The following is a 40,655-nucleotide window of genomic DNA, read 5'->3' as shown; positions in this document are numbered from 1 at the left end:
CTTAACGGACTTGAACCGTCGACCTCCTGCATGCCATGCAGGCGCTCTCCCAACTGAGCTAAAGACCCGCCATGAAAGCTGATATAAAATGGATCCAAACGGACTTGAACCGTCGACCTCCTACATGCGAAGCAGGCGCTCTCCCAACTGAGCTATGGACCCAAAACACAAGATTCATTGTACTGAACTTCCGGTCTGCTGTAAAGAGGCATGCTTGTGAATATCAGAGAAGAAAAGCTGCCGTGACGGACTTGCACAATGAATCGAAACGCTTATTTTGAATAATCTCGACGCGAGATTAAGGCGGTGAAGATGTTTTCAAAGAAACCGCCAATGATAAAGATAAGCCAAGAATAAGCCCAACCGCCCAGAACGAAGCTAGCAAGGAGATAGATGACAAAGATAGCCGGCCAATAGACTTGGTGGAAAAGTGCTATATCTTGGCGTGCTCGTGAATTCTGATGATGTTTGTGCGGTTGGCTCCAATGGGTAGCGTCATCAGCAGTGACATTGTACCAAGCAGTTGAGTTTGCCGCAGTTGTCGCGTAAGCATAACGTTTTAGCTGAGAATAATTGATGGAGACATAAATGATCAGGTAGCTGCCTAGGCCAGCAATTGCTAGAAATAGCGCTCCGCCAGCATTTTCACTGATAAAACCAGGAATGTAGGCAGAAATGATGGGTGGGATGAGAGAGCCGATGCAGATCATAATACCAGCAATCAACCCGGCGGCAAATTGACGGGTGTATTCCCCGATGGTCTTGTTGGCTAGCTGTTTGGCACTGGCTGTGATCGGCCGGTCATTAAGCTGCTTTTTTTGCTGGCTGAAGACGGTGCCGCCCCAGATGAACAGACCAACTGCAAGTGCAGCAAGCAGAAACATGCCAATCACACCGAATCCTTCCCAGCGGCCCCCGCCTGTGTAGGCAGGCAAGGCGATACTGACGGCGCAAAGCAAAACACCAAGGGCAATTTGGGTGGCAAACTGATCGGCCATGTGCCAAAAGCTGCGAAGTTCGGTTTCAGTAATCGCATCTTCATCGGCTTCTTCCTCAGCATCGGTGGGGTCCGACTGTGTTGTTGTCGCCGATGCTTGTGCTGGCATTCCCAGATCAGCCCGTAGCTCGTCAATTGAGCCAAACGCGCTGATGACAGCACCAATAGCGGCTTCTTCGCTTTTACCTTCGCGCAACAAATCACGGTAATAATCACGCATGTTAGCGAGCATATCGGCTTTGGCTTGTCGGGTTTTGTCATTATCAGGTAAGGAAGCAAAAAGACTATCTAGGTAGGTGGTGATGGTATCCATGGGCGATTCCTCCAAGGTTAAAGATTCGTTAGCGGCTGTTTTAAGAATGGATCGACAACGGTTTTGACACGTTCCCATTCGGCTGCTTTAACAGCAAGAAAATTACGGCCGCTTGGGGTAATGCGATAATAAGTGCGGGGCTTGCCATTGGTGACATCCCCTGGGTAATCATTGATGTAGCCATTTTTGCTAAGTCGGTTGAAGACGGCGTAAAGGGTTGTTTCTCGAATGAGGTATTGACCATCTGTGCGCTCACGAATTTCTTTGCCAATTTTATAGCCGTAGGAATCGCCTTGCTGTAAAATCGCAAGAATGAGCGCATCATTATACCCACGCATGGCGTCACTGCTAATCACAGCATGACCTCCCTCTATCGTTATGGACTGATGCAAAGCACGTTTCAGAGTGCTTTACATCAGTACTGCATCTGTTGAAGTAATACTAGCACGATTACTCTATCAGGTAAAGTAAAAAACACCCTCATCTAAGATGAAGGTGTTGTCGAATAGCGGCTTATTAGTGGATGAAAACTGTGATGAAAGTCACCAGCCCGAACAGAATACCGGGCATATTTGAGATGATAATCGGCCAGTCTTTGTATGTTTTAGTCCAACCATAGAAGGTCCACAAAGTGGCATTGATCATCGCAACCAGTGGTTGAATCGGATTAACCGGATTCCCGGAGAAGTTGGCGATGATTTCGGGAATATAAGAAACATACATTAAAATACAGGTGAATGTCGCGACTTTACTCAATAACTTGAGTCGTTTCACTCGAACGGGGTCAACCCCTTCAGGATACTTTCCGGTGTCAACGCGCATTCATAACGCCTCCTTTTTGGATAAAAATAACCATAACACTAAATTAGTCTAAACCCAAGGCATGTGTCTGGGTGTGATAGAATCAAGAAGGCGACAGACCGCGGATAAGCGGCTCTAAAAATTTTCTGAAAACAAGCAGATTAAGGAGGATTACGATGGCAGAACAATCGGAGAACACCGTGACGCGAACACAAAAGCAAGAAGGTGCGGATGCGATTATGGATAAGGGTTACGTCACTGAGCGGGATATTCCGGAAATGATGAGCAAAACATGGAGCGAACAACTTCTTGATGCTGTTAATGATGAGTTGCGCTTGCGCACGGTGACCAATCGTACCGTGTTACAGCAATTTCACTATTACATGGGTAACGGCACGATCATTTATGATCCGGGTCAGCTGAACTCTGGAGGTGCCAAGATCGCCTTACAGCACGCCTTAGGTTTCCGCAAATAAAGCTAAACTGCTTGTAATGGTTATCGGCAGTTTAGCTTTTTTGATGGTCGTGAGTGGTGTTAAGCAAACGGGCCAGTCAAAACAACCTTGCCCACTTCATGGCCACCTTCAACTAGAGCGGTCGCAGTCTTAAGGGTGTCAACCGAGATGGTGTCAAAATGCTTGGTCACTGATGCCTTGATTTGATGGTCCTGATAGAGTGAGACTAGACGGCTCAGAATAGCACCTTGAGAAGCCACGTGATAATCAAAGTCGGTTTTGGCAAACATGTACTCATAATCAAAACTGGCAGCTTTATCTTTAACAACGGCCAAATCCAAACCAGTTTGTGGGCCAACAATACAGCCTATGTGGCCAAAGGCACGAATCAGCTGACTGGCTGCTGCCAAGTAAGGTTCTGGTTGATAAAGCAACGCGACACCGTCGACTGTTTGCAAGCCGGCACGTTGGACTTGGGCAATCAAATCCTGATGGTAATCCAGTGGTGTTGCAACGCCGTGATCAAGCAGCCAAGGATGATTTTTTGGACTGCTAGTTGCTAGGACGGTTAAACCGCTCCAACGAGCTAATTGACAAAGCATGGAGCCAACGCCGCCAGCACCGTTGATGACTAACAAGTGTTGTCCTTTATTAGCGTTGAATTCGGGGATAAAGCCCATTTTTTCGAAGAGTAATTCCCATGCGGTTAAACCGACAAGTGGCAGCGCAGCAAGATCGGCATCTGGGGCATCAGCTGGCGCGGCAGCGAGTAAGCGGGCATCAACTGCCTGATATTGCTGATTACTGCCGGGACGGTGTGTTGTACCAGCATAGATGACGCGATCACCAGGCTTGAAGCTGGTGACATTGGCACCGATCTGTGTAATCGTCCCGACTGCATCATAGCCTTGAATTTGCGGTGTTTGATGCTTTCCAGCAACTTGTCGGCGTTTCGTATCAACAGGATTGACGGAGACTCCGGCAACAGCCACGATCACTTCGCCTGACTGGGGCTGCGGCATTGGCAGCGTGAACTGTTGAAGACCCTTGGGTGCCGTGATTGGCAACCCTTCTGTAAAGCCAATTGCAAGATTTTGTGTCATCGAAATCGCCCTTTCTGTAAATAAAGACCTACTGTGATTGTAACCTTTTTCCACGAATAGTTGGAAGTTCCGGTTTTTTTGGTAAAATGTGCAAGATATTGCAAGGAACAGTATGGTGTTGGCACAGTTGGCGGTTGATGAATCTGCAGGTTATGAACCATTGATTGTCATACTACCGGTCACCATGATGAAGACAGCATGTGACGCGGCAGCGTTTCTAAGTCGAAGATCACATTAAAGGAGGCTGCAAAGTGAAAAAACTTGGTACTAAGCGCGAATTGATCGGTGTTGTCATTGTCTTGCTGTTGGCAGCAGTAGGATTTGCGCTCTTTGCCTGGTATACGATGCGGCCAACAGATACCATTGGCACGATTGCCACGCTTTCTTTTGGACTTGTTTTGTCAGCATTGATTGGCATTGTCCTGATTTTAGACACGGCAGCGACCACGCGCTGGCGCCGATTCTGGGTCGATCTACTTTTTGCGGCATTGATGTTGACCCTGATTGATTATTTCTTCTTAGATACCACGGCACCATGGCAGATGTTGGTGGCAGGAGCAGGGGTCGCTCTGGCGATTGTCGCATTGCTGGCCATTAGAAAAATCGATGAGTAAGTTGCTAAAAGAGTCCGATGAATCGGGTATAAGCCTAGTGAAAGTAAATGAAAACTCCCTGAAAATTTTCAGGGAGTTTTTTGTCGATATTTGCTGATGGTAACAACTTGTGGCAAACGCTATTTGTTATTGCGCCGCTAGTTCATGCGTTGGACAGTCACAGGCACTGTTTTTGGCAAAACTTTCGTGAGTTCCGTCATAAAGTTTTGAAGACTTGCTTGGAAAGTCAGGCGAACCATGCGCCGTTTGCTAAGAGCAAAAACGGCAACAACCCATTCCTGACCATTAGGCAAACTAACCGGCGTCAACGTGATGCTGGACATGTTCGCGTAAGGAATAACACGCGCCAGAATACCATTCGCGATTAAGCGCGTTGGCGCCAATCCACCGGTACCGGCCATGATCGACAAAACCAAAAAGATTGAGATGAAGACAATGTAAGGCAAATTGTCGACCCGAGTGGTCATAAACCAAAAGCCTAGGAAAACTGCCCACATCAGCTGGGTGACAGCGTAACGAGAAGCAACTTGAATTTTACTTTGCCAATAAAGATAGTAACCGGCAAGCGCCATCAGGATGACGTCAAGGCCGATCAGAAAAACATTAAAATTATTCATGAGGAACTCCTTTTTGCTTCATGTCATCTGTGGCATGCTCGGTTTCATAGAGCCCGGAAACCTGTTGATACCAACTAAAGAAGCGGGTGACCACGATCTTCAACACGGCGAATCCTGGAATGCCAAGAATAACGCCGACTAAGCCGAATAGATTACCTGCAGTTAACAACACGACGACAATGGTGATGGGATGTAATTCAAGTTTACTCCCCATCACAAGCGGTGAGATGACTTGTGTTTCGATGAGCCATTCAATGAAAAAGACGATGATGACAGCTAAAATCATTCGCGGGGAGGTTAGGGCACCCATGATGAGCGGCGGAATCATCGCCAAGGCTGAGCCAAAGTATGGGATCAAATTCAGGGGGCATGCCAATAAGCCGAAGATAAGGCCATAACGTAAACCGATCACTGAATAGCCGACCATGAACATCACGGCAACGCATAAGGCAACGGTGATTTGACCTTGGACATAAGAACCGACCTTTTCATTCATCTCATGCAACATTTGCTTGACTGACCGGCGAAGTTTAGTTGGCACGATATGAAGTACCATCGGCGTAAATTTGTCGCCGTCTTTTAACATGAAGAAAAGAATGATTGGCGCTGTTGAAATGGTGATGACGACATTACCAACAATGCCAATTAAGTTCTGCAGTTGAGAAATTGTGCCGGTTACGAAGGCACCTTGTTTACCAGTGAAGAAACTTTGCACTTCTGCTGCAATCTCATTGAGATCATGCTGTGAGAGAATATTCTGCTGGTCATTCAGATTATCCAACCATTTGCCAATTTCATCAAAGATTTGCGGCGCTGAATGGACAATACTGGTAATTTGATTGCTTACTGCTGGAATGAAGCGCAACAATCCCCAGGCCAACAAACCGATCAGCACAATGAATAGCAGGCCAATTGCCCAGCCACGATGAAGTCCGAACTTTTCTAATCGATTAATAATCGGGACAGTAAGGTAGAAGAGAATGCCGGCAAAGATAAACGGTGGCGCGATAATCCCGAGAAAATCCAGTACTGGCTGGAAAACCCACGCAATTTTAGTGAAAACGAAAATCACGAGCAATGCCAGTAACAAGTCAACTAGCAGGATCATAAACTTGCTATTAAGAAAGCGGCGATAGAGCCACGAGTCGGTATGTTTCAAGGGGGTACCCTCCTCTACAATTGTAATACCTGTTGGATGTATAAGCTTCATGACAATAACAAACGATGAGAGCGACTAGCCAGATTTGCGGGGGCCCTGTTCACGCTCATTAAAACGCGTTCACAGGCACAGAAACCTGCACATAAGGACCTCCAACCTAAATGACCCAAGCCCGGCCATTTAGGTTGGAGGCCACTTATGCTTCGGTTTCTAAATGTGCCTGTTCACGCTCTGTACCATTAATGATACTCGACTCATGGTCATATTTCGAGGATAGCCGTGTTAAAAGCGGATTGATTTGATGTTAAAAAAGATTACATAAAATTTACAAACAACATGGAATAATCGTTACAAATCTTTAAAAACCCTAAATAAAGGCATCAAATGTAAATTTTATGTATACAAAGGCTTTACAAAACTCAAAAATTGGGTATGATTAGAGTCACAACCAAAACGGTGAGTATATGTCGGTTTATCCGATACGGAGAGGAGTGACCCCACATGACAATCCTACGGGGCGCAAAATGGACATTAATTACTCTGACCCTCGTGGCAACCTTGCTGTTATTCAGCAACTTTGCGACAGCCGGCATTTTGTTAATCGCGCTTGATATTTTCTTGAGTTTCTTCTACGCGGTCATCAAAAGCAGATGTGATCGGCGTCAGATGCATAAGATGCCATTATTGCATAATTAATTTAAGGATGAGGTCCACAGATGCTTTTTATCTGTGGACTTTTTTGCTATTTAGGCATAAAATCATTGCAAACGTTCGTTCGCTTTGGTATGCTTTGTGTAATCAATTAGAACTGAGGCGGTGAGCGGATGCCAACACAAGCAAGTCAGAAACGTTGGAAACAAATTTTACAATCAATCTATGATGCAATCGAGGATCATGGGTACCCGCCCACGGTTCGCGAAATCGGCAAATCAGTCGGTCTAAGTTCGTCAAGCACGGTGGCAGCGTACTTGGAGAAATTGTTAGCGGCGGGACTTATTGCTAAGGATCCAGCGAAGCCGCGGACGCTTGAAGTGACCTCAGCCGGACGTGACTTCATTGGCGTTCAGGATCACGGTATTCCGATCGTCGGCACAGTTGCTGCAGGGGTCCCGATTACGGCCATCGAAAATATCGATGATTATTTTCCGGTACCAGACGATCTTCCGTATGCCGCTGACGAATTATTCATGTTGCGAGTTCAAGGTAATTCAATGATCAAAATCGGCATTTTAGATGGTGACCAGATTATTGTCAAGAAGCAGAATGACGCAGAGAATGGGCAAATTGTTGTTGCAATGACTGAGGAAGATGAAGCCACTGTCAAGCGATTTTATAAAGAAAAGAACGGCATTCGGTTACATCCTGAAAATGACAGTATGGATGATATGTTTTTCCCGGATGTAACGATTCTTGGCATCGTTGTGAGTTTATATCGGCCGGCATTAGTTTAACCATTTGAAGTCGTGAATGACTAGGCATGGCAACTTAAATCCAATTAAAAATGTACCATCAACAAAAGAGACATCAGCTGTGATCCCACAAAATATAGGATCACGGCTGATGTCTTTTTGCTCAGACACTTTATTGGTTTTGTTGGGCGAGGCGATCGAGATCGTCTTGTGGCACCCTTTTATAAACGGGACCATCGGGCAACTGCTTTAAGTTACCGGTTTTTGTTAATTGAAATTGTATCGTATTAGCAGAGGCTTGCGGCTGCGCTTTACCAGTGAAGGTGAAGATTCGGCCTTTGAGGGTCAAATCAGCAGCAAAAATACCACTATCAGTACTTTCAAAGACACCATCTCGATTGGCTAATGTTTCAAGATAGTAGCCGCTGGTGGATGAGGTGACTCGAATTGCTTTGGTAGCATCTTTTGTTTGGACGAACGCATGGCCAACCAATGTACCTAAGGTTGCTTTCGGAACAGTTTTTTTGACCGTGCGCGCTTGTGATGTTGCGCTCGATGATGATGTTGTCTTTTTGGGGGTTGAGGTAGTTTGTGAGCAACCTGATAAGATCAAGATTGCTGCTAGTAGCAGATAGCGCTTTTTCATTCGACAGCAACTCCTAGTGAATGAACTGGATGCAAGTCATCACGATTGGGATCACGATCATCGAAAGCAGCGTTGTTTCGGTGACCATGATAGCAGCGTAATCGGAATCCGCATCGTACAGTTTGGCAACAACAGGCGCATTGGTCATGACCGGCATGCAAGATTGCAAAATAAAGATTTGTTTCATCAAAGTTGGGACAGGGGCGAAGGCGACAAGCGCCGTCATAAGTAACGGTGCAAAGAGGAAGCGGCCACTGAAAATACCCAAAGCTTCTTTGCTGATTCTTAATTTACCCCAGCCTGCTTGATGCAAAGCAATGCCAATGAAGAACATGGAGCCGGGAACAGTTAAGGCACCGATATAAGTCAGATCGGCCATCAAGAAAGTCGGCAATTTGATTTTTAAAAGCACAAGCACAATCCCTAACATAAAACCGAGTAACGGCGGTGAGAACACTTTCCCAAGTGCCTTTTTCAAATCAAATTTAGCTGGGCGCGGGCCGTCACCTTGAATAAGGTAAACGCCGATGGTCCAAAAAATGGTGGTGTTGGCCATGTAGTAGACCAACACATATGGCAGACTACTTGGCCCAAATAAGGCTAAGTTGACAGGCAAGCCGATAAAAACTGTGTTGGAGTTAAAAAACATTGACTTAAAGGTACCCTTACGTGCATGTGGCACCTTCAATAAGTAGCAAACCAGAAATGATAAGGCAAATAGGATCATCATGGAAAGGACTGGGAAAAACAAATCTGGCAAGAGTCGCAGCAACATTGGCGCCGTGAATTTTGAAGCAATCGTGACAATCATGTAGGCTGGTAAAGCAACTTGGGTGACAACTTTGGCAATGATTTTACTTGAATGGTCATTAAACCACCCGCGTGCTGTCAGAAAATAGCCGAGTGCGATTAGAATCAAAATTTCAAGAACACCAAAAACACTGGAAATAAATGCGGTCAAATACTGACACTCCTTTATAAAATTATTTTGGCCGCCGCAGTGTAAAGGTGCGTCCAAGCTCGGCGTATGTCGGCCCGGCGAGGCGGGCAATCGGCGCCAAAGCGGTGGGATCAATGTGAAGCGTTGTCGGATCAAGAACCGTATCGGCAAAATGGAATCGTTGCACTTCTAAAATGAAAAGATCAGTCAAAATGGCACCATCAGCGTTACGAATCGGCACGTATTGATAAAGCTTGGTTTCAAATCGAACACGCGCTGCCTGCAACCCCGGCACCTGAATGTCCGTACTTGCAACTAAAGGCAGGTCAATCAACGACAACTCGCTTTGATCAGGTGCTAAGCGGGCAGCTGTTTGATTCATGGCCTTCGTGAGATCTGCACTCACGATGTGAACAACGGCCTCGTGGCGCGCCAATAGATTTGCAGCGGTATCTTTTGCCTGACCCCGATCACGTAAAACTGCTACTGACAACAGTGGCAGTTGGTTTGAAATCCCGGTCGTAAATGAAAAAGGCGCTAGGTTAATGAGGCCAGTCGTGTTTTGCGTGGTAATCCAAGCGATTGGCCGCGGGATGATACTGCCAGCCAGCAATTTATATTGATCACGCGCGGATAAGTCGGCGGCAGCAAGGTTGAACATCGTGGTCCTCCAGAAAGTTGGTAACGCGGCAGGTGCGTTAAATTGAGTGGGTCGCATTTGGGTGTGGTCATCAACTTGATTTTGCCCACTATGGTTGCAAGTTTAGCGCAGGCGGTTGGCGGCGTCAAAGTGGAACCATCATTTGGCATCATTGGTGTCAGTCATGGCATGTTTTTTAAAGTCATCACAAGGATGTCATTGATCATATAAAAACTGACACCTGAAAAATCGGGTGTCAGTAAGATTTTTTAAGGAAATTAATTAACTGGGACTACTGCTTGAAACTGCCGAGCTGCTGTCTGGTGACGGGGATGGTTGTTCACTAGGCGGCTGCGAATTGCCGTTATCTTGGTGACCATTTTGACCGTTATTGTTATTGCCATTGTTATTGCTACCGCTATTATCAACCGTGCTCTGTTGACTTTCCACACTCGGCTGAACAGAAGGCGCTGGCGCCGCTGATGATGGTGGCTCGCTTGGTTGGCTAACGATGACCGGTGCGCTGCTGACAGTGCTTGACTGTGCGCTGGCTGTTTCTTGCGTGGTTTTGAATTTAGCCAGACTGGTTAGCTTTTTCTTCGATTTGCTTAGTGGCAAATTGGTCTCAACATAGCGATAACTGTGCGGTGTTTTGTTTTTCAGCGTAATCGTGTTGTTCAACTCGGATGTGAGCGTCTTGGTGTAGCTTCGAACAGTGCCGGTCGCGCCATCAACTGAATACTGGCGAACGGCAGTCGGCTTATTGTTCTTGTACGTCGTCGCACTGGCATATTCATAAACATTAGCGTGTTCGGATGTCAATGTTAGCTTGCCATTTTTTCGCTTAAAACTGCCGGTGTCGTTGACGACAAATGGATGCCCATGAGGATCGAGAATGAGCAGGCGAGTGTAGGTTTGGTCATCTGTCAGCTTAACATAGACGGTTAAGTCATGTTGATCGCGGTCTAGATCGATGACCGTGCCCGAAGCCTTATAAGTACCGCTGTTAAATGGGTGCGTGACGGCGACCGAAGATGAAACACTGCTGCTGGAAGATGTCACCGGGCCTTGAACTTTAGCACCGCGAAGAACGAGCCACATAAAAACAGCTACAAAAATAACCGCGGCACCAATACCGGTGAGCGTGAGATAAAGCGTTCGACGATTCTTGCGAATACGTTCACGTCGCATATTGTGCCTCCTGAAATAAGATGAAAAAGGTTTATTTTAATATAAGGAATGTCCAGTAGAAAGGCAATCTTTTACCAAATGCTTAACCTAACCGTTACACAATGACATCCCCATTAGCAAGAATCAAGGTTTGAATTGGAACATCAAACGGCTCCACAGGCCAAGCCACTTGCGGAAACGCCATCACGGGTGGTACCAGTGTGATCGTGGTGCCGCGATAAGTTGTCAGGAAGCGATCATAATAGCCGCCACCAAAACCGATGCGGTACTTGTCAGCCAGCGAAAAGCCAATGCCAGGCACCAAAATGAGATCAGGGGCGGCATGAATCTGATCGGCTTGATAAGGCGGCTCCGGGATACCAAAAGCACTGGTGATCAGCTTGTCTTTGCCAGGATCAGGTAGGAAAACCATTTGCCGCTTGGGCATGACCCGTGGTAAGTAGACAGCTTTATTGGCGTCGTGGGCCGCCTGAATAATTGGCTCGGTTGGGACTTCAAACGGTCCGCTTACGGTAACACCGATGCTGTGAGCACGTTGCCACATAGGTGTTTGAACTAGTGCGGCCAAAAGCGCTGCACTGGCAGCCTGAGTCGCTTTCTGGGCGGCTTTCAGACGTTTTAACTGAAGCGGGCGAAATTCGGCTTTGCTTGGCATAGTGACCTCACTTTGTTTTGAGTAGTTCGCTTAGAACAACGGCTTGGTTATGCGTTTCGTCCTTGGCACCATAGAGCATAATGACTGGCTCTTGTTCATGTTGCTTCAATGTTTTGATGAAGTCTGGCAGGTCAGGATTAGCTGCTAACTCAGCTAAGTACCGCTTCTTGAATTCAGGGTACTTTTCAGGGTCGTGACCAAACCACTTCCGCAACTCAGTGGACGGCGCAATGGTTTTGGCCCATAAATCCAAAGCAGCGTTAACTTTGCTGATGCCCCGTGGCCAAACTCGGTCAACAAGGACACGGAATCCGGATGCTTGCGGTTTTTGGTAGATGCGTTCAAGTGTTACTTTCAAAATCATCACCTCACTGACTATTCTACCAGCCTTGGCAACTAGTGGCCGAAGGGGAGGATAGATACGTTATAATAAAAGAGAACGTGAACTGGCGCGTGTAGCAATCCGCGTGTGAGCATTTTGGACGGGATTGGCATCGCGGACAAGGGTGCATACAGAACGGCCTCTGCGCCAGTAAACGCGCTTTAATACGGCCAAGAGGTGTTGAAATGATTACGCGTTATCAGATCCAGCCACGAGGAAATATGCAGGTAACCACAGACGATCAGGCCAACTGGATTCGAGTTTCGGCGCCGTTGCCTCAAGAACTACAGACGCTGGCGACGACATACGGGCTGCCAGCTACCTATCTGGCGGCAGCAACCGATCAACATGAAAATGCACGAGTGGAAGGCTTAAATCCGGCAGATCAGGTACCAGGGTTGATTGTTTTGCGTTACCCAGTTGAAACGACTAGTGAAACGGGGTTTGATCAATACAATACGGTACCTATGACCATGATTCTACTGAATGATCGTGTGATCACGATTACCCACGATCCCTTACAAGCTTTCGATGATTTGGCTCAACAAAAACTTTCTCCTAAGCCTGAAGAGTTTGCACTGGAAGTCCTGTGGTTGGTGCTGCATCAATTCGTGATTGCAATGGACAAGCTGAATGATGAAACCAAGCAAATTGAGCGCAGCTTAGGTAAGGCGGCCAAAAACACGCAACTTTATCAGTTGATGGCCATGCAAAAAGGGCTGGTGTTCTTTGATGCGGCCTTGGATCATTCTGGTACGCTGCTTAAAGCCTTACGCGACGGTGAGCGCTTTTTTAATACGAATGGGTACTTACGGCGGTTGCATGATGTTGAAGTTGAAGTGGTCGAGGCTCAAACGATGGTTCGGATCACCGAGAAGTTGCTGACGCAGTATTCAACTGCCGTGAGTGCCATTGTTTCGAATAATTTAAATTTGATTATGAAGGTATTAACTAGCATCACAATTATTTTGACGATTCCAACCATTGTGGGTGGTATATATGGCATGAATGTTCGCTTACCGTTTGCCAACGCTTACTGGGCTTTTTGGTGGTTAATCGGCGGCACAGCCATCTTGTGCGGCTTGGCGGCATGGTGGTTGTGGCGTCAGGATTACTTTTAGCATTAGGTACTTTGAAAATGGATGTACAAATCCCCGTGACGTATCGCTATCGTCACGGGGATTTTGTGTGCGTCCGTCAGCCTGAGTAGAAACCGGCGCAAGTACGAGGAACGTGATGGCCGGCCTTAATCCTTGCGACCTAGATCCTTATGCGGAGCTTTCTGGGTTGGTGAGGCACGATGTTGCAGACGAATTAGTCTGTTTTCACGACTGACATGACAGCGTTAGTTTGCCGCAAGGATTTGATTAAAGTGCTGCATTGCCGGTGTCAAAACACGGTCTTTGCGGCGGACAATGGAAATGGTGAAAACCGGCTGTTTTGGATCAGTGAGTTTGACAGCCGCAAGATGGTCATCAGGATTGATGGCGAGATTTGTCAAAAAACCGATACCGACATTTTGCGCCACCATTTGCTTAAGAAGTTGCACATCACCGGTTTGATAGACCACGTTGGGGATGAATGCCGACTGTTGTTGAAACCATGTGAAGGCGCGAGTGTGGACGAAGGCTTCACTGAGCGTCACGAATTTTTGCATCGCCAGTTCCGCGAATCGAACCTTGTCTTTTTGGGCCAACGGATCTGATTCAGGGGTAATAATGACAAATGGCGCCGTGCCGATTTGGCTGATCGTCAAATCTGGCTCCTGTAATGGTCCACTGGCGCCAAGTAAGGCAAAATCAAGATCGCCTTGTTTGATTTGGTTTAGTAAGGCGGCGGATCCTGCTTCAACTGTTTGCAATTGTGGCATTAAGCCGGCGACAATAAGCTGCGGTGCAATTTTTGGAAAGAAGTAGTTACCAATAATTGGTGGCAAGCCAAATCGAATTTTGTTGGTCTGATCCCACGCAATTTCCTGCTGCGCCAAGGTCAACTGCTGAAGGATCACTTGGGCGTGTGCTGCTAACTGTTTGCCAGCTGACGTGACACCAATGTCGTGATGACGCCGATCACGAATAATGAGTTGCGCTTGAAAACTGTCTTCGAGGCGCTTGATGGCGGTCGTAATCGTTGGTTGACTGACGGCAAACTGCTCTGCTGTTTGTGAAAAGTTGCGGGTCTGCGTTAGCGCCAGAAAATATTCAAAATCGCGTGTGTTCAAAGTGTTACCTCCATGAAACGGTTGATGGGGAATAGAAGACCAATTCTTTGATTAAAGCATATAAAAATATTTTATCACTCCTGCTGGGTTTGACTATAAGATTTGTCGGCGTGTAATGTGACCTGCTGTAAAGACGAAAGCCCGAGCAATGGCTGGTTGCTAACCGCGCTGGCTGGTGCTCAACTATAACGCGCTCGCAGTCGCAGAAGCTTGCGCATAAGGACCTTGAGTCAAAATGGCCAAGATCGAGCCATTTGGGTTCAAGCCCACTCATGTTCCGGTTTCTAAGCGCTTCTGCTCGCGCTCACTTAGAAGGAGTGTTGATTTTGAAATATACACCAGAGCAAATTATTAACGATCCGTTTTTAAATAAGGGGACCGCTTTTACTCAAGCAGAACGGAATCAGTATGGCTTGAATGGTTTGTTGCCACCAGCTGTCCAGACCTTGGACCAACAAGTCAAGCAAGCTTATGCTCAGTTAACGACCAAGCCGACTGATCTGGCTAAGCGTCAGTTCTTGATGACGCTTTTTAATGAGAACCATGTGCTGTTCTATAAGCTTTTTTCCGAGCATATCAATGAATTCATGCCGATCGTGTATGATCCAACGATTGCCGATACGATCGAAAATTACAGTGCGCTGTTTGTCAATCCGCAAAACGCCACTTATCTGTCGATTGACGATCCTGATCATATCGAAAGCGCGCTGAAGCACAGTGCCAATGGCCGTGATATTCGCTTGTTAGTCGTTAGTGATGCTGAAGGCATCTTGGGAATCGGCGACTGGGGCACCCAAGGCGTAGATATTTCTGTCGGCAAGCTTATGGTTTATACCGCTGCTGCTGGCATTGATCCGAGTCAAGTTCTCCCGGTTGTGCTGGATGTTGGCACCAATAATGAAGCACTATTGAATGATGATCTTTACTTGGGTAATCGGCATAAGCGGGTATATGGCCCGAAGTATCGTAGCTTTGTTGATCAATTTGTCACCACGGCAGAGAAGTTATTCCCTAATTTGTATCTGCATTTTGAAGACTTTGGTCGCAGTAATGCTGCCGATATTTTAAATGAATACAAAGACCAGATCACCACGTTTAACGACGATATTCAAGGAACAGGGATCATTGTGTTGGCTGGTTTGCTTGGTGCGATGAATATTTCTAAACAGAAGCTGACCGATCAAGTTTATCTGAGCTTTGGTGCCGGAACAGCCGGTGCCGGCATTACGTCGCGGGTATATGAAGCCTTTATCGAAGAAGGCTTAAGTCCTGAAGAAGCCAAAAAGCATTTTTACTTGGTTGATAAACAAGGCTTACTTTTTGATGACATGTCTGACTTGACACCAGAACAGAAGCCATTTGCTCGCAAACGCAGCGAATTTGCAAATGCCGATGCGTTGACGAATCTTGAAGCCGTTGTCAAGGCTGTCCATCCAACTGTCCTAGTTGGGACATCAACCGTGCCTGGAACCTTTACCGAAAGCATTGTTAAGGAAATGGCTGCGCATACGGAACGTCCGATTATTTTCCCGTTGTCCAATCCGACCAAGCTTGCGGAAGCCAAGGCTGACGATTTGATCAAGTGGACAGATGGCCGTGGTCTGATCGCAACTGGTGTACCAGCGGCTAATGTTGACTATCAAGGTGTCAGCTATGCGATTGGTCAAGCAAATAATGCTTTGGTTTATCCGGGCCTTGGCTTAGGCACCATTGCTTCAACAGCCAAATTGTTGACAGATTCCATGATCTCAGCAGCAGCGCACAGCTTAGGCGGTATTGTTGACCCTGATCAACCTGGTGCAGCGGTATTGCCGCCAGTTTCCAAGCTGGATCAGTTCAGTCAGACTGTGGCAATTGCGGTTGCTGAAGATGCAGTGAAGCATGGTCTGAACCAAAAGCCGATCAAAGATGCTAAACAAGCGGTTGCAAATATGACATGGCAACCAGAATACCGGCCACTGCCGGATTCACTCGAAATGGACTTGGGGGAATAAACGTTGACTGCATTAAGTACATCCATTCAAAGTGTTCTGACGATTGTTTTGCTGATCGTCGTAGGTTATGTGTTGCGGCGGCAAGGACGCTTTGATGATCAATTTGGTAAAACAATTTCTGATTTGTTAATGAAAATCGCCTTGCCAGCATCGATTTTCATCTCGGTCTTGCAACGCCTAACGTTGGATAAGTTGGTGAGTCTGTCATCAGGCCTTGTTTATGGCTTTGGTGCCGTCATTTTAGGCTACCTAATCGCTTTCTTACTGGTTTGGTTATTAAAAGTGCGCCCAGGTCGGCGCGGGACGTTCATCAACATGTTTGTGAACGCGAACACCATTTTCATCGGTCTGCCACTTAATCTCGCCTTGTTTGGCGATAAGGCGGTTCCTTATTTTCTCATGTATTATGTGGTGAACACCGTGTCGACGTGGACTGTCGGGGCCTTCATCATGGCGTGGGACGATCCAACCCAGAAGAAATCAGAAAAAAGCAGTACTGGTTTCAACTGGAAAAAGTTGTTGCCAGCACCGTTAGTCGGATTCTTAGTCGCTTTGGTTTTCCTGTTGTTGAAGATTCCGTTTATTCACGTCGGTTGGTTAAGCTTTGCAGTGAATGCCCTTGATTATGTGGGCAGTTTGGTCACACCGTTGTCATTGATTTACATCGGGATTATTTTGGCCGATGCCGGTCTGAAAGCGATCCGCTTTGACCGCGATACCATCGTGGCTTTGATTGGCCGTTTTGTCATTGCGCCTGCATTAATCGCTGGCTTGATTCTGCTGGGGATGCATGCTGGGTTCAACGTACCAGGTCTTGAAGCGCAAACCTTGATCATTCAAGCTGCTGCGCCTGGATTGGCTGTATTGCCAATTCTTGCTACTGAGGCGCATGCCGATGTTGAGTATGCGACAAACGTGGTCACAACATCTACCGTCTTGTTTGTGGTTGTCGTGCCAATTTTGATGATGCTCGTTCAGGGCTTAGCTTAAACGTACGAAAAAAGAAGCCGATCATGGCTTCTTTTTTTGTGCGATTAATGTTGATGAGCTTCTAGATAGGCTAAAGCGCTTGTGTAATCAGGCTCATGTGTCTGTTCGGTGATTAGTTCACGATATTTGACAGTGCCGGTGCCGTCCACGATCCAAACGCTGCGAGCATCGGTGTGATTATCGGCCACAAACAAGCCCATAGCCTTGCCAAAGTCGCCATTTTGATCAGACAACAACTGCATTTTTTTCACGCCTTCAGCGGCACACCACGACTGTTGTTCTTGTGGGGTATTGGTTGAAATTGTATAGAAGTCAGTATGATCAAACGCATCCATATCTTCATTGAAGTGTTTGGTTGAGATACTGCAAACGCGTGTGTTGATGTCTGGGACAACGCTGATTAACGTTAATCGCTTGCTTAAATCCTGCGTAGTAACGGGTTTTGCCTGTGCATTAGTAACGGTGAACGTCGGCAACTGCTCGCCGAGTTCGATTGGTGTACCATTCGTTGTTAATGCTTCGCCATGACGGGTTATTTCCAAAAGGCTCACTCCTTATATCGTTAATGTGGAATCGTTCAAGTTCAGTATCAGTGTACCACGATTCTGAATGCCATCAGTGTAGCATGCATTTGGATGAAACGAAATTCGAACAATTAAATTTGCTAAAATTCATTAGCATATATATTGACGCGAATATAATTATTTATGTACATTAACAATAAGCAAAATCATGCCAGATTTTTACAATTGACGTAATCGAAAATGTTAGCGAGCAAATAACCGGCACTGCAGGTGCGAGAAGGAGGTGGTCGAATGGAACAAGCATTGGTTGTTTACGCTTCGGAGACAGGGTTCACGCAACGGTTTGCCCTTGGCATTGCCCAAGCACTGCATTGTGAATTAATTGATGTGCAATTTGTCACCACTGCAGACCTGCAAAAACGCAAACTTATCATCTATGGCGGCCATCTCGTAGGTGAAAAAGTCTTGGGTCTAAAGGCCTTCTACCGCGAATTTCACCAGTCTTTACCTGATCAGTTGATAGTCTTTGGTAGCGGGATTATCCGACGGGAACAAGTGGCAATTAAGCAAATCAAGCTACAGTATCAGAACCGCTGCGTCATGCCTATCGATTTTTATTACTTACAAGGCCAACCCAAGCTAAGTCAAATGAACCTTTTTCGGCGTATCCAGACGAGCCTTGCTTTAAAACAATTAGGCGCCAGTCATTGCCCGGCAATTCATGAAACCATTCAACCTCTTTTGAGGGCAGTGGTGCGCTTGTTGGATCAGGCAAATTTATGATCGATAAAATCGTAAAAAAAGCCGTCACTTGGGCGGCTTTTTTTGCTGGGGTACTATGATGCGAAAGTATTTGTAAGTAGACGAAGCGACATCAGCCTTGGATGAGCATTTAAGCGATCAATTACATGCTCATCTTTTGAAAAGTCCTGGGACGCTCATTGAGGTCGCACATCATATTAGCGAAACATGGCAAAAACAATATGATCAGGTGATTCGACTTGACGAGCTTGCTAGTCAGCAATAAACGCGAAACCGTTTATAACGAAGAAAAAGACTGGGAATTAGCGATCAACCGTTCATTGCGCCGGAATGGCACAATTTAGCGGTGATGGCTTTTCCCAGCCTTTCATGATGAGGGGCTACTTAGAAATTGTGGTGCTAAATGCGTGAGGCAGTTTTTTGTTATTAGCCATTGATTTCATGACTCAGTGAAATAATCTCATCCACTGTTCTACCGAGGAAGGCAATGGTTTGCTTCAAGGCGGCATCTGTGGTGACATCAACACCGGCTACCCGAGCAGCAGCGACTGGATTGAGTGAGTCGCCTAAGCTTAAGTAACGCAACCAGCGGTCAACGGCAGGTTGGCCTTGTTGTTCGATGGCTTGGAATGCCTGAGTAGCAACCGTGAGACCAGCGGAGTACGAGTAGGAATACAATCCCATATAGTAATGGCTTTGTCGCATCCATGTGAGCTCGGCGCCTTCTTCTAGTTCAACAGCCGGTCCCCAGAAATCAGTGAGCACCTGACGTTTGATGGCATTCAACGCAGCTGCATCGAAACTGTCGCCGGCGTCAATGCGTTGGTAAACTTTGCGCTGGAACGCAGCTTCAAGTAAGTGGGTGACAAAGTTATGGAAGTAGGTGTCGTTGAGTAGGCGGGACAAGGCGAAGCGTTTCATCTGCGGATCTTTAGCCGTTTGATCAAGATAGTGGGTTAATAGGAGCTCATTGAAGGTCGAAGGGCTCTCCACTAAATAGTCATTGAAATCAGCATCGAGAATATTGTGTGCTTTTTCAGAGCGAACCATTTGTGCCGTGTGCCCAAGTTCATGAATTAAGGTGTAAACCGCAGGCAGGGAATTACTCCACGTCATTTCAACATAAGGGTGAACGCCATAGGGACCCGCGGTGTAAGCACCGGAGTCCTTGCCTTGATTGGCAGGGAAATCAATCCAGTGATCGGTGAACGCCTGCATCATTTGCGCTTGGTAATCATGGCCCATGATGGCGGTCGCCTTTTCGATGTCTAGCTTGGCCTGATCAAGCGTAATCGTTGGAGAGTAGGCAGGATCGATATCGATCTGAAGGTCGGTATAACCGATATGATCAAGTCCCCACAATTCCTTCACGTGGGTGATATATTTGCGCATGATCGGTGCCAGATCGTGCATAATCACGTCGATTTGGCGGTCGAACATGGCCCGACTGACTTCCTGATCGGCCAGCAAATAATCGATGACGGAATCATAGCCGCGCATGGTGGCAGTGATTTTTTCACGAGTGACTTGTGCTAGATAACCAGCCGCCATCGTGTTTTGATACCGACGCAATGTCTGGTTGAACTTTGCATAGGCTGCACGCCGCACTTCGGTATCAGGATGCTTTTGATAATTTTCTTCATACATCACGAATGACAGCGGATAGGTTTTACCGTGAGCCGTGAAGGTGCCAAAATCCATATCGCCGAAAATCGTTTGGTCGCGAATATTGCTAGGCGCTTGGAAAACAGGTGATAACTCGGCTAAGACCTTCTCAGCAGCAGGAGCCAAAGCGCCTTTTTTAGCAATTTTGATTTGGCGGAAAAAGCCAGCATAGTCAGGTGCCTTGGCAACAACGGCATCAAGGACCTCTTCAGGTAACTGGGTTAGTTCTGCTTGAAAGAAGCTCAATTGACCACCAATTTCACCATCTAAAGCCGTGGCTTTGATTTGGCGATCACGGAGTTTAGGATCAGTGGTATCTGTCGAATACGGCATAAATGCCCAGTGTCCAATTTTACTATCAAGTTCGATAATCGAGCCATAGTCGCCCAGTGCATCAACAATGATGGCCGGTTCGGTCAACTTTCCTTGATATAGATGGACAAAATCCTTGGTCAAAGCGCGTACTTGCTTAATGGCTTCGGTGTAAGCAAACTCATCAGCAAAAATCGGCGTTAAATCCCAAGTCAGTTTTGGATCAACCTCTTGACGTTTTGGCAGTGCGGTTTCACTCATCGAAAAAACCTCCTTCGCTTAATGGGTAAAGTATAGCATTGGTCTGCATGATTTTGTTCTGTGGAATCGCATGGGGTAGATGGAAACGCATATCCACAAAAAGCGACTCGTGGTAAAATCATTAAAAAGGATGTGTTATATATATGGGAATCGACAATAATCAGCTCGTGGCGCGCTATTTTGATCGCAAAGCTGATCATGCAGCATTCTTCAAGGCGTTAGAAGCCTATTTGGATGATCAGATTAATGAACTGTATACAACGTTGAATGATACTTTCGCAGATACGGTGACGCTGTCATTAGATGTGGCCATCGCTAAGGCGCACCAAGCCGGCGCCAAGATTGACGATCCAGCGGCTGAAGAAATTGCGGCAACTAACTATTTATTCAAAGAACTCTCTTCTCGCGGCTTGTGGCTGCAATCACCTGATCAAACCGAACCGAACACCATCATCGCTAAATTGAATTTCGGTAATCGGCGGACTTACTATTAAGCCTGATTGATCATCAAACGAGAAGTTGAGACATCATTCATAGTAACCAAAAAGAGGCATGATTTTCTGATTAGTGGAAATCATGCCTCTTTTATTGAGCCTTATGGATAACTGATAGCAGCTAAAGATGCCAGTGTTAAAGCAGAGATTGCAAAGTCTGGCACTGGGAAAAACCTTTTTACATCACCATGGCAATTTACCCGCGGTTTCTGTAAATGTCATATTCAAATCAGGGCTATCGTCAGCGGCGAGTTTGACGATTTGAGCAGCACCTTCTGCAACCGTTTGTTCGCCGCTACGATTACCACCAAAATCTGTGCGAGTCCACCCAGGATTGACTGAGTTGACACTAATGTGATCTGGCTGTAACTCTTTGGCAAAATCAATGGTGGCGAAGTTCACCGCTGCTTTTGAGGCTTGATATCCAAGTGAATTCACCTGAAAGAAGCGACTGTCAGGATCGCTAGCCAAACCGAGTGAACCCATGTTGCTGCTAACGTTGATAATTTTAGCTGGAGCACCCTTTTTTAACAACGGGATCATCGCCTGTGTGACACTGACTAAGCCGAAAAAGTTGACGTCAAAGTCTTGACGCATTGTCATCACAGGCAATTGTGAAGGTGGTTGATGGGCATCTAAGGCAATACCAGCATTATTGATCAGAACATTGAGATAGCCATGTGAGGCTTCAATTTGTTTCGCGGCCGTCGCAATGGTGCCGGCTTGGGTCACATCTAAGATGACCAATTCTGCCGATACGCCAGCTGTGTGCAACTTGTTAATAGCCTGTTCACCGCGTGCCTGATTGCGCGCACCGACAAGTAAATGCTGACCGCGTTTACCAAGCGCCATTGCGGTTTCAAAGCCTATCCCTTTATCGGCACCGGTGATCAAAGTTAACGTCTGTCGTTTAACCATGATCCTCACTTCTTTCAATTATTGACCCTATTTTTCTGGCTGATGAGGGGCGTATTGACGATCAGGGAACCAGATTGGAATTTCACGTCGGGCACTTGTCTCACTATCGGAACTGTGAATGACGTTGCGAATAGTTCTGTCGGCCCATTCACGGCCAAAATCTCCACGAATCGTGCCGGGCGCTGCTTCGGCGGGATTCGTGGCGCCTGTCATTTTACGCACCGCTTCGATCACATTGAAGCCGCTCACGATCATTGCCACCATCGGACCGCCCGTCATGAAGCGTTCGATTCTTGGAAAGAAAGGCTCGCCAACAAGTGCTGCGTAATGTTGATGTAACTGATCTGCCGTTGCATGTGTGACTTTCAGCGCATCAATTGTGAAGCCGCGGTGTTCAATCCGCGTGATCACATCCCCAATATGTCCGTTTGCAACACCATCCGGTTTGACCAAGACTAAAGTTTGTTCTTCTGCCATGTGTGTGTGCCTCGTTTCCTTAACTATTTTCAGAAAATTCCTGCAATCTCAGTATACACGAGTCACCGTCGAACAAAAAAGGTCGATGGGTATTTTCATCGTTTTCATCGCCAATTGATTTTTGACAAAACACGGCGACCAAGAAATTCTTGAATTAACAAGTAAAACGGAACAGTTGAGATCATGAGTGGCAAATAAATTAACGCGAGCTGCCACTGCCAGAGATTGACAAGTGAAAAAATTGAGCTGAAGACGAAGAAGACAAGAAACAGGGCAATGCTGAGACCACCCAGTAGGCCAACCTTGAGTCGGTTGAAAGGTCGGGCAACGACGAGCAGAACATTCAATGAAATAGTGCCAATCAACATGGCTACCATTGATGAAGTAGACTCAAAACTCAAGTGGAAGAAAGACTCCATCCATGTCAGCAGTAATGTGTAGATGACGACACTAATGGCAGCAGGTGCGGCAATGGTCATGACCTTCTGCATGAATTGACCAGTCACGCGTTCGAAGTTTGGTTCCAAAGTCAGGAAGAAGGAAGGAATGGCAACCCCGATAGCAGAAACCGGTGTGAGGTTAATCGGTACAATCGGATAATCAAGTGGCAAGAAGACAAAAATGGTGGCTAGGATGACTGAATACATCGTTTTGACCAAATACATGGATGCCACGCGTTCAATGTTGTTGATGACTCGGCGGCCTTCGTTTAGAACGCCGGTCATGGCATCGAAGTTTGAATCTAACAAAACGAAATCCGCAATAGAGCTGGCAGCATCGGCACCAGATGCCATGGCGATACTGCAGTCGCTTTGGCGCAATGCCAAGACGTCATTCACACCGTCACCAGTCATGGCGACGGTGTGCCCCAAAGCTTGATAGGCCATGATTAAAGATTTCTTCTGTTCAGGTGTGACCCGGCCAAAAACGTTATAGCGTTTCACAAGTGTTTGATAATCTTTGGCGGTTGCGTTGTCTGCAATGGTGCTCATGTCCACACTTTGATCAGCTCCTTCAAGGCGAGCTTGCTTGGCAATGTTGGCGACCGTGATCGGATCATCACCTGAGATGACTTTTAAAGCCACCCCTTGCGTTTTGAAGAAGTCGAACGTATTAATGGCAGTTGGCCGCAATTCATCGGTGATCAAAATCAGACCGAGCAGTTGGGGATTAACTAACGGATGCACTAATTTGGTTGCTGTGCCAATGGCTAAAACCCGGTAGCCCTTAGCAGCTGCATCCTTAATTTGATTTGCAATCGGTGCTGGTAATTGATCGCCGAATGTGAACTGCGGGGCGCCCATAAACAATACTTGACCATCAACAACGGCACCCGACCACTTACGCGCAGAGGAGAAGGGCATTGTCTGCGTGACTTGCTGATTGGTATCGTTTTGGAAGGCGGCTTTGATGGCCATTGCTGTTTCGTTGTCGTCATTTAGAGCATAAACAATAGCGGCGGCGGCTTTGGTGACTGTCGCTTCAGTTTGCCCAATCATCGGCAATGTTTCGGCGACTTTAAGTTTGCCACTCGTGATAGTACCGGTTTTGTCAAGACAGATAGTATCAACTCGTGCGAGTGCTTCAATGGCCGGCAAGGCGCGAACGAGAACTCGTTTAACGGCAAGATTGCGGGCGGATACGGCTAATGCCACATTTGTTAGCAAAACCAGACCTTCAGGAATCATGCCGATCATGGCGGCACTGGTTGTTAAAATAGCCCGATTATAGTTGCCTCGGCGGATCATCGAGACGGTGAAAAGAATTGCGCCAATCGGGATAAGTACATAAGTTAACACGCGAATGATGCGGTTGATCGTTGCCAACAGTTGACTTTTGCTACCTTTTTCGGCTTTGGCTGCCAAAGCAAGCTTTGCCGCAAAAGTTGCGGCGCCAACCGCGGTGACTTGCATGGTTGCCTGACCGGAAACGATAAATGCACCAGAAAGCAGCTTGTCGCCCACTTTTTTAGTGATGGGTCGCGACTCACCAGTTAAGGGACTCTCGTCACTTTCGAGACCATTCGTTGCGACAACCACACCATCGACAGGAATCTGATCACCGCGTTTCAGGTGCACCATGTCATCCATAACCAATTGTTCAAGCTCGATTTTTTGTGTTTTACCATCACGAATGACGGTGGCTCGAGCAGCTGCCAAAATTGACATTTTATCAATCTGGTGCTTCGCCTGAATTTCTTGAATGGTCCCGATCGCCGTGTTGATGATCGCGACACCGAGAAAGAGTAAGTTCTTATAACTGCCTGTTGTCACAATCAAAGCACCTAAAACCACGTTCACCAAGTTAAATAAGGTGAACGTATTTACTTTGATAATTTGGCTAATTGATCGCGTTAATGGTTTTAACGGCAAGTTATGTTGACCCGCGGCAAACCGTTCTTCAACTTGCTTTGTTGATAATCCCTGATCCGGCAAAATGTTCTGCTCAGCCATCGCATGCCCTCCAATGCTTTTCATTCATTTTACCAATCAATCCCGGTAGATGACGAATAAGCGACCTGTTTTTATTAAACTTTGAAGAGTCTTATAAGATTCCGAAGTGGCTTAATGTTGTTCATCAACCACGAAACTCGCATAATGGAAGACAAATGACAAGAAAGAAGCGGTTGTATGCCAAAACTTAATCCAGACGGGACGCAATTCATCACGTTATTGAGTGGGTACCATTTGTGGACACAGACGCAGGGAAAAGGTGATATCCATCTCATGACCTTGCATGGTGGCCCAGGCGGCACCAATGAAGTCTTTGAAAATTTTGCTGAGCGGCTAGCGCCTTATGGTGTGCGCGTGACCCGTTATGATCAGTTGGGGTCATTTTACTCCGACCAGCCGGATTTCTCCGATCCGGCAAATCGTCAGCAGTTTCTGAACACTGATTACTATCTGAGCGAAGTGGAGCAGGTTCGACAGCAGCTTGGGATTGACCACTTTTATCTGCTTGGTCAATCGTGGGGCGGTGTGCTGGCAATTGAATATGCATTGAAATATCCAGAGCATCTTAACGGAGTCATTCTGAGTTCGATGATTGACAATCTTGACGAATATATTGTGAACATCAATCGGATTCGGGAAACTATGTTTTCAAAAGAAGATGTCGCTTACATGCAGCAAATTGAACAGCAGCATGCGTTCGATGATGCAAAATATCAGGCGCTTGTAAGTGAGCTAGGCGAACACTACTTGCATCATGCAAAAGATCCCCAGCCGCGTCACTTAATCAGTACGCTGGCCACGCCAGTTTACAATTATTTTCAAGGCGACAATGAATTTGTGATGGTGGGTGCGCTTAAAGATTGGGATCGGCGTGCAGATATCCACCGTATCGCCGTACCCACCTACCTGACGTTTGGCGGTCATGAAACGATGCCGCTGGCAGCCGCGGAACGCATGGCGAAGACAATCCCAGACGCTACCTTACATGTCACGCCGAATGCTGGTCATGGACAAATGCTGGATAACCCCACTGACTATTTCAGTCATTTAGGTGATTGGCTGGTCAAAACCGACACGAAGACGGCTTTTCATTCTAAATAACGTTATAATAAGAATGGTAAGGTAAGTTTTTCAAAATATGGAGGTGCTTGCATGTCTGAATATGATGAATTAAAAACAAGCTTGTTCGAACCTGTACGAGCGTTTGATCGGGCATTGGAACAACAGCCGGATTTAATCATTCCATTGGCAGTTGTTCACTTGATTCCAATTGCTCTGACACTTGGTGGCGGGATTGGTATCATTCGGGGTCACCAGAAACTGCGTGCCGAAAAAGAGCGCACGAAGCAGTTGAGCTTGAAGCTGGAAATGCATAAACATCATCATGGTCGGCGTAATTGGCGGCTGGCGCCAGAACATCGCGGCGAGCAGGATGTTTTTGCTCCAGAATATTTGGAGAAACCGGCTGGTAAAAATCGTCACGCCCATCGTCGGCATTAGGTTGATTTGATACATGAATAGATCAAAAGCCTGAGCAATTATCTATTGCTCAGGCTTTTTTGCTTAAGTATGCGCAGCTTTACGTGTTCATTTTTCACCTGTGAACATGTTTATCGCCGTGTCCAGAGCCGTATTTAAAAAATTTTTTTGCCCATTTTTTTACATATTACTAACCACAAAAACTGCCGCGCACTTTTATGCGCCGTCATTGAAACGGGCGACAAGATGCGGGACAATGGGTGCACGATAATTTAGGAGATGATGTTGATGCCAGTTATGTTGATGCGTACTGCTACCCGAGAAGATATTCCCGCGATGATGAAGATTATTGCTTCTGCTCGGCAATTTTTGGGCGAACAAGGTATTTCACAATGGCAAGGAACCTATCCCGATCAGGCTGCGGTTGAACAAGATGTAGCGACAGGCATCGGGCGAGTTTTGGTCGTTGATGGGCAGGTTGCCGGCATAGCCGCTTTGGTGGAAGGGCCTGATCCGCATTATCTCAAAATTGATGGTGCTGGTTGGTTGGCCGATGTGCCCTATTTGGCAGTTCATCGATTTGCGCTTGATGGCAGCATTCGTGGTCATCAATTAAGTAAAGTTTTCTTTAGTAATATTATGACTGAAGCCTATCGACGCGGTGTCTATGACCTGCGCGTGGATACGCATGCCCAAAATGTGATCATGCAGCATGCCATCACCGGAATGGGCTTCGAATATCGCGGCATTGTTTACATGGATGAACCGGTTCCTGAACGCAATGCTTATGAGGTTCGTTTGGCACACTAACAGAAAGACACGAAATGGAGGAGATCGACATGCAGGACATTGGCAACTTGGCACTGATCTTAGTCACAACGCTGGTTTTAGCGCATTTAAGCCGATTGTTGAATATGCCCGCTGTCATTGGGGAATTATTGGCTGGTATTTTGATTGGACCGGCGTTATTGGGCTGGTTGGCACCAAGTCACACGATTTCATTATTTGCGGAGATTGGTGTCATTATTTTGATGTTTCTTGCTGGCTTGGAAAGTGACCTTGATTTATTAAAAAAATACTTCAAACCAGGCATGTTGGTCGCCATGATCGGCGTCATTGTACCGGTGGCTGTTGTGTTCGTTTTTGGACGCAGTTGGGGCTTCAACATGACAAGCAGTCTATTCTTAGGCATTACCTTTGCCGCTACTTCTGTTTCGATCTCTGTTGAGGTTTTAAAAGAGCTACATGCCCTAGAAGGCCGAAATGGTGCGACCATTCTCGGTGCGGCGGTGGTTGATGATATTCTCACTGTCCTCATTTTAAGTTTCACGGTAGCAGTCCTTGGTGAGCAAAAGACCGCGAGTTTGCCTTTCTGGGTGCAAATCATTGAACAGTTGCTCTACTTTGCCGGCATTTATTTGGTTGTCAGGTGGGCTGCGCCATACTTAATGGGTTTGGCCGAAAAAATGTTTCCGTCGTCGGCTGTGACCATTATGTCTCTGCTCATTTGCCTCGGTATGGCCTATCTGGCTGATCTTGTAGGAATGTCCGCCGTTATCGGCGCTTTCTTCGCTGGCGTGGCAGTAGGCCAGACACGTCATCGCCATGAAGTGGATGGTAGTTTGAGTGCGATTGGGTATGCCGTGTTTATTCCGGTGTTCTTTGTCAGCGTCGGCTTGAATATGCGGTTTGATACCTTTGGCCGCGATCTAGGGTTTATTGCGATTTTGACCTTATTAGCCTTAGTCACAAAATGGGTCGGCTGTGGGGTTGGTGATCGTTTGGCCGGTGCGAGTTGGCTACAGAGTAATGTCGTGGGTGCCGGCATGGTTTCCCGTGGCGAGATGGCATTGATTGTCGCCCAAATTGGGTTCGAGGCCAAACTCATGGACGCTGAATATTACTCGGCGGTTATTGTTGTGATTGTCCTGACGACATTGATTGCTCCAATTATCTTGAAAGATGCGCTACGGCGTGAACAGGAACCTGTATAATAAAGATGCGCGTCTATTTAACGCGACATAAAGCCGAGCGTGCGTGCGAGTTCTTAAAAATGTGTTGACTGGGCAATCATTGCGGGACTGGCGGCCGCGTTTATGAGGGGGATTCAAATGGCTAATTTGTTTTTTGACTTTGATGGCACCGTTGCTGATTCGGAAGTCGGTATCGTTGCAGGATTAAAATATATGGTTCAGGATCGCGGATTGCGGCCGCTGGACAATTCGGCCTACACGCAATTTATCGGACCAGCGCTGATTGATATGCTTCCCAAGGTTTGGCCAGAACTTGATGACATTGAAGTTAAGCGAGCCATTGATGCTTTCCATCATTATTACGAAGAGGAAGGCCTTTATCAGGTTGAATTGTATCCTAATTTTCTGGACACGATGGCAAAGCTCAAGCAACAAGACAACCAACTTTACATTGCCTCTGCTAAGCCAGAAACAATGCTGCATCGCCTTGTAAAGCACTTTTCGTTGGACCAATATTTTGCTGGTGCGTACGGTGCAAGTGACGATGAGGAAACCCGGGTCACGAAAACCGATATTTTGACCTATGCGCTAAAAGACAGTCAAGTTGCGCTCGATCAAAGTGTCATGATTGGTGATCGGGCCAATGATATGATTGGTGGCAAGGCCAATCATGTTCAATTGCTGGGTGTGACGTACGGCTTTGGTTCTGCTAAAGAACTAAAAGAAGCCGGTGCCAAAGTCTTAGTTGATCAACCTGCAGATATTCCTGCAGGACTGGCCAAGCTAGCAAAGATCAACGCAAAATAGTGCCCTAATCAAGCTTGATTAAGGAACCAGACAAAAAAGACGTGCCTGTAAATGGCACGTCTTTTTTGTCTGGCACGAGATACCGAATTATTGATCGTCCTCAGAAGTTTGTTGGGGATGAATCAGTTTCTCACCAATTTCATTGAGCAAGTCAACAAACTGTTTGGCTTTGTCCTCGCCAAGTGCAGTAACCCACTGATCGAAGCGATCAGTAGCAGTTTTAGTGATCTCCGCCTCAACTTGTTTTCCAAGCGGCGTTAATCGTAAAGTGTTACGCCGACGGTCAGCTGCAAACTTGGTCTGGGTCACGTAATTGAGATTGCGCAGTACGCGCAGTTGGCGGGCCACGGCCGGTTTCGTGACGCCTCGTTTGGCGACAATGGCAGTCAGGCTAATATCGGGATCATGGGCAATATCAGATAGAATCCGAAATTGTTCAAAACTAAGATGGTATTTTGCCATCGGTGCCGAGATTAGCTCATTAATACTTTTGAATGTTGAAAAATAGGCATCCACATATGCCTGTAGCAAAGATTCATCAGTCATCTTTCTTCCTCCAAAGTTTATCTTAACAAATCATACCGCAACTGTAACTTGAAATTATTAAAAGTTGCGGTACACTTTTTAGTTATGTAAAGGGCTTTAACTACTTATGGAGGCTATTAGTGTGCGAAAACATAAAAAAGCTTGGCTGATTGGGCTGTTATCAATCTTCGGTGTTCTGCTTATGGGATTAGTTGGCGCCAGTCTGTATTTCTACCAATATGCATTTGTGCCATCAAAAAAATCTTTTTTGAGTGGTGGCGAAAGTCGAATTGTCAAGGACGGTAAGGCGTGGCTTAAAACCGTTCATAAGGAAACGTGGACCGAAAAGGCGGCTGGTGCCGATTTGAAACTGGTTGCCGACTATGTGCCAGCGGCGAAACCAACGAACAAGACGGTGGTGGTCGCTCACGGGTACATGAACACCAAAGAATTCATGGCGCCGCAAATCAAAATGTTTCATGATGCAGGGTTTAATGTTTTGGCCCCAGATGATCGCGGCCATGGACAATCGCAAGGAAACTACATCGGGTACGGCTGGCCAGATCGGCTGGATTATTTGAAGTGGATCAATCAAATCATCAAGAAACAGGGCCAGCAAAGTCAAATCGCGTTGTATGGCGTCTCCATGGGCGGCGCAACAGTGATGTATCTGAGTGGCGAAAAATTGCCATCTCAAGTCAAAAGCATTGTCGAAGATTGTGGCTATACCAGTATTATTGATGAACTGACTTATCAAGCCAAAGCAATGTTCAATCTGCCTAAATGGCCGCTGATTCCGTCAGTGGCACTGACAGCCACGATCAAAGCCGGTTATAACGTATTTGATGCCAGTGCCATCACCGCGTTGCACAAAAATACCCGCCCCATTTTGTTTATTCACGGCAGCAAGGATAAGTTTGTACCAACCAGCATGGTGTATCAAAACTACCGAGCAGCCACAAAATCCAAGAAGGCCTTGTGGGTCGTTAAAGGGGCAGGGCACGCGAAGAGTTTTCCTGATCATCAGCAAGCCTACAGCAAGCGAGTTGTCGGCTGGTTTAACGCAAACTGGTGAAGCGCAGCGTTACTGGGCGGCATTGGTGGCAGCAACCCGCTTTAAAATCGCGTAGATTTTCTCAGCATCACTTGGGGTCCCGCGTAATTCGTAATCGGCCAAGAAGGGCGCATCGAATTCTTTGGCATAGCGTTTAGCCGTGAGACAGTATTGTTCGTTAAAGTTACGATTGCCGGAACCAATGATGCCAATGCATTGATCAGCGTTTTCGCCTTCTGCCAGATAGTCACCCATGGCAGTGGTCATCAACTCCTTGACGCCGTTATCAATACCATTACCGCCGTCAAGATAAGTTGGCACCATGACAAAAAATGGTTTGGTTTCACCGTCACTTTGTGTGGCATCAGAAATTTCTTTCAGCACAATTGTTGGATTAGCAGCATTCTGATCATGTTGCGTTTGTGCATAGACTGCCAAGCGATGGGCAAAAGCCCGAGTATTGCCAGAAATAGAAATAAATAAAACGTGGATAGGTTCAGTCATTGTGATGGCCTCTTTTCATGATTGTGAGCATGGCACAAGCCTTTGCAGTCGCTTGCTTTTTGCCGATATGCCAAACGAAGAACAGCTAAAAAGAGTCGCGGTACAGCAGCCAAGTGCTTGCACCACGGCTCTTTTTTGCGGCGTTAGAATTCTTGATAAACTGCCGGATCTTGATCCTTGAGCCGACCATCCGGTTTTGTCAGACTGTCAATGGCGGCCATTTCTTCGTTCGTTAGTGTAAAGTCAAACACATCGAGATTGGTGCGTTGACGGGCAAGGTGTGCGGACTTTGGAATCGGTAAGATCTGATGTTGCAGATCCCAGCGTAAGACAACCTGACCGACATTTTTACCGTGTGCCGCAGCAATTTTTTTGATGCTTGGTTCCTGTAAAACCGCGCCGCGACCCAATGGACTCCAAGCAACTGTTTGGATATTGTGCGCCGCGTCATACTCACGTTGCGCTTGTTGGTTGAAGTAAGGATGCAACTCAATTTGATTAACAGCTGGCGTCACGTCGGTTTCTTTAATTAGCCGATCAATATGCTCAGGTAAAAAGTTTGAAACGCCGATTGAGCGAACCAATCCAAACCGTTGTGCCTGAATCAAGGCTTGCCAAGCTTCCACGTAAAGATCCTCTTTAGGATTTGGCCAGTGAATTAAATAGAGATCGTAATAATCCAAACCAGCACGATAAAGACTTTCTTCGATGGTATCGATGGCTTCTTGATAACGATGATGACGACCTGGCAGTTTTGAAGCAATCGTTAATTGACTGCGCGGAATGCCGCTTTGGCGAACGGCCTCACCAACGGCACCTTCATTTTCGTAGTTAAAAGCGGCATCCAACATGCGATAGCCGACATTGACGGCTCCCACCATTGCTCGAACGCCATTAGCACCATTAAGTTTGTAGGTGCCAAAACCGATTGCTGGTAAGACGTTGCCGTCGTTTAAGGTGTAATTCATTCTTGTGAACCTCCTTTAAGATGTGCTCATAGTCAAACAGGACACAGATGACTAGCTGATGGGATTGAATAAGTGCTCGGACCAATCAGTTAAGAAACCAAATTCATCAGTGCAACAGTTCCTATACGTCGCTGCGTCCGCTTTTTTAAGCTGCACAACACTATATATAGTGTAGTCCAAACCTAGTCATGCATACAAGCATCGACAAACCTTCGTGTATAATAAAGCCAAAAGATAGCGCGCAAACCAGTCTAGTTTCTGTGCTGGTAGGAGTTTTACGCGTTTACAAAGAGGGGATTATCACGAAAACACAGCAATGGCGAGCCGTTTCACGAAGCTGGTTTGCACTATTCACGATGATTTTTTGGGTATTATTATTTGTCGAAGCTTTTAGTACAGGGATGATGCTCACAATTGGCTCACCAGTGCGGACCGAGGCGGTTATCGTCAAGAGTAAAGGCCTAGATCAATTGACGCAAACGTTGAATCAGCAGTTGTTAACAACTGCAGCGAAAAGTGGGGCATCACTGGATAAAAGAACAGTGCTCGTCACTACAGATGATACCCAGAGACTGGCTAAGAATATGGTGGCGGCCAGTTCACTACATCAGCCACATGTTTCGTTGACGACCATTGAAGAGAGTGTCACAAGTCGCTTACAAACGGCAGCGACTGTGCAGCATCAAAATTTTGATCAAAAAAAAGTACTCGCCAGCTTGAAAACAACGCTTGAGCGCGAAATTAATTTACACGTGATGGCACAAGGCTGGGGATTAGTTTATCCATTGCTGGTTTTGATGACGCAAACAGCTGTGATTGTCGCGGCGATCCTGATGGCCTTTGTTTTGCTCATTATGATCAAAACCGCTCATTCATGGCGGCGTTTCTTAGCAGTAACTGGTCGTTCGACCTATGTCATGGGATATGTTGGCGGATTCATGGCCATGTTTGTCACCGCGAATCCTTTCTTAGGTGCTGTCGTATCACGCATTGCGATTAATCAACAACTGACACGTGATCTGATTCTGGCTTACTCGCCATTATGGCAGCGCGTCGCAGGATGGACGATTATCATCGGTTTGCTTGTTGCGGGTGTGAGCCACTTTTTCCCGCGCGCTCAGGCTGAGGACGATGACTTATTAACGGCTGAAAGGAGTGCTTTATGAAACTAAAACGCTGGGTTGTTATCGTATTTGCGGCGGTTGTGGTTATCGCTGGAGCGGGTTGGTACTGGTATCAGGAACAACCCACCGATACACCGACGACAGAGAAAACGACGATTGGTCAAACCGCAACGCTATACTTGCATGGCTATTCAGGGGGTGCTGGCTCGACTAATACCTTGATTCGACATGCTGAGCAGTCTGGCGCAACTAAGGTGCTCACGGCCACTGTCGCTAAAAATGGTAAAGTTAGCTGGCAAGGAAATGCACGGCATGTCAGCAAGCCGATAGTTCAGGTGATTTTTCAGGATAATGTCAATCCGGATTACGCCAAGCTAGCGGGTTGGTTGACGACCATTAATCGCGAACTTTATCAACGTTACGGCGTTCGCCAGGTCAACTTTGTGGCCCATTCGATGGGCAATATGGCAGTGATGTTCTATGCAACTCAAAACTCAGATCACCCTAAATTGCCAAAAATGCGGGCTTACGTGGCGATTGCTGGCCATTTTGACGGTATTATCGGCATGGGCGATGAGCCTCATCGTATTAAACTTGCTCCAAACGGTTATCCGACGCCGCCGGATGAGAATTATGCCACGTTAGCCAGAATGCGCGATCGTTTTCCAAAAAATGTGAAGGTTTTGAACATTTATGGTGATGTGGATGATGGTTCAGACTCAGACGGTCGTGTCGCAAACAATTCATCGCGCTCATTGCAGTACCTAGTTGAAGGGCGCGCCGCCAGTTATCAAGAAAAAGAATTTGTTGGCAAAAAAGCGCAGCATAGTGCGCTTCATGAAAATCCACAGGTGGCTAAGGCGGTTGATAATTTTATTTGGTGAGGGTATGCGCTAGTTTTTGTTAGGGTCGTACGGCGTGACAACGACTTTGCCACTAAGATAGTTGGCCATGTAAACGTCGCCAGTTTCATAGCCTTGCTCCTGTAGCTGTGCTTTCAGCCAGTCTTCATCATGATCAATGGCATCAAGTGCGGCGGGATCAATCTGGCCATCTAGAATCAACGGGTATTTGATGGTTTCATCGCCTTTGAGGATGACATTAAGCTGACCATTTTGTTCTAGATAGGCTTGCCGAACGTCGCGAAGATCGTTTACGCCAGCAGTACGTAATTTGTAAGCCAAATCATTTGCCGAAAGACCGACTTGAGTCGCCGTCTCTACACGAATTTTGCCATGCTGCACGACCAATAAAGGCTCGCCGTCAATCAGACGCTTGATCCAACGGTTATGGTTAGTTAAGTATTTCGAACTGAAAACAATGAGTGTCCAAATCAGCAGTACGTTTACAAATTGGAGCAAGCCGATATCAGTATTGTAAATCACCCCGCCGATAATACCGCCAAGGACGTAATTCTGCATTTGATCAACAATCGTTGCTGGGGCAAGGTTACCTTTGCCGGTGAGCTTGATTTGGGCAACGAACACAATGAAGCCTAGTAAGAGTTTCATTGCCGTGATGAAATATGGATCTCTAAAAAGTTGCATGACAGCCTCCTACTTGGTCACAAAGTTTGCTTGAGGCACAATCAAGGTGGTTTTATCTAGCTGGTAGCTATTGTTGTCCGCATTGATCGTCACCGTAAACATGGTTTTCGTTGACTTACCGATGGTGACGAGCATGCCAGTGTGAACCGTGTTGCTGTTAGCATAGACTTGTTGCACACCCACCTGTTTTTGCTTGGCAACACTGCGCAACAGTGTCGCGACTGCCTGTGAATCAGCGGTTGCGGTGCGGCTTGCTTGCAGATCACGAATTTGAATGCGATGGTTAATAGTTCAATCAACGCAACTAAAATTAATAGATCGCGATATTTGTTTGTGTGTTTGTGGCGCAAAAAATAGATGAGATAGGCGACAATCACAACAGCTCCTGCCATGATGATGATGTAACGGAAGGTACTTTGCCAAGTAGTTTGGCGAGTTAAGACGCTGTAAGCATAAAAAGTTGTTCCCATGAGACACCTCCAAAAAAGTAACTACCAAAAGCATACCAGAAACAGAAGATGACAGAAGTTATTCTTGACAGTTTGATTGGCGGTGTTATGATAATGCCAACTTAGACAGACAGATTGCTTTGCGGAGAAGAGTACCTGAAGCGCAGATCACAAGCGAGCCTGAACAGTGAAAGCAGGCGATCAGTTAATCAGGGAAGATGAGCTCCAAACAGCTTTTCAGCGGTTCACGCCACTGAAACGGGCGCACCCGTTACCATGCCGGGTATCAAAATTGGTACCGTTGAGGCATTGGCATCAAAACCAGTGCGAATAAGGGTGGTAACGCGCAAAGTCGCCCCTTGATCAGAAATGGTCAAGGGGCGACTTTTTTGTGAGCGCGAGCCAGCCCAAACCCACTTCCCAAGCCATCGTAAGCATCGCCCCCTCCCAACATTCTTTCCGCAAAAGCCATCACTGCGTCTGTCGACGAAAAATAAGGAGGACCACCATCATGACAGAAAAAGTTCAAATAAAAGCTCCTTTCCGCGCCGATTTAGTCGGCAGCTTGCTTCGGCCTGAACGCTTAAAAGCGGCGCATCAACAACTTGCGATCGGTGAAATTAAACAAGATCAGGAACTCAACATTCAACACGCAGCCATTGAGCGTATCGTCAAACGACAAGTTGAACTTGGCTTCAAAGCTGTGACGGATGGTGAGTTCTCCCGCCGTTATTGGCATCTAGACTTTTTATGGGGCTTGAACGGTTTTGAAAAAGATGATAGTTGGCAGTATGAACACGACTTCAAAGGCGGCATTAACGCAGCAGCTAATGTGCATCTTGCTGGGAAAGTCAGCTTCAATCCTGATCACCCATTTTTTGCCGCCTTTAAGTATTTGCAGAGCATTGTGCCAGAAGGGGTTCTCCCCAAACAGACCATCCCGAGTCCTGCATTGCTCTTTCGTGACCATCGCAGCGATAACTGGGCAAAATATTATGACAGATTTGATGATTATTTGGCTGACGTTGTCCAAGCCTATGTGGATACGATTCAACATTTCTATGATTTAGGTGCCCGCTATCTTCAAATTGACGATACTAACTGGGCCTACTTGATTCAGAATCTAAAAGATACTGAAAATGATCCCAAGGCGCATCAGCGGTTTATTGACCTCGCTAAATTGGCACACCGCGTGATCAAGGCCGTTTTGGTGAAACTGCCAGAAGACTTGACCGTGACGTCGCATATCTGTCGCGGCAATTTCCAGTCGACATTCCTGTTTTCCGGCGGGTATCAATATGTGGCAGATTACATCGGTGATTTGCCGTATGACGGCTTATTCCTAGAGTATGATAATCAGCGTTCGGGGTCTTTTGAACCGTTAACAAAGTTGTGGCACGGCGATACTAATAAGCGCATTGTTCTAGGCCTGATCACTTCGAAGTTTCCTGAATTGGAAGATGAGGATGCCGTTATCAAGCGAATTAACGCTGCGACTGAGTACGTACCGCTGACGAATCTGGCGTTGTCCACTCAATGCGGTTTTGCTTCAACCGAAGAAGGTAACAAGGTTACTGAAGATGACCAGTGGGCGAAACTGGCTCTGGTTCAAAAAATTGCCAAGCGAGTTTGGGCGGATGCTTAGATTGTTTTTTCACTTATGTTTCGGCTTCTGAGCGCTACTGCTCGCGCTCAGATTTTTTTAACAGATACCACTGTTGTGTTATATGATAAATGTGTCATCAAAACTAAAAGGGAGATTTCTATATTATGGCAAAAGTTGAAAGTTTCACCTTGGATCACACAGCTGTTAAAGCACCTTATGTTCGGTTGATTACGACAGAGCATGGTGCAAAGGGTGATGTGATTTCAAACTATGATTTGCGGTTGGTACAACCAAATACAGCAGCCATTGATACGGCTGGCTTGCACACGATTGAACACTTGCTGGCATCATTATTGCGCGATCGGATGGACGGCGTTATTGATTGTTCACCATTCGGCTGCCGCACCGGTTTCCACTTGATTACTTGGGGTGAGCACAGCACAACCGAAGTGGCCAAGGCTTTGAAGTCAAGTTTAGAGGCCATTGCCAATGACATTACTTGGGATGACGTCCCTGGTGTTGACATCAAGAGTTGTGGCAATTACAAGGATCACAGCCTGTTTTCAGCAAAGGAATGGGCGAAGTTAATTTTGAGCCGCGGCATTTCAAATGACCCGTACACGCGTCAGGTTGTCTGAGGCTTGGTTTCAAAAGTATCTCACCAGCTCGAAATTGCCGCATAAAAATGGCACTGCTACAACTCGCTAATGAGTTTGACAGTGCCATTTTCATGTTCGAAGGATTATTGAAATAAGTGGATTAGCCATTGCCCGCCATAAATCAAACTCATACTGTAGGCGAGGATCGTGATAGGTTTGCCTAAAATAATGATCCAAAAAAACTTTTTAAAGGTCATTTTAGTTAACCCGGCAAGCAGACACAAAACGTCGTCAGGAGCAACCGGTAAAATGATAGCAAGCGTGAAAAAGCGATCGAAGCGTTGCTGATTTTTGGTATAGCCGATGTATTTGTTATAGGTTTTTTCAGAGATCAGATAAGTAAGCAGCGGCTTACCAAATCGCCGAGCAAGATGGAAATTGATAAACGAGCCAATTGCAATACCGATGTAGTTGTAAAAAAAGCCTGTCCATGGGCCAAACAAAATCACGCCAGCCGCCGTACTGACACCGCCAGGAATGATCGGGATGACAACCTGAATGACTTGAATGAGCATAAAAAATAAAGCGCCGGCTATTCCGAGGCGAGCAATGTAAGCCTGCAGAGCATTGATGTTTGAAAGAATACCTAAGTCATACCAGTAAATGGCTACTGCTGCTAATAAGATAACAACAACGATGGTGGCAAAATTAATCAGACGACGCACATTTTTTGGATTCATCTATTTTTGGCCTCAGAACAGTTCATCATCAGGAAAACATCTATGCTACAATGAATCAAGCATACCAAACATACGTACTGAATGGAGAGCTTATGTACGAGTATTTTGAAGGCATTATTCAGGCGGTGACCCCGGCTTACATCGTCATCGATGTGCATGGCATCGGGTTCCGTCTGCTAGTAGCCAACCCTTATCATTTTGAAGCTGGCGAGCAAAAACGTGTTTATGTGCAGCTGATCATTCGCGACAACGACCAGACACTTTATGGATTCGAAGGTGCTGCGGATAAGCGTACCTTTAACCAGCTATTGACGGTCACAGGCATTGGCCCTAAGTCAGCGTTGGCCATTTTGGCGAACGTGTCTAGCGGCGGCTTGGCGACTGCGATTGCTCAAGATGATGTGAAGTTTTTGACTAAGTTTCCTGGGATCGGTAAGAAAACAGCTGCCCAGATTATCCTTGATCTCAAAGGTAAAATCACAACAGATGGACAACCAGCGGCAGCAGCGATTGCGCCAGTTGCCAGTGACGTTGATTCGGAACTCGCAGATGCGTTAGCGGCACTCGTGGCATTGGGCTACCCGCAACGCACCGTTGATGGTCTCACTGACACACTGAAGGCATTCAATGCCAAGACAACTGATGCCTATTTACGCGAAGGCTTGCGACTATTAAGCGGCAAGGCTTAGGCTTGATTATACTGAAGCTGACCGTTGACGACAACGGAAGCGGCTTTTGAAGCACGATAAAATTTTTCCCGTGCTTTTAATAGCATGTTAACTAGAGAGGAAGTGGGTTTTTGGCAGACGCAGACAAGGATCGCTTGGTTTCTGGCGACGTTGACGATTCGAATGAAGCACAGATTGAAAAAAGTTTACGTCCCCGGATGCTCGCGCAGTATATTGGTCAGGATCGCGTCAAACATCAGTTGGAAGTCTATATCACGGCTGCCAAACAGCGCGAAGAGTCATTGGATCATGTTCTGCTCTATGGACCGCCTGGTTTGGGGAAAACGACGTTGGCTTTGGTGATTGCCAATGAACTGGGCGTCAATATTCGCACGACATCAGGGCCTGCTATCGAAAAACCGGGTGATTTAGTGGCACTGCTGAATGAATTGCATCCCGGTGATGTCTTGTTCATTGATGAAATTCACCGTCTACCAAAAATTGTCGAAGAAATGCTTTATTCAGCGATGGAAGATTTTTATATTGATATTGTGGTTGGTCAAGGGCCAACCGCCCACCCTGTGCATTTCCCGCTTCCTCCCTTCACCTTAATTGGGGCGACAACGCGCGCTGGCATGCTTTCCGCTCCGTTACGTGATCGATTTGGCATCAGTGAACATATGGCGTATTATTCTGCTGATGACCTCAGTGAGATCGTCAAACGATCAGCAACAATTTTCGATATGGCGATTGATGCTGAAGGTGCTCATGAAATTGCCCGACGGTCGCGGGGAACACCGCGGGTTGCTAATCGGCTACTCAAACGTATCCGTGATTTTGCCGAAGTTGCGGGGCAGAGTCCAGTTGATATACAAATGGTTGACCATGCGCTTGACCAGCTGCAAGTTGATCAGCAAGGCTTAGACCAAATTGATCGCAAACTGTTGATGTTCATGATTCGTGATTACGAAGGCGGCCCCGTTGGACTTTCAACGATTGCCGCTAACATCGGCGAGGAAATGGCAACGATTGAGGAAATGTATGAGCCTTATCTGTTACAGATCGGGTATTTGAAACGAACGCCGCGTGGCCGCATGGTGACGCCAGCCGGATTTGCACATATGGGGCTGTCGGCTGAGCAACATTAGGCAACATGCTAACCGCGCTGGCTCGCGCTCAACTATAACGCGCTCCCCAGCGCAGCAACCTGCATGTAAGGACCTTGGTCGCAATGGTCAAAAAAGCGACCATCACGTCCAAGGCCGCTTACACTCCGGTTGCTAACCGCGCTGGCTCGCGCTCAACTATAACGCGCTCGCAGTCGCAGAAGCCTGCACATAAGGACCTTGAAGCCTAAATGGCCAAAGTTCAGCCATTTAGGCTTCAAGCCCACTTATGCTCCGGCTTCTAAGCGCTCCTGCTCGCGCTCACTGATTAAAATGAATGGAAGCGAATATGGTGCAAGAGAACAAACGTTATCACAAAGTAGAAGACAAACATTATCAGCTATCGGATTTCGATTATGACCTGCCGCATGAATTAATTGCGCAGACACCTTTGAAGGAACGTGATGCCAGTCGGCTGTTGGTATTAAATTCTGAAACTGGTGAGATGCAAGA

The 40,655-nt window shown here is 46.6% G+C and carries 46 protein-coding genes, 1 tRNA gene and 2 pseudogenes (1 of these 49 only partly in view); 23 read left to right on the top strand and 26 right to left on the bottom strand.

The window, feature by feature from the left end; genetic code table 11:
• Nucleotides 1–89: 89 nt before the first annotated feature.
• From ACWPAB_RS09395 to ACWPAB_RS09380, 4 genes are all read right to left on the bottom strand, one after another.
• Nucleotides 90–162: transfer RNA gene (locus tag ACWPAB_RS09395), tRNA-Ala, on the bottom strand.
• Between the two features lie 110 nt (nucleotides 163–272).
• Nucleotides 273–1,310, bottom strand: a complete 1,038-nt coding sequence (locus ACWPAB_RS09390; protein ID WP_003587420.1) for a permease prefix domain 1-containing protein — start codon at nucleotides 1,308–1,310, stop codon at nucleotides 273–275.
• 17 nt (nucleotides 1,311–1,327) lie between these two features.
• Entirely contained in the window at nucleotides 1,328–1,666 is a 339-nt protein-coding gene (locus ACWPAB_RS09385) for a PadR family transcriptional regulator (protein ID WP_003569232.1), read from the bottom strand.
• Nucleotides 1,667–1,826: 160 nt separating this feature from the next.
• Complete coding sequence (locus tag ACWPAB_RS09380; RefSeq protein ID WP_003563849.1) at nucleotides 1,827–2,132, bottom strand: SemiSWEET family transporter; 306 nt, start codon at nucleotides 2,130–2,132, stop codon at nucleotides 1,827–1,829.
• Between the two features lie 155 nt (nucleotides 2,133–2,287).
• Between ACWPAB_RS09380 and ACWPAB_RS09375 the strand changes: the two genes are divergently transcribed.
• The gene (locus ACWPAB_RS09375; RefSeq protein ID WP_003569235.1) at nucleotides 2,288–2,587 is read left to right on the top strand and encodes a hypothetical protein; all 300 of its coding nucleotides are present in this window, start codon (nucleotides 2,288–2,290) and stop codon (nucleotides 2,585–2,587) included.
• Between the two features lie 59 nt (nucleotides 2,588–2,646).
• Here the strand turns inward: ACWPAB_RS09375 and ACWPAB_RS09370 are convergent, their stop codons facing one another.
• Nucleotides 2,647–3,669, bottom strand: a complete 1,023-nt coding sequence (locus ACWPAB_RS09370) for an alcohol dehydrogenase catalytic domain-containing protein (protein ID WP_003569237.1) — start codon at nucleotides 3,667–3,669, stop codon at nucleotides 2,647–2,649.
• A 251-nt stretch (nucleotides 3,670–3,920) separates the two neighbouring features.
• Between ACWPAB_RS09370 and ACWPAB_RS09365 the strand changes: the two genes are divergently transcribed.
• Nucleotides 3,921–4,283, top strand: coding sequence for a hypothetical protein (locus tag ACWPAB_RS09365; RefSeq protein WP_003569239.1), 363 nt, complete (start codon nucleotides 3,921–3,923; stop codon nucleotides 4,281–4,283).
• A gap of 137 nt (nucleotides 4,284–4,420) precedes the next feature.
• Here ACWPAB_RS09365 and ACWPAB_RS09360 read toward each other — a convergent pair whose 3' ends face one another.
• Together ACWPAB_RS09360 and ACWPAB_RS09355 are read right to left on the bottom strand one after the other, a co-directional pair.
• Nucleotides 4,421–4,900 carry a hypothetical protein gene (locus ACWPAB_RS09360; RefSeq protein WP_003563860.1) on the bottom strand — a complete coding sequence of 160 codons (480 nt, stop codon included), beginning with the start codon at nucleotides 4,898–4,900 and terminating at the stop codon, nucleotides 4,421–4,423.
• Nucleotides 4,893–6,059, bottom strand: coding sequence for an AI-2E family transporter (locus ACWPAB_RS09355; RefSeq protein WP_016381759.1), 1,167 nt, complete (start codon nucleotides 6,057–6,059; stop codon nucleotides 4,893–4,895). Before ACWPAB_RS09355 ends, ACWPAB_RS09360 begins: the two co-directional genes overlap by 8 nt.
• Before the next feature lie 501 nt (nucleotides 6,060–6,560).
• Here ACWPAB_RS09355 and ACWPAB_RS09350 point away from each other — a divergent pair.
• Both ACWPAB_RS09350 and lexA read left to right on the top strand, forming a co-directional pair.
• On the top strand, nucleotides 6,561–6,755 hold the full coding sequence (locus ACWPAB_RS09350) for a hypothetical protein (protein WP_003563872.1): 195 nt from the start codon (nucleotides 6,561–6,563) through the stop codon (nucleotides 6,753–6,755).
• A gap of 128 nt (nucleotides 6,756–6,883) precedes the next feature.
• A complete protein-coding gene (lexA, locus tag ACWPAB_RS09345; RefSeq protein WP_003563873.1) occupies nucleotides 6,884–7,510 on the top strand; it encodes a transcriptional repressor LexA in 627 nt (208 codons plus the stop codon).
• Between the two features lie 130 nt (nucleotides 7,511–7,640).
• On the opposite strand, the gene ACWPAB_RS09340 is transcribed toward lexA, so the two are convergent.
• The 6 genes from ACWPAB_RS09340 to ACWPAB_RS09315 form a co-directional block, all read right to left on the bottom strand.
• Nucleotides 7,641–8,114: a hypothetical protein gene (locus ACWPAB_RS09340; RefSeq protein WP_003569245.1), complete on the bottom strand. Its 474-nt coding sequence runs from the start codon at nucleotides 8,112–8,114 to the stop codon at nucleotides 7,641–7,643.
• A gap of 13 nt (nucleotides 8,115–8,127) precedes the next feature.
• Nucleotides 8,128–9,075 (bottom strand): AEC family transporter, encoded by a 948-nt coding sequence (locus tag ACWPAB_RS09335; RefSeq protein WP_003587414.1) that lies wholly within the window; start codon nucleotides 9,073–9,075, stop codon nucleotides 8,128–8,130.
• Between the two features lie 22 nt (nucleotides 9,076–9,097).
• On the bottom strand, nucleotides 9,098–9,715 hold the full coding sequence (locus tag ACWPAB_RS09330; protein ID WP_003569247.1) for a flavin reductase family protein: 618 nt from the start codon (nucleotides 9,713–9,715) through the stop codon (nucleotides 9,098–9,100).
• A 261-nt stretch (nucleotides 9,716–9,976) separates the two neighbouring features.
• Entirely contained in the window at nucleotides 9,977–10,885 is a 909-nt protein-coding gene (locus tag ACWPAB_RS09325) for a hypothetical protein (RefSeq protein ID WP_003569252.1), read from the bottom strand.
• 94 nt (nucleotides 10,886–10,979) lie between these two features.
• Nucleotides 10,980–11,540 (bottom strand): 5-formyltetrahydrofolate cyclo-ligase, encoded by a 561-nt coding sequence (locus ACWPAB_RS09320; protein ID WP_003569255.1) that lies wholly within the window; start codon nucleotides 11,538–11,540, stop codon nucleotides 10,980–10,982.
• Between the two features lie 7 nt (nucleotides 11,541–11,547).
• Nucleotides 11,548–11,904, bottom strand: a complete 357-nt coding sequence (locus ACWPAB_RS09315; RefSeq protein WP_003563881.1) for a DUF488 domain-containing protein — start codon at nucleotides 11,902–11,904, stop codon at nucleotides 11,548–11,550.
• Between the two features lie 203 nt (nucleotides 11,905–12,107).
• On the opposite strand from ACWPAB_RS09315, the gene ACWPAB_RS09310 reads away from it, so the two are divergent.
• On the top strand, nucleotides 12,108–13,043 hold the full coding sequence (locus ACWPAB_RS09310) for a magnesium transporter CorA family protein (RefSeq protein ID WP_003569257.1): 936 nt from the start codon (nucleotides 12,108–12,110) through the stop codon (nucleotides 13,041–13,043).
• A gap of 224 nt (nucleotides 13,044–13,267) precedes the next feature.
• On the opposite strand, the gene ACWPAB_RS09305 is transcribed toward ACWPAB_RS09310, so the two are convergent.
• A complete protein-coding gene (locus ACWPAB_RS09305; protein WP_003569262.1) occupies nucleotides 13,268–14,143 on the bottom strand; it encodes a LysR substrate-binding domain-containing protein in 876 nt (291 codons plus the stop codon).
• A 326-nt stretch (nucleotides 14,144–14,469) separates the two neighbouring features.
• On the opposite strand from ACWPAB_RS09305, the gene ACWPAB_RS09300 reads away from it, so the two are divergent.
• A complete protein-coding gene (locus tag ACWPAB_RS09300) occupies nucleotides 14,470–16,137 on the top strand; it encodes a malolactic enzyme (RefSeq protein WP_003569265.1) in 1,668 nt (555 codons plus the stop codon).
• Between the two features lie 3 nt (nucleotides 16,138–16,140).
• Complete coding sequence (locus tag ACWPAB_RS09295; protein WP_003563892.1) at nucleotides 16,141–17,127, top strand: AEC family transporter; 987 nt, start codon at nucleotides 16,141–16,143, stop codon at nucleotides 17,125–17,127.
• A gap of 44 nt (nucleotides 17,128–17,171) precedes the next feature.
• On the opposite strand, the gene tpx is transcribed toward ACWPAB_RS09295, so the two are convergent.
• Nucleotides 17,172–17,669 carry a thiol peroxidase gene (tpx, locus tag ACWPAB_RS09290; RefSeq protein WP_003563894.1) on the bottom strand — a complete coding sequence of 166 codons (498 nt, stop codon included), beginning with the start codon at nucleotides 17,667–17,669 and terminating at the stop codon, nucleotides 17,172–17,174.
• A 273-nt stretch (nucleotides 17,670–17,942) separates the two neighbouring features.
• Here tpx and ACWPAB_RS09285 point away from each other — a divergent pair, with 273 nt between their 5' ends.
• Both ACWPAB_RS09285 and ACWPAB_RS09280 read left to right on the top strand, forming a co-directional pair.
• Nucleotides 17,943–18,434, top strand: coding sequence for a flavodoxin domain-containing protein (locus tag ACWPAB_RS09285; RefSeq protein WP_003569268.1), 492 nt, complete (start codon nucleotides 17,943–17,945; stop codon nucleotides 18,432–18,434).
• 79 nt (nucleotides 18,435–18,513) lie between these two features.
• Nucleotides 18,514–18,678 (top strand): annotated as a pseudogene (locus tag ACWPAB_RS09280) (ATP-binding cassette domain-containing protein); the annotation flags it as partial.
• A gap of 161 nt (nucleotides 18,679–18,839) precedes the next feature.
• Here the strand turns inward: ACWPAB_RS09280 and pepF are convergent.
• Nucleotides 18,840–20,651: an oligoendopeptidase F gene (gene pepF, locus ACWPAB_RS09275; RefSeq protein ID WP_003569270.1), complete on the bottom strand. Its 1,812-nt coding sequence runs from the start codon at nucleotides 20,649–20,651 to the stop codon at nucleotides 18,840–18,842.
• 143 nt (nucleotides 20,652–20,794) lie between these two features.
• Here pepF and ACWPAB_RS09270 point away from each other — a divergent pair, with 143 nt between their 5' ends.
• Nucleotides 20,795–21,145, top strand: coding sequence for a hypothetical protein (locus ACWPAB_RS09270; RefSeq protein ID WP_003563904.1), 351 nt, complete (start codon nucleotides 20,795–20,797; stop codon nucleotides 21,143–21,145).
• A gap of 183 nt (nucleotides 21,146–21,328) precedes the next feature.
• On the opposite strand, the gene ACWPAB_RS09265 is transcribed toward ACWPAB_RS09270, so the two are convergent.
• The 3 genes from ACWPAB_RS09265 to ACWPAB_RS09255 form a co-directional block, all read right to left on the bottom strand.
• Complete coding sequence (locus ACWPAB_RS09265; protein ID WP_003563906.1) at nucleotides 21,329–22,063, bottom strand: SDR family NAD(P)-dependent oxidoreductase; 735 nt, start codon at nucleotides 22,061–22,063, stop codon at nucleotides 21,329–21,331.
• Between the two features lie 27 nt (nucleotides 22,064–22,090).
• Nucleotides 22,091–22,540 (bottom strand): nucleoside-diphosphate kinase, encoded by a 450-nt coding sequence (ndk, locus tag ACWPAB_RS09260; RefSeq protein WP_003569272.1) that lies wholly within the window; start codon nucleotides 22,538–22,540, stop codon nucleotides 22,091–22,093.
• A 104-nt stretch (nucleotides 22,541–22,644) separates the two neighbouring features.
• Entirely contained in the window at nucleotides 22,645–24,993 is a 2,349-nt protein-coding gene (locus tag ACWPAB_RS09255; protein WP_003569274.1) for a cation-translocating P-type ATPase, read from the bottom strand.
• A 177-nt stretch (nucleotides 24,994–25,170) separates the two neighbouring features.
• On the opposite strand from ACWPAB_RS09255, the gene ACWPAB_RS09250 reads away from it, so the two are divergent.
• The 5 genes from ACWPAB_RS09250 to ACWPAB_RS09230 all read left to right on the top strand — a co-directional run bounded on the left by ACWPAB_RS09250 (nucleotide 25,171) and on the right by ACWPAB_RS09230 (nucleotide 29,252).
• Nucleotides 25,171–26,094, top strand: coding sequence for a proline iminopeptidase-family hydrolase (locus ACWPAB_RS09250; RefSeq protein ID WP_003590190.1), 924 nt, complete (start codon nucleotides 25,171–25,173; stop codon nucleotides 26,092–26,094).
• 51 nt (nucleotides 26,095–26,145) lie between these two features.
• The gene (locus ACWPAB_RS09245; protein WP_016381761.1) at nucleotides 26,146–26,493 is read left to right on the top strand and encodes a hypothetical protein; all 348 of its coding nucleotides are present in this window, start codon (nucleotides 26,146–26,148) and stop codon (nucleotides 26,491–26,493) included.
• A 267-nt stretch (nucleotides 26,494–26,760) separates the two neighbouring features.
• The gene (locus tag ACWPAB_RS09240; RefSeq protein WP_003569278.1) at nucleotides 26,761–27,282 is read left to right on the top strand and encodes a GNAT family N-acetyltransferase; all 522 of its coding nucleotides are present in this window, start codon (nucleotides 26,761–26,763) and stop codon (nucleotides 27,280–27,282) included.
• 29 nt (nucleotides 27,283–27,311) lie between these two features.
• Complete coding sequence (locus ACWPAB_RS09235; protein ID WP_003574098.1) at nucleotides 27,312–28,466, top strand: cation:proton antiporter; 1,155 nt, start codon at nucleotides 27,312–27,314, stop codon at nucleotides 28,464–28,466.
• A gap of 117 nt (nucleotides 28,467–28,583) precedes the next feature.
• Nucleotides 28,584–29,252 carry an HAD family hydrolase gene (locus ACWPAB_RS09230; protein WP_003563923.1) on the top strand — a complete coding sequence of 223 codons (669 nt, stop codon included), beginning with the start codon at nucleotides 28,584–28,586 and terminating at the stop codon, nucleotides 29,250–29,252.
• An 87-nt stretch (nucleotides 29,253–29,339) separates the two neighbouring features.
• On the opposite strand, the gene ACWPAB_RS09225 is transcribed toward ACWPAB_RS09230, so the two are convergent.
• A complete protein-coding gene (locus ACWPAB_RS09225) occupies nucleotides 29,340–29,798 on the bottom strand; it encodes a MarR family winged helix-turn-helix transcriptional regulator (protein ID WP_003563925.1) in 459 nt (152 codons plus the stop codon).
• A gap of 121 nt (nucleotides 29,799–29,919) precedes the next feature.
• On the opposite strand from ACWPAB_RS09225, the gene ACWPAB_RS09220 reads away from it, so the two are divergent.
• Nucleotides 29,920–30,852, top strand: coding sequence for an alpha/beta hydrolase (locus ACWPAB_RS09220; protein WP_003563927.1), 933 nt, complete (start codon nucleotides 29,920–29,922; stop codon nucleotides 30,850–30,852).
• Between the two features lie 9 nt (nucleotides 30,853–30,861).
• Here the strand turns inward: ACWPAB_RS09220 and nrdI are convergent, their stop codons facing one another.
• Both nrdI and ACWPAB_RS09210 read right to left on the bottom strand, forming a co-directional pair.
• A complete protein-coding gene (gene nrdI, locus ACWPAB_RS09215; protein WP_003569288.1) occupies nucleotides 30,862–31,335 on the bottom strand; it encodes a class Ib ribonucleoside-diphosphate reductase assembly flavoprotein NrdI in 474 nt (157 codons plus the stop codon).
• Between the two features lie 143 nt (nucleotides 31,336–31,478).
• Nucleotides 31,479–32,303 (bottom strand): aldo/keto reductase, encoded by an 825-nt coding sequence (locus tag ACWPAB_RS09210; protein ID WP_003569291.1) that lies wholly within the window; start codon nucleotides 32,301–32,303, stop codon nucleotides 31,479–31,481.
• A gap of 260 nt (nucleotides 32,304–32,563) precedes the next feature.
• Between ACWPAB_RS09210 and ACWPAB_RS09205 the strand changes: the two genes are divergently transcribed.
• Together ACWPAB_RS09205 and ACWPAB_RS09200 are read left to right on the top strand one after the other, a co-directional pair.
• Nucleotides 32,564–33,469, top strand: coding sequence for a hypothetical protein (locus ACWPAB_RS09205; protein ID WP_003569293.1), 906 nt, complete (start codon nucleotides 32,564–32,566; stop codon nucleotides 33,467–33,469).
• Nucleotides 33,466–34,311, top strand: a complete 846-nt coding sequence (locus tag ACWPAB_RS09200; RefSeq protein ID WP_003569294.1) for an alpha/beta hydrolase — start codon at nucleotides 33,466–33,468, stop codon at nucleotides 34,309–34,311. The genes ACWPAB_RS09205 and ACWPAB_RS09200 overlap by 4 nt, the downstream gene beginning before the upstream one ends.
• A gap of 9 nt (nucleotides 34,312–34,320) precedes the next feature.
• Here the strand turns inward: ACWPAB_RS09200 and ACWPAB_RS09195 are convergent, their stop codons facing one another.
• The 3 genes and pseudogenes from ACWPAB_RS09195 to ACWPAB_RS09185 form a co-directional block, all read right to left on the bottom strand.
• Nucleotides 34,321–34,974 carry a DUF421 domain-containing protein gene (locus tag ACWPAB_RS09195; protein ID WP_003563937.1) on the bottom strand — a complete coding sequence of 218 codons (654 nt, stop codon included), beginning with the start codon at nucleotides 34,972–34,974 and terminating at the stop codon, nucleotides 34,321–34,323.
• Between the two features lie 9 nt (nucleotides 34,975–34,983).
• Nucleotides 34,984–35,444, bottom strand: a pseudogene (locus ACWPAB_RS09190) (DUF3290 family protein).
• 224 nt (nucleotides 35,445–35,668) lie between these two features.
• Nucleotides 35,669–35,800, bottom strand: coding sequence for a hypothetical protein (locus ACWPAB_RS09185; protein WP_013245533.1), 132 nt, complete (start codon nucleotides 35,798–35,800; stop codon nucleotides 35,669–35,671).
• A gap of 134 nt (nucleotides 35,801–35,934) precedes the next feature.
• Here ACWPAB_RS09185 and ACWPAB_RS09180 point away from each other — a divergent pair, with 134 nt between their 5' ends.
• Together ACWPAB_RS09180 and ACWPAB_RS09175 are read left to right on the top strand one after the other, a co-directional pair.
• Complete coding sequence (locus ACWPAB_RS09180; protein WP_003569302.1) at nucleotides 35,935–37,068, top strand: vitamin B12 independent methionine synthase; 1,134 nt, start codon at nucleotides 35,935–35,937, stop codon at nucleotides 37,066–37,068.
• A gap of 125 nt (nucleotides 37,069–37,193) precedes the next feature.
• Nucleotides 37,194–37,667, top strand: coding sequence for an S-ribosylhomocysteine lyase (locus ACWPAB_RS09175; RefSeq protein ID WP_003563944.1), 474 nt, complete (start codon nucleotides 37,194–37,196; stop codon nucleotides 37,665–37,667).
• Nucleotides 37,668–37,771: 104 nt separating this feature from the next.
• On the opposite strand, the gene ACWPAB_RS09170 is transcribed toward ACWPAB_RS09175, so the two are convergent.
• Nucleotides 37,772–38,368: a TVP38/TMEM64 family protein gene (locus ACWPAB_RS09170; protein WP_003563965.1), complete on the bottom strand. Its 597-nt coding sequence runs from the start codon at nucleotides 38,366–38,368 to the stop codon at nucleotides 37,772–37,774.
• Between the two features lie 92 nt (nucleotides 38,369–38,460).
• Here ACWPAB_RS09170 and ruvA point away from each other — a divergent pair, with 92 nt between their 5' ends.
• The 3 genes from ruvA to queA all read left to right on the top strand — a co-directional run.
• On the top strand, nucleotides 38,461–39,057 hold the full coding sequence (gene ruvA, locus ACWPAB_RS09165) for a Holliday junction branch migration protein RuvA (RefSeq protein ID WP_003569305.1): 597 nt from the start codon (nucleotides 38,461–38,463) through the stop codon (nucleotides 39,055–39,057).
• A gap of 110 nt (nucleotides 39,058–39,167) precedes the next feature.
• A complete protein-coding gene (gene ruvB / locus ACWPAB_RS09160) occupies nucleotides 39,168–40,184 on the top strand; it encodes a Holliday junction branch migration DNA helicase RuvB (protein ID WP_003563969.1) in 1,017 nt (338 codons plus the stop codon).
• A gap of 307 nt (nucleotides 40,185–40,491) precedes the next feature.
• Nucleotides 40,492–40,655: the 5' end (the start) of a tRNA preQ1(34) S-adenosylmethionine ribosyltransferase-isomerase QueA gene (queA, locus tag ACWPAB_RS09155; RefSeq protein WP_003563971.1), read on the top strand. It continues 910 nt past the right edge of the window; the window shows 164 of its 1,074 coding nt (coding positions 1–164); the start codon lies at nucleotides 40,492–40,494; its stop codon lies off the right edge, out of view.

It is taken from the genome of Lacticaseibacillus sp. 30, from assembly GCF_053819265.1.
The sequence above is the reverse complement of the archived record's forward strand: the minus strand, read 5'-3'. Positions and strand labels throughout refer to the sequence as shown.

Excerpts from the sequence above, each read along its gene's own strand:
- lexA (WP_003563873.1), top strand. The coding sequence starts at position 6,884 with ATGCCAACACAAGCAAGTCAGAAACGTTGGAAACAAATTTTACAATCA.
- nrdI (WP_003569288.1), bottom strand. The coding sequence starts at position 31,335 with ATGACTGAACCTATCCACGTTTTATTTATTTCTATTTCTGGCAATACT.
- ACWPAB_RS09265 (WP_003563906.1), bottom strand. The coding sequence starts at position 22,063 with ATGGTTAAACGACAGACGTTAACTTTGATCACCGGTGCCGATAAAGGG.
- ACWPAB_RS09230 (WP_003563923.1), top strand. The coding sequence starts at position 28,584 with ATGGCTAATTTGTTTTTTGACTTTGATGGCACCGTTGCTGATTCGGAA.
- ACWPAB_RS09310 (WP_003569257.1), top strand. The coding sequence starts at position 12,108 with ATGATTACGCGTTATCAGATCCAGCCACGAGGAAATATGCAGGTAACC.
- ACWPAB_RS09360 (WP_003563860.1), bottom strand. The coding sequence starts at position 4,900 with ATGAATAATTTTAATGTTTTTCTGATCGGCCTTGACGTCATCCTGATG.
- ACWPAB_RS09350 (WP_003563872.1), top strand. The coding sequence starts at position 6,561 with ATGACAATCCTACGGGGCGCAAAATGGACATTAATTACTCTGACCCTC.
- pepF (WP_003569270.1), bottom strand. The coding sequence starts at position 20,651 with ATGAGTGAAACCGCACTGCCAAAACGTCAAGAGGTTGATCCAAAACTG.
- ACWPAB_RS09285 (WP_003569268.1), top strand. The coding sequence starts at position 17,943 with ATGGAACAAGCATTGGTTGTTTACGCTTCGGAGACAGGGTTCACGCAA.
- ACWPAB_RS09175 (WP_003563944.1), top strand. The coding sequence starts at position 37,194 with ATGGCAAAAGTTGAAAGTTTCACCTTGGATCACACAGCTGTTAAAGCA.
- ACWPAB_RS09195 (WP_003563937.1), bottom strand. The coding sequence starts at position 34,974 with ATGCAACTTTTTAGAGATCCATATTTCATCACGGCAATGAAACTCTTA.
- ACWPAB_RS09390 (WP_003587420.1), bottom strand. The coding sequence starts at position 1,310 with ATGGATACCATCACCACCTACCTAGATAGTCTTTTTGCTTCCTTACCT.
- ACWPAB_RS09375 (WP_003569235.1), top strand. The coding sequence starts at position 2,288 with ATGGCAGAACAATCGGAGAACACCGTGACGCGAACACAAAAGCAAGAA.
- ACWPAB_RS09245 (WP_016381761.1), top strand. The coding sequence starts at position 26,146 with ATGTCTGAATATGATGAATTAAAAACAAGCTTGTTCGAACCTGTACGA.
- ACWPAB_RS09240 (WP_003569278.1), top strand. The coding sequence starts at position 26,761 with ATGCCAGTTATGTTGATGCGTACTGCTACCCGAGAAGATATTCCCGCG.
- ACWPAB_RS09170 (WP_003563965.1), bottom strand. The coding sequence starts at position 38,368 with ATGAATCCAAAAAATGTGCGTCGTCTGATTAATTTTGCCACCATCGTT.
- ACWPAB_RS09320 (WP_003569255.1), bottom strand. The coding sequence starts at position 11,540 with ATGCCAAGCAAAGCCGAATTTCGCCCGCTTCAGTTAAAACGTCTGAAA.
- ACWPAB_RS09180 (WP_003569302.1), top strand. The coding sequence starts at position 35,935 with ATGACAGAAAAAGTTCAAATAAAAGCTCCTTTCCGCGCCGATTTAGTC.
- ACWPAB_RS09315 (WP_003563881.1), bottom strand. The coding sequence starts at position 11,904 with ATGATTTTGAAAGTAACACTTGAACGCATCTACCAAAAACCGCAAGCA.
- ACWPAB_RS09270 (WP_003563904.1), top strand. The coding sequence starts at position 20,795 with ATGGGAATCGACAATAATCAGCTCGTGGCGCGCTATTTTGATCGCAAA.
- ACWPAB_RS09225 (WP_003563925.1), bottom strand. The coding sequence starts at position 29,798 with ATGACTGATGAATCTTTGCTACAGGCATATGTGGATGCCTATTTTTCA.
- ACWPAB_RS09235 (WP_003574098.1), top strand. The coding sequence starts at position 27,312 with ATGCAGGACATTGGCAACTTGGCACTGATCTTAGTCACAACGCTGGTT.
- ACWPAB_RS09210 (WP_003569291.1), bottom strand. The coding sequence starts at position 32,303 with ATGAATTACACCTTAAACGACGGCAACGTCTTACCAGCAATCGGTTTT.
- ACWPAB_RS09330 (WP_003569247.1), bottom strand. The coding sequence starts at position 9,715 with ATGTTCAACCTTGCTGCCGCCGACTTATCCGCGCGTGATCAATATAAA.
- ACWPAB_RS09255 (WP_003569274.1), bottom strand. The coding sequence starts at position 24,993 with ATGGCTGAGCAGAACATTTTGCCGGATCAGGGATTATCAACAAAGCAA.
- ndk (WP_003569272.1), bottom strand. The coding sequence starts at position 22,540 with ATGGCAGAAGAACAAACTTTAGTCTTGGTCAAACCGGATGGTGTTGCA.
- ACWPAB_RS09200 (WP_003569294.1), top strand. The coding sequence starts at position 33,466 with ATGAAACTAAAACGCTGGGTTGTTATCGTATTTGCGGCGGTTGTGGTT.
- ACWPAB_RS09340 (WP_003569245.1), bottom strand. The coding sequence starts at position 8,114 with ATGAAAAAGCGCTATCTGCTACTAGCAGCAATCTTGATCTTATCAGGT.
- ACWPAB_RS09325 (WP_003569252.1), bottom strand. The coding sequence starts at position 10,885 with ATGCGACGTGAACGTATTCGCAAGAATCGTCGAACGCTTTATCTCACG.
- ACWPAB_RS09250 (WP_003590190.1), top strand. The coding sequence starts at position 25,171 with ATGCCAAAACTTAATCCAGACGGGACGCAATTCATCACGTTATTGAGT.
- ACWPAB_RS09370 (WP_003569237.1), bottom strand. The coding sequence starts at position 3,669 with ATGACACAAAATCTTGCAATTGGCTTTACAGAAGGGTTGCCAATCACG.
- ruvA (WP_003569305.1), top strand. The coding sequence starts at position 38,461 with ATGTACGAGTATTTTGAAGGCATTATTCAGGCGGTGACCCCGGCTTAC.
- ACWPAB_RS09380 (WP_003563849.1), bottom strand. The coding sequence starts at position 2,132 with ATGCGCGTTGACACCGGAAAGTATCCTGAAGGGGTTGACCCCGTTCGA.